We start from the raw sequence: 57,409 nt of genomic DNA on the forward strand, positions 1-57,409 counted from the left end.
TCACCGCGTTGAATTGAAAGGAGAATCGATGCGAAAAAGAAGAGCAACAGCCAATTGAAAAAGCAAGTCCTAAATTTGAATTGCAAAGACAAATTAGAAAAGCAGTAAAAATAATTTTTTCACTGCCCACATCCCTCAAAAAAACAGGCCTCCTCGCCAGCAAAAAGGTGGGTCAGTTTGCTCCGGCCTGAATGGGTCACCTTGACCGGCTTATGCATTAATTATTGAATCTTGATTGAATGGGTGCAATCCTGTTGCTTTTAATGGCATCCAAAACGTCGCTAAGAAAATACACCACCTTTCCGCCAATATGCGAATAAGCAATGTGGCCTTGCGCCCTATAATTGGCTGTTGTGCGCTTGGAAACTTTCAACATCTTTTGGAGATCAGGATCATCCAGAATGATTTCACTTGCAGGCCGCTGCGCCTGCTGGACTTCGTAACGTAGAACGCTAATAAACTCTAATAACTCGGGCCGACGACGAAAGAGGTCACTGTTTTCATTGAAATACGGATTGCTTTTCATTGGGTTAACTATTTATTGTGGGCACTAAACTAATTAGCAATGAATATGCAAAGTGCAAAGTGGAAGATAAAATAACTTCCACTGAAATCGATCTCAACCCATCAACAAAACACGTTGACTATCAATCATTTACAATGAAAATAAAAACAAAAAAAGTGGCAAATAATTATTTGCCACTTTGCTTAAAAATACCATCTCAGATCTATTATTATTTTAGTCTATTTGAACAATCCACTAATTTTAGCCATGTCCCCTTTTAACTTATGAGAAACAACCTTTGCATAATGCTGTGTCTGCTTTAGGCTGGCATGCCCCAACATGGAACTTACGGACTCAATAGGCACGCCATTCGACAAGGTAACCGTGGTGGCAAAGGTGTGCCTGGCCAAGTGCATATGGAGCTCCTTTCCAATTCCTGCCATGCTGCCTATGGTCTTCAGTCGCTGGTTCATTTTCTGATTGGTGGAAACATACCAGACAAAGTCACGGAAGTCCTCAGTTGGACTATATTTCTTTAAAATCCTAATTGCCGGCGGGAGCAGGGGCACTATGCTTTCTTGCCCCGTTTTTTGCCTGGGCTTACGGATATAGAAAGTATCATCATTGTCCTTTTGTATAAAGTACCGACTCAATTGCTTTAGATCACTATAGGCAAGGCCGGTATAGCAACTGAACAAGAAAATGTCCCGAATCCGGTCCAGGTCAGGGCTCTTTAATTCAACGGAGGTTAACAACTCCATTTCTTCTTTCGTGAGAAAACCTTTGAATACCGGCTTTTGCTTTAGCTTAACCTCACGAAAGGGGTCTTGCCGGAAAACACCAGCCCGTATGGCTGGCATCAGGATCGTTTTAAAAAACACCACATACTTTACAGATGAATTGTGTGAGATGCCTCTGGTTCCCCGCAAGTATTGAAAGTACTTCTCCAGGAATGAAGCATTGATCCGCTGTAGCGCATAGTTCTTCACCTTAAACTCTGTTTGCAGAAAATGCTGCACATGCGAGGCACTGCGGCGGTATTTGTCTACGGTGGCAGGAGAAATGTCGATGTGTAGGCGAGATTGAATACGCTTTTTTTCGTCTTCCAGGTAGTCCATTAAAAGCGTTGGCGCTTCTTCCTTTCCCTTGATCTTTTCCACCAGCTCATCAATAGTAAAGTCGAGTCCATTATAATGAAACCCTTCAAAAGCATCGTATGCTTTCCTATGAATGATGTCCAGGTTTCTGTTAAGTGCACCTGCAAGGTTGTTTACCTTTTTTACCCGGCCCAGGTCTTTGTCCCATTCCACTTTTTTGCAGTAAAGCCCGGTAAAAGTGTCCCGCCGCTGTCCGCGGTAGATCAGGCGTAAAATGATGGGATGGTCACCTTTGGCGTTCTCATGTGTAGAACGCAGCATGAACGTGATGCGAATGTTTAAAAGTTCCAGCATATAGAATTACAATTTTCTTGCGATTGCAAATTCCTCAACTGGTGTACTTATTCAAAGTGCAGATGTAAGCAGATCGATGCAAATCATGACATATTGTCTTTTGCGTCTCCGAAACTACACCAAAAAGGTGCATTTATCTGCATCATATTGCAAAAAACAAAAAGTGCAAACACCTGATTTTCAGCCATTTGCATCTTTTTTCTGTCATTTTGGCGGAGAGAGCGGGATTCGAACCCGCGATAGAGTTACCCCTATACACACTTTCCAGGCGTGCTCCTTCAACCACTCGGACACCTCTCCTTTTCCGCTGGCGGGCAGCAAAGGTATAGATTGTCAGCTTAAATTGAACAACCGTTGTGCATTTTCTGATGTAATGCGGCAAATATCATCAGCAGGTTTTCCGGTGATCTCTACCAGCTTCGCCACAACATGCTCCAGGTAGGCCGGCTCGTTGCGCTTGCCCCTGAACGGAACCGGTGCCAGGTACGGCGCATCGGTTTCCAGCACCACGCCATCCAGCCCCACTGCAGCAACTACTTTATCCAACCCGCTGTTTTTAAAACTCACCACGCCGCCAATACCCAGGTACATGCCCATTGCCAGTATCCGTTCGGCCTGCGCCACGTTTCCCGAAAAACAATGAAAAACGCCTCTGGTGCCTGGGTGCTGTTGCACCACTTCAATGCACTCGTCGGTAGCATTGCGCGAATGAATAACAATGGGCAGACCGGCGGCCTGCGCCATTGTTATTTGCTGGTGAAAAGCTTCGTACTGCTGCTCCACGTAGGTTTTATCCCAATAAAAATCCAGCCCGATCTCCCCTACCGCTACAAATGACTGCTGCTGCAGGTACGTGGCAATGGCATCCAGTTCTTTGCCAAAATCCTGGTTTACCGAGCAGGGATGCAGTCCCATCATCGGGAGGCACTTCGGGTAACGGGCCGATACTGCCAACATTGCCTCATGCGTGCTGCTGTCGATGGCAGGTAGCAGCATTTGCCCCACACCTGCGGCGGCGGCGCGGGCCAGCATGCCCTCCATATCGGCACTAAACTCGGGCAGGTAAATATGCGTATGCGTATCAATTATGTTCATCATCGCTTTTTCATTAATCAAAAATACCCGGCTGCACTCATTCACCCCTTGCAACAAACGAAGTTAGCCGCTTAAAAAATGAAGCTGTTTTAGGCCCTGATTGCACACCCATTTTTACCTAAAAATGCTTGCTAAAAAATCAAGGAAAAAGGCCTGAATTTGTGGGCAAATATGGGCAGATTTTGCTTTAACAATCCTGAAACCTGCTGTGGTACAAGCTTTTAAGCCATTTAGAAAAACCCTATCAAATTACTTGGCATTAATTCAAAAAAAACTTTATACCTTTACCCCAGTTTTCATAGGGTACGGATTAAAAACGGGCCAGGGTTTCTACCCAGGCCCTAACTTTTTTATAGACCTGCTGTAATGGCATCAAAACGAAACCCTTTCCCCGCCAACACTTCCAACGCCTTCGGCAAAATCTCTTTTAAATTCGGAAACGCTTTTTCGCTGTCGTGAAATACAATAATGCTGCCCGCCCGTGTATGTTTCAATACACGGTTCAGGCATTGCTCCGGTGTTAGGCCGCGGTCGAAATCGGCACTCAGCACATCCCACATAATGATGTGCGAACGAGGCCCCAGCATGCGTTTTATTTGCGTAGCCTGTATGCCCCGGATGCGGCCATACGGCGGCCGGAACAGATTGCTTTGAATGACTCCGGTTGCCTGCTGCACATTTGCCAAATACTCGCTGTTACGCACCTTCAGGCCGTTGAGGTGGTCAAATGTATGGTTGCCCACTGCATGGCCTTCGGCCAAAATGCGCTGGTACACATCGGGGTGTTGCTGCACATTTTTACCAATGCAAAAAAACGTGGCTTTAGCGCTATATGTTTTCAATAGGTCCAGCACAAACGGCGTGATCTGCGGATGCGGGCCATCATCGAATGTGAGGTACACAACCCGCTCGGTGGTGGGCAGCCGCCAGGTGTAGCGCGGAAAAATGAGGGGAATCCAAAACGGGATTTTAGGCACAAGCCGGTGCATGTGGGCGAAGGTAGGATTGAAGACCGGAAAGACGGAAAAGACCGAGAAGTCCGGAAAGAATTTATCTCATTTCAAAAAGCTGCTCGTCAGATGGATGGGTACATGTATTATCACGAAACATCCTGTGAACATTTGCAAACATCTTTTCTGTCCTTCCCGTCTTTTCGGACTTTACCGTCATTACCGTCTGCTCACTTTACCTTTGCCCTGCTATGAACCGAAAAGTAAGAGTAAGATTTGCGCCCAGCCCCACCGGTGGGCTCCACCTGGGCGGCGTTCGCACCGTGTTGTACAACTATCTTTTTGCAAAACACCACGGCGGCGAATTTGTGTTGCGCATCGAAGACACCGACCAAACCCGCTTTGTGCCCGGCGCTGAAGATTATATTTTTGAAACCCTTGCGTGGTGTGGCCTGGAGCCCGATGAAAGTCCACGCCACGGCGGACCATTTGCGCCATACCGCCAAAGCGAACGCAAACCACAGTACCGCCAGTATGCCGAGCAACTGGTAGCGGCTGGCCAGGCTTATTATGCTTTTGATACGCCGGAAGAGTTGGAAGCCATGCGCAACCGCCTGCGTTCTGAAGAAAGCCCCAACCCGCAATACGACCACAAAGTACGTGGTGAAATGCGCAATTCGCTTAACCTTCCCGAAACGGAAGTACAATCCCTGCTCGATAGCGGCACGCCGCATGTGGTGCGCATTAAAATGCCGGAGGGCGAAAAGCTCTCTTTCACTGATTTGATACGCGGCGAAGTAAGTTTTGATACCGCGTTGGTGGATGATAAGGTATTGTTGAAAGCCGATGGCATGCCTACGTACCACCTGGCCGTAGTAGTGGACGATTACCTGATGGAAATTTCCCACGCCTTCCGTGGCGAGGAGTGGCTGCCCAGTGCACCGGTGCATGTGCTGCTGTGGCGCACCCTTTTTGGCGAAGACCAGATGCCGCAATGGGCGCACCTGCCGCTGATTTTGGGCCCTTCGGGCAAACTGAGCAAACGCGATGGCGCCAAGTATGGCTTCCCTGTTTTTGCAGCCAATTGGGCCGATCTAAAATCGGGCGAATTGACCGAAGGCTTCCGCGAACGGGGCTTTTTACCGCAGGCATTTGTAAACCTGCTGGCCATGCTGGGCTGGAACGACGGCACCGAGCAGGAACTGTTTTCACTGGACGAACTGGTGCAACGTTTTGATATTGCCAAAGTGCATAAAGGCGGTGCCAAATTCGATTTTGAAAAGGCAAAATGGTTCAACCATGAGTGGATTAAAAAGCTGCCTGTGGCGGAATACAGCGCACAAGTTCAAACCATTTTTGAACAACGCGGTATAACGGTTACGGACAAGGGCTTTTTTGAAAAAGTATTAGAATTGGTAAAAGACCGCTGCACGCTGCTCACCGATTTCTGGGAGCAAAGCGCATTCTTTTTTACGGCCCCAAAAGAGCTGGATACAACGGCCATCAAACCCAAATGGACCGAAGCGAAAACGCAATTTTTCCAAAACTTTACCGGTGCATTGGCGCAGCTGCAAACATGGGATGCAGCATCGCTGGAAACCCTGTTTAAAGAGCAGGCAGCAGCGGCTGGCATCAAGCCCGGCGAGCTGCAACTGCCGCTGCGCATCATGCTGGTGGGCGGCAAATTTGGTCCGCCGGTATTTGATATTGCAGCACTCATTGGCAAAGAAGCAACAACATCCCGCATTGAATATGCGCTGACGCAGCTTTGATTTTTTGTAGCTTGGCAGCAACGACACTGCTATGCGCAAAAAAGACTGGCTAATCATATTGTTACTGGCAGCACTGAAAATGGTGCTGCCATTTTTGTTGAGCCACCCCGCATTTGGCCTCCACCGCGATGAATATCTTTATTACGAACAAGGCCACCACCTTGCATTGGGCTACCTCGAAAACCCGGCGCTGATTGGCTGGCTGGCCAGCATTTCATCGCTGCTTGGCGGTTCGTCTTTCTGGATCAAATTCTGGCCCGCTGTTGTTGGTGCTGCCACGCTAATTATTACCGCAGGCATTACCAAAGAACTGGGCGGTCGCAGTTTTGCTTTGCTCATTGCGGGCCTCGGCATTATTTGTAGCGGTTACCTGCGGGTGCATTTTCTATTCCAGCCCAATTTTTTAGAAATCTTTTTCTGGACGCTGGGTGCCTACTTTTTACTGCGGTACATCAATACACAACAGCATCGCTATCTATACCTTTTGTTTGCTGCTTTAGCGTTGGGTTTGTGGAGCAAATATTCTGTTGTGTTCTTTGCAGCATCCATGATGTTTTCCATATTGCTTTCACCGCATCGTAGAATGCTGACGCAAAAACATTTCTGGCTGGCGGTGTTGTTAGGTGTGGCACTTGCAGCGCCCAATATTTACTGGCAGGCAACACACAACTGGCCGCTCCTGCACCATATGAAAGAGTTACGCGAAACGCAGTTGCAGCATGTAGACCGCACCACATTTTTTAAAGAACAATTACTGATGTTGTTGCCGGTTGCCTTTGTGTGGATTGGCGGTTTGATCTGGTTGTTGCTGCACAAAAAATACCGCTTCATAGGGCTCACCTATTTGTTTTGCGTGGGCCTGATTGCAGCGGGCAGCGGCAAAGGATATTACACATTGGGTGCTTACCCCATGCTATTGGCGGCAGGTGGTGTGTGGCTGGAGCAAAAACTGGCCCGTACCGCGTTTTGGCGAGCCGCATTCGTTGTACTTATCATTGCACTAACACTACCCATCATTCCACTGCTGCTGCCCCTGCGTGCACCGCAGGATATGGCGCGGAGAAACGAAGAATTGGGGCTAAAAAACATTGGCATCCTGCGCTGGGAAGATTTGCAGGATCACCCGCTGCAGCAGGACTTTGCCGATATGATCGGCTGGGATGAACTGGCGCACAAAGCGGAAAAAGCTTTCCTTGCAATGCCCGATTCTGCACAGCAAAACACAGTGGTGTATTGTCGCAGCTACGGGCAGGCCGGTGCATTAAAATACCACGCAAAAGACCCGCTGTTTCGCAGCAAAATCATTTGCGACAACGGCACTTTTTTGTTGTGGATACCTGATTCGCTTTCGCTGCAGCACCTGCTATTTGTAGGGCGTGACATGCCGAAAAAAGACGATGCAGTTTTCCAACAGTTTGCCTCGGTGCACCTAATCGACTCGGTGACTAATCCACTTTCCCGCCAATATGGCGACAAGATCATTTTATTTAAAAATGCCAACGAACGGGCAGCCCCAATGGCCACGCAGGGGCTGGATGCAATGAAGGCCCAGTTTGGTGAGTAAGCGCAAAAAGGGAATCGCTATTTTTGAGGCTGAGAAAACGATTGCATGAATATACTCAACCGACCGATCCGTGTGCTGGTAGCAAAAGTAGGCCTCGATGGCCACGACCGTGGCGCTAAAGTAATTGCCACTGCCTTGCGCGATGCAGGCATGGAAGTAATCTATACCGGCCTGCGCCAAACCCCTGAAATGGTGGTGGCAACCGCCTTGCAGGAAGACGTGGATGCCATTGGCATCTCTATTTTGTCGGGTGCCCACATGACTGTTTTTCCAAAGATCATTGCGCTGATGAAAGAAAGGGAAATGAACGATGTGCTGCTGACCGGCGGCGGAATCATTCCCGATGAAGATATGAAACAGCTCAATGACCTGGGTGTGGGCAAACTGTTTGCACCGGGCACATCCACTGGCGATATTGCCACATACATTCGTGATTGGGTCCAGCAAAACCGCAGCTTTTGATGCGCAGGCCATTATTAATATTGCTGCGGATTATCGCCATTGCGGGCCTGCTGGTTTACCTCTATTTTCTATTTACACAGCAACCAGTACCCAAATGGACACTCTTTGTTTTTGCGGGCAGCATGCTGTTGGTATTGTTGCTTAATTTTTATCAAAATTTAAAAAGCCGAAAATGAATCATACGACCCTTTTACCGACCCTCGAAAACGGCATACTCACGGTTACCATTAACCGACCTGATAAATTGAATGCACTCAATAAAGACGTATTTACCGACATCGATGCGGTGCTGCAGGAAATTGAAAGCAATAAGGAAATAAAAGCCGCCATCATTACCGGCAGCGGCGCAAAAGCATTTGTTGCAGGCGCCGACATTTCGGAATTTACCGGCCTGAATGGTGATGAGGGTATGGCCTTGGCCAGACGCGGACAAAATATATTTTTCAAAATCGAACAGGCCACCAAACCAATTGTGGCTGCAGTAAACGGGTTTGCCTTGGGCGGCGGTTGCGAGCTGGCCATGGCCTGTCATTTCCGCATTGCCAGCGAAAACGCAAAGTTTGGCCAGCCAGAAGTAAACCTGGGACTGGTACCCGGCTACGGCGGCACGCAACGATTGGTGCAATTAATTGGCAAAGGCCGTGCATTGGAACTGCTGCTTACCGCCAACATGATTGATGCGCAAACAGCGTTGCAATATGGGCTGGTAAACCATGTGGTGCCACAAGATCAATTGCTGGAGAAAACAACGGCGCTGCTGCAAACCATTTTGCAGAAAGCACCGCTTGCCGTTGCCCATTGCATTCGTGCAGCCAACGCAGCTTTTGAGCCCAATCACCAAGGATATGAAGTGGAACTGGAAGCATTTGGTGCCTGCTTTAACACAGCAGACATGAAAGAAGGTGCAACCGCATTTTTGGAAAAACGCAAAGCCAACTTTACGGGCAGTTGATTGCCGCATACATGAAATTGCGGCCACTGTCCACTGCATGTAACCAGTAAAATGACAGCAATAGTTTTTATACAAATGCCGGGGTAATTTTCACAAACGAAAATGCCCCGGCATTTTTTATAATCATAAACAAACATGACAGTAACCAACAAATCGATGATGATTTTAGTAGCCGGCCCTTACCGCTCCGGCACCAATGACGATCCTAAACTTATTGAAGCCAATGTACAGGCCATGACGCAGACTGCACTGCAATTGTACCGCATGGGCCACATGCCCGTGCTGGGCGAATGGTTTGCATTGCCGCTGATCGATGCAGCAGGTTCCAAACAAATGGGCGATGCAATTTTTAATGAAATGTTTCACCCGGTTGCGGTTAAACTCATAGAGCATTGCGCTGCTGTGTTGCGGATTGGTGGCCCATCTTCTGGCGCTGATGAAATGATCAACACAGGGAAAGCAAAAGGCAAGATCATTTTCCAAAGCATTTCGGAGATACCGCAGATTGCATAAAATTCAAATAGCGAATACAGACTTTATTTCCACTTCAGCTTGCCGCTTTCATCGCCGCTTACAATTGCTTCTGCCTGCAAAAAGTGCAGCACTTCTTTGGCTTTGTCTTTTGGTGTGCCATGCATTGCATCGAGCAATTCCGATAGCATTTTTGGTTGCTGCAATTGCCGCTGAATATGCTTGCTGATGGCATCAAATTCAGCGGGTGTCAGTGGCGTTTTTTTACGTTGTAAACAAACATCACATGTCCCGCAATTTTGCGCAGAGGCATCGCCAAAATACTGGTTGATAAACCTGCTGCGGCAGTCCTTTGTGTGTACGTACTCCAGCATTTTTTTTACCCGAGCAGCAAACGATTCCCTGCGTTGCCGGTACGCCGCATGGTCCATTGTTAACTCCGCTGCAGGCACCCGGTGTTTGCGCCAGAATATATTTGGCTGGTCGTTGGCTACCGTGTATTGAATAATGTGCAGCGACGCTATTTCCCGCAGTTGTTGCTTTATCTCTTCTTCCTTCAGGCGCATTAGTTTTGCAAGCAACGCCTCTGAAATATTTGCCGGAAAATCAAAGATGCCGCCATAGGTACGCAGCAGCATAGTAGTGAGCGGTTCGTATTTTGGATACGATTCATAAAACTCGTGCAGCAGTTGCCGCGATGCAGTAAACACCACCGTTGCCGGTGCAAAGCTGCGTTCATTGAAATCAAACCACCCATCGCTTTCCAAAGCTTTCAATGCATACAATGCAGTAAGGCTATCCAGCTTAAAGTTCTTTACAAAGGCATCGAAGCGAAAATCAAAAGCCTGGTCTTCGCCGGTATAGGTAGGCATTTGTAAAAAATTGACCAACGCACCAAACACCGCTTTTATTTCAGTGAAAGATGGATAACGCTTTTCGGGCAAAGCTTCCAGTTCCTGTAGTTCACGTTCGCTATAGAGCAGTACTGCATAACTTTTGTTGCCATCGCGGCCGGCACGACCTGCTTCCTGGTAGTAGTTTTCCAAACAATCAGGCACATCGTAATGCACCACGGCCCGTACATCGGGTTTATCGATGCCCATACCAAATGCATTGGTACAAACCATCACTCGTGTTTTATTTTGAATCCATGCTTCCTGTCGTGCAGCACGTTCTTCATTGCTTAACCCCGCATGATAAGGCTGCGCCGAAATACCCCGCAGTTGCAATAAGTCCGATATTTCCACCGTACGCTTCCGGCTTTTGCAATACACAATAGCAGTGCCTGGCACTTTGGTTAGGATCTGCGTCAGCTTATTGATTTTTGCATCTACCGCAAAGGCGCTGTAGGATATATTTTTCCGCTCAAAACTTTGCCGCAATATATGCGATTCTTTAAACCCGAGTTGATTACAAATGTCCCCTTGCACGCCTTCGGTAGCCGATGCAGTCAGTGCCAGGAGCGGCACATCACGCAGTTGTTTGCGCAGTTGTGCAATGCGTAAATAGGCTGGCCTGAAATCATAACCCCATTGCGAAATGCAATGCGCTTCATCAACAGCAAGCAGGTTTACATTCAATGCAGGTAAAAACTCCTGGAAGAGATCGGTTTCCAGCCGTTCCGGCGAAACGTACAACAATTTATACGGGCCGTATGCCACGTTTTTGAGCGTTTGTACAATTTGCCTGCGCGATTGTCCGGAGTAAATGGCAGCGGCTAAAATGCCTCTTTGCTTGAGCCCTTCCACCTGGTCTTTCATCAGCGCAATGAGCGGCGACACCACAATGCAAATACCTTCCTGCGACATTGCCGGCACCTGGTAGCAGAGCGACTTGCCGCCACCCGTGGGCAGCAGGGCCAGCGTGTCCTTTCCAGCCATCACCGATTCGATGATCTGTTGCTGCAAGGGCCGGAACTCGCTGTAACCCCAGTATTCGTGGAGTATGTCGTGGATGGAATGCATGAAAGTCAAAAGTAAAAAGTAAAAAGTGGAAAGGGTGTCTTTTAAATAGAGACATCCTTTCCACTTTTCTAAATACTCAGAAGGACGACTAATTGTATATCCAACTCGCTAGCAGTGATGTTCTTTTTTGCTCCTGCAAAAAAGAACCAAAAAAGCAGGCCCGAGATCAATGACAGCCTGATCTCGGGTTCGTTCCCTGATTAAGCTTTTGTGCTACTGTGGTAAACGACTATCGGCCCTTGATTGGGGGAGCTAATGATGTAGGATGGTCGCAGATAATTGACGGTCCTTCAATCGTAAATCCGAAATCGTAAATCATAAATCGCAAATCCCATCACACAACTTTCTTCACAAACAACCTTCCCGAATTTATTGCCAACACCACATCGCTCAGGCCCATGACCAGTGCGGCAAATGCCGGACTTAAAAAGCCCAACGCTGCAATGGGGATGGCAACAATGTTGTACGAAAACGCCCAGAACAAATTTTGTTTGATGGTGAGATAAGTATTGCGACCGAGGCCCAGTGCTTCGGGCAGCTTTTTAAGGCCGCTGTTCATCAGCACCACGTGTGCACTTTGCATGGCCAGTTGCGAAGCATCGCTCATAGAAATACCGATGGTGGCTTTTGTCAATGCCGGTGCATCGTTGATGCCATCGCCAACCATGATGGTGGGCTGCTGCTCCGACAGTAACGCGATCTTGGTCAGCTTTTGTTCTGGTGTTTGCTCGGCAATCACTTCATCGATGCCCAGTGTATCGGCCAGTTGCTTGCATTTTTCATAGCGGTCGCCCGAAAGCAAAATGGTTTTAATACCACGGACACGCAGGTAGTTTACCACATCGGCCGCTTCGGCCCTGATCTCGTCCTGCAGGTCAATCCAGCCAAGCAGTTCGCCATTGCGCAGCACATAAATGTTGTGGCTTTGATCGTTGGTTAAATGTGCCGCTACTTGGTACGAACCGGCTTTGTACTCATTGCCATCAAAATCGGTGGCTACCATGCCGAGGCCTTTTACTTCCTCGACCTTTTTCCAGCGGATGGGCGCTGCACCTTTCCATGCTTCCACAATGCTTTTTGCCAGCGGGTGGTTCGAAAATTTTTCCAGCGACCAAACAATGTTTTTAAAATCAGTTTCGGCAATGTTGGTAAACGAGTAGTTGGCGATCACAAATTTGCCGGTAGTAAGCGTGCCGGTTTTGTCAAAAACCACCTGCTTAATGTTGCGGAACAACTCCAGGCTTTTTGCCTGCCGAAAAAGAATGCCGTTGCGAGCACCACGGCCCAAACCTACGGCAATGGCGGCAGGTGTGGCTAAACCCATAGCGCAGGGACAGGCAATAACCAGTACCGCAATGCTACGCATCATAGCGGGGGTAAATGCACCTAAAATAATCCAGTTGGCAATCAGCGTTACCGCTGCAATGCCCAGCACCACGGGCACAAAAATGGCAGAGATGCGGTCGGCCAGTTGCTGCACCGGAGGCTTTTCGCCCTGCGCTTTTTTTACCATGTTCAAGATGCCCGAAAGCACGGTATCGTTACCGGCAGCAGTAACAATTGCTTTTACCGAACCGCTTTCCAGCACCGAGCCGCCAATGAGCATGTCTTTTTTGCCTTTGGCAACGGGCAGGCTTTCGCCGGTAAGCAAGGCTTCGGAAACCTCGGCTTCGCCCCATAATATTTTACAGTCGGCAGGCACCTGCTCGCCGGTGCGGATCAGCAACAGATCACCATTTTTTAGTGCCGTACTTTCCACCGGAAAAACATGCTCCTGGTGCTGGTCGTCGTAGGCAATCATGTTGGCCATTACCTTTTGCGATTTCACCAAAGCCTTCAGCGAACGCTGCGTGCTTTTCATGGTGCTTTCTTCCAAAAACTCACCAAAGAACACCAGCGTAATGATGGTTGCTGCGGTTTCAAAAAAAAGGTAATCATCGCCAAGGCCCATCAGCGCACCAATAAGGCTGTACACAAAAGCCGCGGTGGCGCCGATGGAAATCAGCACGTTCATATTGGGAATACCATCGCGCAGGCTTTTAATGGCCGAACGGCCAAAATGCCGCATGCCCACAAAGTACACGGGCAGCGTAAGCGCCAGTTGCACCCAGGGGTTCATGAGCCAGTGAATGTGCAGGCCCGGAATCATGTGCAGCATCAGCACCAACGTAAAAGGCAAACAAAACCAGAAACGCTGGATGTTGTTGTGTAAAAATGGCTTTTTGCCTTCGGTAGCCACGCCACCTTCCGAAGCTACTTTGTAGCCCAGTCCTTCCATGCCTTTGGCCAGTTGCTGTTTGGTGGCAGCGCCGTTGATGTCGAAAGAGACATCGCCATCGATGGGGTTTACCGAAACGTTTTGTGCCCCGCTTTGCTGCAGGTATTTATTGATGGTAAGCGCACAGTTGGCGCAGTGTATGCCGTCTACTTTCCATTGTATCTTTTCCATGCTCGCTGTGTCTTTGCTGCAAAGGTACCAAGGGGTGAAAAGGTGGTGAAAGATCGCATGGGCTATCTTTTCAACGAGGTTGCAAAAGGGGGAATTTTAAGTAAATATTTTTGCAGTGGGGATGCAGATTTCACGCAGCGGACACGGCGGGATGGCGGCGCAGCGGGTTGTTTGGCACCAATGCGGTAGTTCGTCATTGCGAGGCGCAGTGGTGTATTATTGTAAAATGTATTTCCTGCGCCGAAGCAATCTCTTGCTCCTTAAGCGGCTCTGCTAAAAACGAACTAGCGACCAAGCTGATTGGGGGAGATTGCTTCGGCGCACACCGCTCATTTTACAACAACGCTTTCGCTGCGCCTCGCAATGACGGTTTACCGGCTGGCTGGCTGCGGCGTTTGCCACGCCAAACTATCTTTGCCGCATGAAACAGGAATTAAGCCTGCACGAACTGGAATCGTTTGCCGCCGAATTTTGGCAACAGGTGGCTAATGCCAAAGTGATCCTTTTTTACGGGCAAATGGGTGCCGGGAAAACAACGCTTATCTCGGCCCTGTGCCGGGCACTGGGCGTACAGGATACGTTGAGCAGCCCCACATTTTCCATCATCAACGAGTACGCCGACGGGCAGGGCCGCCCCGTTTACCATATGGACCTATACCGCCTCAACTCCTATGAAGAAGCCGTGCAGGCCGGCGTGGAAGACTGCATTACTAGTGGCTACACCTGCCTGGTAGAGTGGCCCGAAAAAGCCCCGCAGCTTTTTGATGCACAAACAGTGCAGGTGCACCTGTCGGTAATGGATGGGGGCAAGCGGCTGGTGGAAGTAAAAGGCCTGTAAATCATTCACATGGGTCTGGCATAACATTCGTATTTTGGGCACTCAAAATAGAGTCCCGGCTCCCATGTCGCAGCAGAAACCATTAATCAGCACTTCATTTTCTTATGAAACGCTTGAAGAAACCCTGGATATAAAACCCAAGGGTGCTCAGCTACACATCGGCATTCCCAAAGAAATTGCTTTCCAGGAAAACCGCATTGCGCTTACCCCCGATGCGGTAAGCGTGCTGGTGAGCAACGGCCACCAGGTAACCATCGAGCACAATGCCGGCGAGGCCTGTCATTTTTCGGACCGCGACTACAGCGAGGCCGGCGCCAGAATCGTGTACGAACGGGAAGAGGTGTTTAAAGCGCCCATCCTGGTAAAAAGCGCCCCGGTTATTGAAGAAGACCTGCCGCTGCTGCAGTTGAACCAGATGATCGTTTCGCCCATTCACCTGAGTGTGCTGAAATCGGAGTTGCTCCAGAAAATGATGGAGAAACGCATCACGGCCATTTCGTTTGAAAACCTCAAAGACGACAGCGGCAATTTTCCCATTGTACGTGGCATGAGCGAAATTGCAGGCTCCGCGGTGATGCTGATCGCAGCGCAATATCTTTCTTCTGCCAATCATGGAAAAGGCGTTTTATTGGGCGGCATTTCGGGCATTGCGCCAACCAAAGTCATCATTCTCGGTGCGGGCATTGTGGGCGAATATGCGGCCCGTGCGGCACTGGCACTGGGTGCTTCGGTAAAGGTGTTTGATAACAGCGTGTATAAATTAAAACGCCTGCAAAATAATATTGGCCAACGCCTGTGGACCTCTGTAATCGAGCCCCGCATGCTGGCCAAACAACTCAAAACCTGCGAGGTGGCTGTAGGTGCACTTTCATCCGAAACTGGCCGCACACCAATTGTTGTAACCGAGGAAATGGTGAGCAGCATGCGCAAAGGCAGCATCATCATTGATGTAAGCATCGACCGCGGCGGCTGTTTTGAAACTTCAGAAATTACCACGCATGAATCGCCCATTTTTTTGAAATATGGCGTCATTCATTACTGCGTGCCCAATATTCCGTCAGGCTTTGCCCGCACGGCATCGCAGGCCATTTCCAACGTGCTGATGCCGCTGCTGCTGGAAGCCGGCGACGAAGGCGGTTTTGAAAAACTGATCTGGCACAATGTGCACCTGCGCTCCGGCATTTATATGTTCAAAGGCGCCCTCACCAATTTTTATTTAAGCGAACGCTTCGGCATCAAATACACCGACCTGAACCTGCTGATTGCCAGCAGGCGATAACCCTTGCCACTACATACCTGTTTTTCCTGGTGCTCAACCATGCATCCCCGGGTTGGGCGGTATGGGTATCAGTATGGTATCGGGCAATGGTTTGATCGGCTGGGTAAAGTTTACGTCTACGCTATCCTCCCTCAGGTCCTTTGAGCACGCCGCCAGGCTCATCATCAGCAATATCAAAGCGTATTTCATAACCAAAAGTTTAGTGGTTAATACTCACACTTGGTTATACAAGTAAGGTACCAAATGATGCTCTGCAGTTACGGCTGTTTTTGGTATAGGATGGAAAGGCTTTGATAAATGGATCAGCACCGGCAAATGCTGTTCTTATTGATCCTTGAATAGCTGCATCGTAAAATCGAGCAGTTCGCTATTGCCATAATTGCCATGACCGGGTACTACAATCCGCACATCGGGATATGCAGCTTTTACCTTCTGTACTGTGTTCGACCAACGCTCCACTTTTGCATCTCCTAAGTATCCCTTTCCTGCATTCAATTCTTTTATAAGGCATCCGCCAAACAGCACCCGGTCGGCCGGGAAATAACCAACAATATTGTCGGCAGTGTGGCCTTCGCCAAAAAATTTCGCCACGATGTTGGCGCTGCCCACTTTAAGCAAAAGCGAATCATCAAAGCCATGTTGCGGCACAGCAAAATTGTTTGCCCTGGCAAGTGCAATGGTTTTATTATTGGCATAAGATGGAATGCCTGCTACCGTAAATGCCTGTAACCCGCCTAAGCAATCATCATGAAAATGCGTTGGAATAACAGCATTGATCTTACACTTCAAGCTGTCATTGATCCATTGGATCAACGAGGTTGCAACGGTATCGTTTGTGGGTGTATCAAACACGATGGCTTCGCCATCATGGCGCACAACAAGCCCGTTACATGGCACATTTCCAAAGTCATTCGTTTGTTTAAACGATGTATGCTGGAAGGAATTTTCAGCGATTTGGGTAACGATCAAATCACCGCTTTGGTACACTTCTTTTGCTTGGAACTCAACCGGCTTTTGATTGGAACAGCCCGCAATTATTACCGCAAAAATTATAAAGCCGATGTATTTAAACCGAAACATACTGAACTGGATTGGGACTATTGTTGTTATCTGGATTACTTGCTTCTACAAAGGCTTTTGCATCATGCAACAGGCAGCCAAAAGTGTTAACCTACCGGTGTACAAATTTCAATAAGAAAACCATCAGGGTCCCTTACGTAAGCCACTGTTTGTCCCCATGGTTTTGTTTTGGGTGGCTCCAACAATGCTGCTCCGGCGGCCACCGCTTGTGCGATAGTTGCGGCTACATCCAGTGTTGCAAAACCGATCTCAATGCCAAATGGCTGCTCTGATAAACTGCTTTGCCTGAAACCACCTTTTAAGTTGGATTGTGCCAGCGAAACCGATGCAAAAGAAAGTGTTGTTTCGCCCACCTGCAACTCGCCATAGTCGCCATCGGGTGATATGAATTTCCTGGCAAAGCCAAAAGCTGTTTCGTAAAATGCAATGGACTTATCTACATCTGCAACGTACAGTATGGTGTATGCAAATTTGATCATGGTGATGTTGTATTTATTATTTTTTTCCGAGATAAACCTGTGTGTCCGCTAAATTAAAATCGGCATCATCGCGAAATATACTTTTCAGCGAACCAATGTGAGCTGCACCGATGATCAACAATGCCCTTTTAGCCTTTGTGCGCATCTGCATAGTAACAATGTTTGAGTAAATTTTATAGTCCCTGTTTTTGAAAACGGAAATCAGTTCCGCCCCGATATATTTTGGGTTGATGAAAGCTGTATCCACCATCGCATCAGGATTTTTAAAAGTACCATTCGTTACCCTTGCAGGCGTCATGTATCGCAAACGATAAACTTTATTGTAAGTACCAGGTTGATTGATAAACCGTAAATAATCTTGCAACGACAACTTATTTTCCTGCAAAGCCTGCTTTTTCTCCATCACCATTGCTCTTAAGGCCAACCCTTCTTCTTTATACAGATGAATGTTTTCTCCATTGTCTAAAATTCCCTGCGATGTTCCGCCGGGTGCATTTACACAATGGATTTTTGACAGGCCCAATTGCTTACCCATTCGAAAGGCCAATTGGTACACTTCGCTCCTACCGTCCTGCAGGTCTTCCAGTTTTATTTTATTGGCAACATACAACGCGTACAAGCTATCGATCTTCCCTTGTTCTTCAGGCAGCACTTCCACCATGATCAGGTCGGGTTTATACTGCATAACCGATGCAACGAATGCCCCGATTTCTTTTTGCCTTTGCGGTATTAAAACATCAGTACCGGGTTGGTTGCTGTTGTATAGCTGTACTAAATGATCCGAGCCTAAGATCATGATATCAGTCTTCTGACCCTTTGCATCAAGCGTACACAACAATACAATCAGCAGCAGGAAGCGGGAATTTTTAACTGGCATTCTTTGTTGAATGGAAGATTATTTTGAAGGCGAAAAGCTGCATGATACAGGCGCAGCATTTCGCATCCCAATATACACCGCTTGCTAACCCAAAGATGATGTGTCGTCAAAAACATTGATTGTAATAATGCAAGCACCAATCTTTTGCCCACTGCATTTTCAATACGATAAACACTCAGTTTTTTACACAAAAAAGCCCCGCATCACTGCGGGGCTTTTTCAAAAAACAAGTCCAATACTTATTTAGGTTCCAGTGCCAGGCTAATGCGCTGGGCCAGGTCCTGGTAATGGTATTTCGTCATGCGGTCGCCGGTTCTTCTGGCGGCTGCATCAATTTCGGCTTTCAGTTCCGTCAGGTGTCCACGTGCAATGGAAGGCAGGTCGGTATTCTTGGTGTTTACCAAGCCGCCGCCACCACCAATGCTGATGGTGATGCCCATTGATGGCTGTGCCGCTGTTGGCATCAGTGCAATCATGCGATCAACATATGCCTTCTGCAAATTGCGGCGGTACATGTCGGCTGCACGGCCGCTGCGCAGTTCCTGCCACACGCCGTTCTTTACATCGGCCAGCAGCTCCAGCACGCTGTAGGTGCGGTTGCCGTAGCGGTTCGATGATTCGAGCATGCGGGTAAGGCGCGACGAAGCCAGCAGGTTGTTCAGCGCACCGCTTTGCAACGTGCTGACGCGGTTTTCCGTCGGGTCGGCTATTTTATCCAGAATGTTGCGATCGAGCATCCAGGTTGGTGTTGCAAAAACCTGGCGGTTCAGCCAGCTAACGGCTTCTTTCTGCACCGCCTTTGGTGTAGGCTCGTACACATTGCCCGATTCTTCAACGCTTTTGAATGTTTCCTGAACGCCACCAATGTTGCGCATTACGTGGTTGGCATAGCGGTTAAACTGACCAATCACCTGGCCGAAAATTTCATCCAGGTTCTGGTAGCGGTCGCCTTCTTCTTTGGTCCACTCAGGCAGGTTCTTTGTGATGTATTTCAGGTTCTTTACACCATACTCGCTGGCCTTCATGGCGTTGTCGCCCAGGTCTTCGGTTTGTGCACGGGGGTCGTTGCCAAAGCCTTCGCCGCCAAACCACAGGCGTGGGTTTTTCGACAGGCGGTCCACAATCATGCGGTTGCCTTCTTTGCGGTCTTCTTCTTCGCTTTTATCGGTCCAGCGATAGCCCCATTCAATTGCCCACAGGTCGTATTCGCCAATGCGGGGGTACAAGCCATTGCGGCCAATGCCATCTTCCGGTTGTGCCACATAGTTAAAGCGGGCATAGTCCATGATCGAAGCGGTGTGGCCATGTTTTTCCACCCACTCTTTATCGCGCAGTTTTTCTACAGGCGTTTTGCTGCTGCTTCCCATGTTGTGGCGCAGGCCCAGCGTGTGGCCTACTTCATGCGACGATACAAAGCGGATCAGGTCGCCCATCAGCGCATCATCAAAGCGCATTTTGCGGGCACCGGGGTCAACGGCTGCCGTTTGTACAAAATACCAGTTTTGCAACAGCTTCATTACGTTGTGGTACCAGCCAATATGGCTTTCCAAAATCTCGCCGGTGCGGGGATCGTGTACGTTGGGGCCATAAGCATTCGGGATGTCCGAAGCCAGGTAACGCACTGAAGAATAGGAAGCCGACTCAAGCACCATGCTGCTGTCGCCAGGCCATTCTTTACCAATCACGGCATTTTTAAAACCTGCTTTTTCGAAAGCCACCTGCCAGTCGTTGATGCCTTGGATGATGTATGGCTTCCACTTTTCAGGCGTTGCGGGATCGATGTAATAAACGATCGGCTTCCTGGGTTCAACCAGTTCGCCACGCTTGTATTTTTCTACATCTTCAGGCTTAGGCTCCAGGCGCCACCGTACAATGTATGTTTCGCGATTAGCACGCTGCGATGTGTCGGTAAATTCAGAGATCTGGTCGGCAAAATAGCCTACACGCGGATCAAAGAAGCGGCGTTTGTGGCGCAGTTCCGGCAGGCGGATGATGGAGGTATTGATTTCAATAGTTACCACACCTGCAGTGTTTGCAGCGGGCAGCGAGGTGCTGGGGCCGGGGCCGCCTGCACCCATGGGCGATGCCGGGGTAGCATTGAATGTTTTTACCGTACGTACCTCGGTATTGTTTTGAAAGCTGCGGATGGTTTCCACATAAGAGCGGTCCATAGCAATGCTGGAAAGACCCAGTTGGCGCTTGGAACGTGGGTTGAGGGAAACGATCTGGTTGTCGCCTTTAAAAAAGTCGGTCACGTCAATCACCACACCGGTTGTATCGCCATTGAATGCTTTGATGTCGAACGCAGCAGCAATGGGATCGAGGCTGGAGTTGCGCACCGCCTGGTAAATAGGCTTGGTGCTGTCCGGCGAAGAAACCACGTTGAGCACCGAACGAATGAACACTTTGTTTTCCGGTCCACGCTCAAAACGCAGCACGTTCTGGTTGGTCATTTCGCCGCCATACACCGGTGCGCCTGCCGTCATCCGCACAAAGCGGGTTACAGTGAGCAGGTCTTTGTTCATCAGGCTGTCGGGGATCTCAAAATAATATTTGTCGTCCTGCCAATGCGTGGTGATGAGGCCTTTTTGGGTACGCAGTTTTGCCGCGTCAAAAAAGGAACGGAAACTTTTGGGGCCGCTGGAAGGCCGCGATGGCGTGCTGCCACTGCTGCTGCCGGTGGCACTGGCCGATGGCGTGCCGGCGGGTGGAAGGGTTGCTTTGGTTGTAGTGGGTGCCTGCTTGCTTTTTTTGACTGTGGCACAGCCGGATACAGCAAGCACTAAACCCGCACATACAATGGGCTTTAAATAATTCATCTACTCGGGGAAATTTGGTTTAGATATAATGCGTGAAAAAAATTGCAACAAATAAAGGAAAGGGAAAGTTGTATCCCTGAAGGGCCGGAAGAAAGCGGTCTCGTTTGCATGTCCCGGTAAATTTACCCCCTCGGCGGCAAATGGCAGAGAAAAAGCTGTGCACCGGGTGCAAAAAACTTTTGTGGTTTCCAAAGCACCCTTCCGGGCAAACTTTGCCGCGGTGTTCGTAAGCTTGATTGTTGGCGCAATGTTCTACGCTGCAGTAAAATGTCGAACCGAAAACAACATTATTGAACCGGAATAACCAGCGATTTTTTTACCCCTGCATTGTCCTCCACATCAAAACGGAAAGCGGTGGTGTTGCTGTCGGGGGCCAGTTCCAAAGTGGTTCCAAATTCTCTTTTGAGCAGGTCGGGCGATTGAAGCTGGATGTTGTTTTTGAAATAAACAAATTCGGGTTCGCTGTTTTTTGAAAGCCTGGTTACCGACAGTAAAAACAAGGAAGAGGTACTGGTTGCGGCAACATGCACAGTTGTTTTTTTATTCACTGGCAAAGAAGTTACTGCCTGTTGCCCATCCGACACCGCCACATCCACCGCGGAGTTGGCCACTTTAATGGCGATCGTTTTGGATGCACTTCGGTTTTGTTTATCCCGAACAGTGATGGCGTATTGCAGGTGCTGGTTAATTGACTCGAAACCGGTACTGTGGCTGAATTCCACGTGATCAAAGGTTGCCGTTTTAAAATCAGTCCCCTTGCTGATTACCGCATTTTGCAGCACGTGCCTGATTTCTATTACCGCCAGTCCTGCTTCTGCTTTTGCATCAAACGTAAAATGGACAGGCGACAAAACCGGAATTGTTTCGGGGCTATGGGTTATGATGATTTCGGGCGGCGCCAACACATGCTCTTTTTTACAACTGCCCAAAATGAGTGATAAAAAGCAAAAGACACCGGCGCCAACGGATATGGCCTTGCGTTGGGCAAAAATTAGCAGCGTATGGTTTTGGTTGGAAAAAGATTGCATGTGCACCCGTTGCTTTGGTTTGGAGCAAAAATAGCAGGCGGCAAAAAGGAACAATTGGAAATTACAGGAGCGGAAAATTTAAACCACCTTCCAATGCGCTACTTCGAGTACAGTTTGGCAAAAGCTGTACTCCACCGGGTCGTTGGAACTAACCACCACCAGGCGGTCGGTGCAAAACTGCGTCACCAGTTGATGGTATAGGTCAATGCCCTGCTTGTCGAGGTTGGAAGTGGGCTCATCGAGCAGCACAATGGCGGCATTGCAAAAAATGGCCTGTGCCAGTTTTACCCGCTGCTTCATGCCCGAGGAGTAATAACGAATCTGCTTGTGCTGTGCGGCTTTTAACCCAATAAGTTCGACGGCCTGCGCCACATCGAGGCCGGGCAAAAATGGCTTGAATGAAAAGTGAAAGCGGAAAAATTCCAGCAGCGTCATTTCTTCAATCACATCAAGGTAAGGGGCGCAAATGGAAACGTGCTGGTGGGTGGCATCGGCGGCAATGGGTTGGTCATTTAATAGGTAATCCACTTTGCCTTCGCTGAGGTGCAGCATGCCGCCAATGCTTTGCAGCAGCGTGCTTTTGCCCGAGCCGTTGGGACCGGTAATGGCATAAGAATGCCCGGAGTGCAACTCCAGGCTTACTTTACGAAAAATCCATTCGCGGTTAAAGCGTTTGCCCGCACCGGACAGTTTAATATGCATCCTCCGCGTTTTTGGAAAAGCGTTTGATGATGCCGATGGAAGATGATTTTACAAAATCAAGAATAACCGATTTCATATCGCCGTCGGGCACCTGCTCTTCGGCCAGCTGCACCGCCACCGATGTGGGGTGGCCCTGCACAAACAGGATGTGGTAGATCTGCGAAATGGCGGCAATCTGCTCCGGCGTGTACCCGCGGCGCTGCAGGCCCACTACGTTTACACCGGCATAGCTCATGGGCTCGCGGCCTGCTTTTACAAACGGCGGCACATCTTTACGCACAACGGTGTGACCCGCAATATAAGTGTGGGCGCCAATGCGGGTAAACTGGTTGGCACCAGCCAGGCCGCTGATGATGGCATAATCGCCCACCTCTACGTGGCCGGCAAGCTGCACCGAGTTGGCCAGGATCACATGATCGCCCAGCACACAATCGTGGGCCACATGCGCATAAGCCATCAGCAGGCAATGGCTGCCCACTACGGTTTTCCATTTATCTTTTGTGCCCCGGTTGATGGTCACACATTCGCGGATGGTGGTGTAGTCGCCAATTTCGGCAGTGGTTTCTTCGCCCACAAACTTCAGGTCCTGCGGAATGGCACCAATTACGGCGCCGGGAAAAATGCGGCACTCTTTGCCAATGCGGCTAAACTGCATGATCACTGCATGCGACATGATATGGGTACCATCGCCAATCACCACGTTGTCGTGGATAACGGCGAAGGGTTCGATGGTTACATTGTTGCCCAGTTTTGCACCCGGATGCACAGAAGCCAGAGGAGAGATCATACTTTAACTTTGGGTTTCTTTACTATTTGAGCAACCATGTCGGCTTCTGCAACTAGCTTTTCGCCGACAAAAATAGTTCCTTTCATTTCACAAATGCCACGACGCACCGGGTTCATCAGCTCCATCTTCAAAATGAGGGTATCGCCGGGCACTACTTTGTTTTTGAACTTGCAGTTGTCGATTTTCAGGAAATAAGTATCGTAATCGTTCTCCGGATCGTCGGGGATGGTGAGCAGGCCGCCGGTTTGCGCCAGCGCTTCTACCAGCAATACGCCGGGCATCACGCAGTTGCCCGGAAAATGGCCCTGGAAAAAAGGCTCGTTGTACGTCACGTTTTTAATAGAAACCACGTGCTTTTCGGTGAGCTCAATGATCTTATCTACCAGCAAAAACGGGTAGCGATGGGGCAGTTTTTTTTCAATGGCATGCACATCCATCACCGGCGGCATGTTGGGGTTGTACACCGGTATGGACTGCTTGTTCTTATTTTTCTTGATGTGCTCTTTTATTTTTTTGGCAAATGCCACGTTCGACGAATGCCCCGGCCGGTTGGCAATGATGTGGGCTTTGAACGGAACACCTACCAGTGCCAGGTCGCCAATTACATCGAGCAGTTTGTGGCGGGCGGGTTCGTTCGGAAAGCGCAGGTCGAGGTTGTTGAGGATGCCGCCTTCGGCCACCCGCACATTTTCTTTTTTAAATACTTTGGAAATGCGCTGCACCTGCTCTTCGGTTACGGGGCGGTCCACCACCACGATGGCGTTGTTGATGTCGCCGCCTTTGATCAGGTTGTGATCGAGCAGGTATTCCAGCTCGTGGAAGAACGAAAAAGTGCGGCAGGGCGCTATGTCCTGTGCAAACTGGTCGAGGTTGGTGATGGCCGCATGCTGGGTGCCCAGCACCGGCGAGTTGAAGTCGATAAGGGTATTGATGCGGTACTCGTGGTATGGCAGGGCCACCATTTCCACTTTCTTGCCTTCATCTACAAATGAAATATTGTGCTGCAGGGTGTACCACACTTTTGGCGCATCCTGCTGGCGGGTGCCCACGGCAAGGATAGCTTCCACAAAAGGCGCCGCCGAGCCATCGAGGATGGGCACTTCGGGGGCATTGATCTCAACTACCGCATTGTCTACGCCACAGCCTACCAGGGCGGCCATCAGGTGCTCGATGGTAGATACCCGGGCGCCATTGGCCTCGATGGTGGTGCTGCGGGTGGTGTCCACTACATTGTCTACATCGGCCTTTACGGAAGGGCTTCCGGGCAGGTCCACACGCTGAAAATAAATACCGGTATTGGGTTCGGCGGGCTTGAGCGTCATTTCTACTGTGTGGCCGCTGTGTATGCCTACGCCGTTGATGGAGATGTTGGCAGCAAGGGTGTGCTGAAACTCACCGTTGGTGTTAATCTGCAATTGCATGGCGCGAAAGTAGGAAACCGGGACCAGAGATTTGAAGGATTAAGAATGATTCGTATGATTAGCATTTGCCGTGGCAGTTTTGTTTGGGGCCTGACGTTGAGGTTTTATTGAAGTTTCGGCTTAATATATAAAACATGTTTCAGGAAATAAACGTGGAAGTACATCAGCCGATTCAGCTTTTGATTGGTGCTGCTTTTTATTATCACGACAATTTAAAATCCAATTTCATATTTACCATTAAACTGAATTTTTCATCAAGTGCATTTGCATTTACCCACCAAGGAAGCAACTACCCACACGCAGCCACCCATCATTTCCATCCTTTCAAATCATACCCTTCACCGGTTATTTTTACTTTTCTATGAATGTTAAAACACCGGTTTATCACCCTCCCTTCCGTATTTTTGCAGGCCATGCAACCTGTTCTCAGCACATTTAAATGGATCACCGAAGGCCCCGAAATGGCCGGACTGCTGGTGCAGGAATCCGGCCGTTTGATCCCTGAATCGGTGCAATATTCCATTCGGCGCTATGTAAAGCCGCAGGGCTGGATGGCCGAAGACACGGGCATGCTGCAATACCAGGTGACGAAAAACGGCGCCGGCGACAACAAGCTGGAGCTGCGTTTTTGTGTGAGTGGCAATATGTATTGCCGCGATGCACAAGCCAAATGTGCCTGCAAGGCGCACCAAAGTACCAATTGCAACGAAAAGTTTGAAACCGTAGACCTGCTCCAGTTTTCATTTACGCCAACGGTGCTTACGCAGTTTGTAAAACCCCGCACCACCGAGCCCGCTACACTGGCCGATGATGTGCTCACTTTTACACATGCCGTTTCATTCTCTCAACTGGTGCCCCTGTGCAACCGCATGCGCTTGGTGCTGGAAGGCCTGCTGAACCACAACTACAGCGATACGCTGGAAAATATTTTTGTAAATGCGCAAACCCAGATGCTGCTGCTGTACAGCATGGATTGCATGCTGGGCGAAAAAGAAATCGACATCATTGCCTGTAAGTTTTTGGCCAATGAAGCCGACCGCGATAAAATACAAAAGGCCCGCGAAGTGCTGCTGGAGCATATTGGTGAGCCCATTACCATTAAAGAACTTAGCCGCAAGGTGGCTATGAACGAATGCTACCTGAAAAAAGGCTTCAAGGAAATGTTTGGCACCACCATTTTTGATTTTTATCAAAACCAGCGGATGGAACATGCCAAATACCTGCTCTACGAAAAAGGATTGAGCGTAACCGAAGTGTCGATGATGCTGGGCTACTCTTCCATCTCGCATTTTTCCACCGCTTTTAAAAAACACACGGGTTTGAAGCCTTGTGAGTTGCTGCTTCGATAATTGGCTATAAAGCCAATGAACATTGGACTGATGAATTATTGATTATGAATTATTAATTATTAGATTGTTTCTTCCAAATTCATAATTCATCATTCATCATTCGCTACTTCCTTCGTCGGTTCGATATTCCTTGTTCATCTGTTCGATATTCTTTCTCTTTGCCACCTAATTAATTGTTCTCCCCGCTAATGTTTACTGTTGTTGCCGGTACTGTTTTGTTAGCTTTTGTCCATGCACTGATTCCCAACCACTGGCTGCCGCTGGTGGCTGTGGCCCGTGCCGAACGGTGGAGCCGCCGCGAAACCAACACCGTTACTTTGCTGGCTGCGCTAGCGCATGTGCTCGGTACGGTGGCGCTTGGACTGGTGCTGGGTTTTATTGGTAAAGAATTGCAGGAAGAATATGGCGAAGTGATCAATGTGGCAGCAGCAGTATTGCTGATCGTATTCGGGCTGATATATTTTACGGTAAACCTGCCGCACCACCACCACAGCAGCCAGGAAGATGTGTCGGCATTTAAACGCAGCAAACGCAGGTGGATCCTTATTTTCATCGTGATGATGTTTCTTTCGCCCTGCCTGGAAGTAGAAAGTCTTTTTCTTTCGGCAGGCGCTTACGGCATGGGGCTGGTGGTGGCACTGAGTGTGATCTATGCCATTGTCAGCATCACCGGCATTTTATTGCTGGTAAACCTGGGCGTGAAAGGCACCAACCTGCTCAATGCGCATTTTATTGAACACAATGAAAAACGAATCAGCGGTGCAGTGTTGATACTGGTGGGTATTATTACGTTTTTTATACATTGAGTTTTACTTCTCTCCTTTTTATGTGAAAGCAAAACTCAAGTAGCGTAGTTATTTGCTTTTAATCCTATTTCCATAAAAGTCGGCTCTCTGCTTGTCATGCTGAGCGCAGCGAAGCATCTGAGTGTTGTATAAGCTCGCTATGTTGTAGAAATAGCCGGCTACCTTTCAATTCTATGTTTGCGCTGGTGTAAACTCAGATCCTTCGCTGCGCTCAGGATGACAAGGGCGAAAAGTATGATTGGCGGGTAAAGTGTATTTCTCACCGACGATGTAGGTCTCTTCTTGTCGTTAGTGTCTGTCATGCCGAAACAAGTTCGGCATGACAGCTAATAAAAGGAAACAGTTTACTACAGGTGCATGTGAAAGCCCAATAGCGATACAGAACGTACAAGTGTGCGACGCAACAGGAGCCTAATAACATTACAAAAGCTGGCTACATAAAAAAGCTTCATCTCTTCAAGAGATGGAAGCTTTCCCAAACATTCGACGGTATTCCTACCATCAATAGTACAGCAATCACTCCTGGAAATACACCCGCTTTACCCGCTGCGAAATGGAGGTCATTACTTCGTAGGGAATGGTGCTGGCCCAGGCGGCCACCTGCTGCACGGGCAGGGCGGGGCCAAATACAATTACTTCGTCGCCTTCCTGCACGCCGCCGATGCCGGTTACGTCGATCATCGTCATGTCCATACAAACGGTGCCTACTACAGGCGCCAGCCGGCCCTGCACCCACATTTTGCCCACGCCGTTGCCCAGGTGGCGGGCATAACCATCGGCATAGCCAATACGCACCGTGGCAATGGTGGTGGGATGGTCGATCACGCCGCGGCGGTTGTAACTCACCGTTTCACCGGGCTGCAGGGTTTTGAGTTGCGCAATGGTGGAGCGGAGCGTAGCCACGGGCTGAAGTTCCAGCGCAGTGGCAGCGGTTTCCACGCCATACAATCCAATGCCCAGGCGCACCATATCGAGCTGCAATTGCGGGTGGCGCAAAATGGCGGCGGAGTTGGCAATATGCCGGATGAAAGGATAAGCAATATGTTGCTGCAAAATGTCAACGGCCTCCTGCAGCAAGTGGGCTTGCTGCAGCGTGTACGCATCCTGCGCAGGATCTTCGCTGGCGGCCAGGTGGCTGAATACCGATTCTATTTTCAGCAATCCTTCGGCAGCAATCTTTTCGGCCACGGCAGTCATTTGGCCTACGGCAAAACCCAGGCGGTTCATGCCGGTTTCCACTTCCAGGTGCACGGGCCACATGCTGAGGCCCTGCGCCGCAATGTACTGGCCAAAACGCTGCAGCAGGTCTTCGGAATAAATAACGGGTTGCAGGTTGTAATCCACCAGCGCATCAAACGACGAAGCATCGGCGTTGATGACCATGATGGGCAATGAAATGCCTTCGCGGCGTAGTTCCACGCCTTCATCGGTATAGGCCACGCCCAGGTAATCAACGCTGTTGGCCTGCAGTACAGAGGCAATTTCAGCGCCGCCGCTGCCGTACGAAAAGGCCTTGACCATAGCCATCAGCCTAGTGCCACGTTGCAGCAGGCGCTGGTGCTGCTTTAGGTTGTGCACCATGGCGTTGAGGTTGATTTGCAGCACCGTTTGATGCACTTTTTGTTCAAAGAGGCGGGCAATGCGTTCAAAGCCAAAACGACGGGCACCTTTGATGAGCACCAGCTCGTTGCTGAACTGCGAAGTGCGAAAATGGCGCAGTGCTTCTTCGGTGGTGGGGTAAAAGCTTGGGGTAATTTGTTCGTCGAGCAGTTGGGGCAATTGCTCGCTGATGTGTTCGCCAATGCCCACCAGCTTGTGCACACCGCTGCGGCGGAGGGCTTTGGCAATGTCCTGGTACAGCCGCTCGTCAGCTTTTTTGCTTTCCACAAAATCCGACAGGATAACGGTGCGTGGCTGGCCGGTTTGTTGTTGTTTTAAAAAATTAAGCGCAATGGAAAGGGAAGTAAGATCGGCGCTGTAGCTGTCGTTGATGATGTTACAGCCGTTGATGCCTTCAAAAAGATGCAGGCGCATATCCACTGCCTGCAGGGTTGCAAAACGGTCTTTATACAGCTCCAGGTTTTTTTGCAAATACATCAACACAGCGCAGCAGGTAATTGCATTTTCAACAGAAGCTTCGTCGGTAAATGGAATGGTTATTTCCAGCGTTTGCCCTGCGGCCTGCAGGTGCAGCACGGATGTAGTGCTTTCTTTTTTAATGCCCGAAACCTGCAACTGGCTATCGGCGCTGCTGCCCCACACCAGCAGGTTTTTGCCCGCAAAAAGCGGTGCATACTTTTCCTGGCAAATAACCACGTCCGCCTCCCGGAACAGCAGCGATTTTTCAGCGGCCTTGTCGGCATTGCTGCTAAATCCGGCGCTGTGCGCTTCGCCCAGGTTGGTAAATACCCCAATGGTGGGTTGAATGATAGCCGCCAACCGCTGCATTTCGCCCCGCTGCGAAATGCCTGCTTCAAAAAGGCCCAGCGTATGTTGTTCGCTCATTTGCCACACACTAAGCGGCACGCCCACCTGCGAGTTGTAGCTGCGCGGGCTGCGTACAATGGCAAAATTTTCCTGCAGCAATTGGTACAGCCATTCTTTTACTATGGTTTTACCATTGCTGCCCGTAATGCCAATAACCGGGAAGGAAAATTGCTGGCGGTGATGTGCAGCCAGTTGTTGTAAAGCGGCCAACGCATCAGGCACTATTAGTACGTTGGCATCTTGCAGTGATGCAGCAATGGCCGCATCCTGCACCACAAAATTGCGGACACCGAGTTCGTACAAATCAGCGATAAAAGAGTCGCCGCTGCGGCGCGGACCGGGCAGCGCAAAAAACAGGGTTTCATCGGCCTGCACCAGGTGGCGGCTGTCGGTGAGCAATTGCCGCACTACCAGTGCAGGTTGGGGCAGCTCCGCGTAGGGCGCAATCAACTGGGCGATCTGGGCGGCGGTGTAGGGCATGAAGAATTTGAAAATTTTACAATTTGAAAATTTGAAAATGGGTTACAGTGCAGTGGAAAAAGTGGCGGGTTAGGAAATGATGAATTATGATTGCCTAAAGGCAGTTTGTAAATCACCCTTTACAACCCTTCCCTTCATTACCACATTTTCAAATCTTCAAATTATTTACAGGGTGCCATCTTCCACATCGGCAGGCACGCCTTTGCGTTTGTGGTAAATAGAGTAAAAAATTGAACCGGCAAGACAAACCACGATGAATATCAGCGACACGTAAATAGGAATATGGATGTCGAAGAAGGCCACCAGCATTTTCAGGCCAATGAAGATGAGTACAATGGCAATGCCCTGCTGCAGGTAATCGAACTTGTTGACCACGCCGCGCAGCAAAAAGAACAAGGCCCGCAACCCCAGCACCGCAAAAATATTGCTGGTGTAAATGATCAATTCTTTGTTGTGCGATTCGGTTACGATGGCAAACACGGCGGGTATGCTGTCCACCGCAAACACGAGGTCGGTAGTGGCCAGCATTACAATCACCAGGAACATGTTGGTGTAATATCTTTTGCCGTTGCGCTTTACCGTCAGCTTGCCGCCTACATCTTCATGAATGATGGGAAAAAAACGATTCAGGAATTTATACACGGGGCTGGCTGCCGGATCAAATTCTGCTTCCTGGTTGGCAGTAAAAATCTTGAAACCAGTGTACACCAGGAACGCACCAAAAATGTACAGAATCCACTCAAACCGCTCTACCAGCACCACGCCCACATAAATAAAGATGATGCGGAACACAATGGCCATGAGCACGCCAATGAGCAGCGCCCGGGATATATGATCGGTGCGGATTTTAAAGAAGGAAAAAATAAGGATAAAGACAAAGATGTTGTCGATGCTCAGGCTTTTTTCCATGAGGTAAGCACTGAGGTATTCCAGTGCCGCCTTGGAGCCTTCAATCCACCACATGAACGCAAAAAAAGCCAGCGCCAAACCTACCCAGAACAGGGATTGGTACAAGGCGGTGCGCAGCGTTACTTCTGTATCTTTTTTAGAGAAAAGACCCAGATCAAATATGAGGGCAATCACTACAACTATTCCAAAAACCAAATACGTTATCTGATCCGGTGTCATATGTCGGTGTTTCTTAAACGAGCAAAGGTAAGGGATGAGTGAGGAGTTGGCAGTTGACAGTTGGTAGTTGACAGAAGAAGGTTGTATTTACTATCAACTACCAACTGTCAACTATCAACTTACTTCGCGTATTTCCTTCGGCGCCACTGCTGGTACACGGCGCCAAACAGCACAATGAGCACCACGGGCAGGGCCACATTGATGGCCTGCCATTTAACCCGCTGCTCTTTTACGGCCCGCGGATCGAGCAGCCGAAGGGTGTACTCTTTGGCGCGGGATTGCAAAATATCGGAAGGGTTTACCAAGTACTCCAGGCTGTTGAGGAAAAAGTCCTTGTTGGCAAAAGTATATTGGGTAAACAGGTTGCGGCCCATGGGCAGCGGCCCCGAAAACTCGCTGTACTGGTTCAGGGCAACGTCGCCATCAGCCACCACAATCATTTTGTTTTGCCCGCCCACTTTATATTTAACCGGCTGGCCTGCTGCCGCAAACGAGTCGGCCACGGCTTTGGGCACCCGCCCGGTGTACAGGGATCGGAAATCGCCTTCGAGCAGGGCTGCTACCGGCACATTCTTTTGGGTAAACAACTTTTCGTCGGGGGCAATTTGCAAAAACTCAAAGTCGATGCGGGCCGGTGCCTGCAGCACCCGTGCATTGGCAGAGGAACTGAGTAAAAATGTTTTTTGAATGCCAGAGGCCGCTACCGTATCCAGCGTGGTGGGAAACATGCTGCGAACACCATCGAGGTTTTTGGAAATGGGATGCTCCGAGCCATTGAGAATGGGAAAAAACGGCCAGGTAACCAGGCGGCGCTGTTGGCCCTCGCCTTCGCCGCTCACTTGCGGCAGTTGGTCGGCCTGCATGTCCTGTAATAAAGATTGGTTGATGCGGACGCCGTAATTAAACAGCAGGTCTTCCAAATTTAGCCCACGATCAAACGCCACAAAGCCGCCGGTTTTATACAAGGAGTCAAACTCGGCGTACATGTTGTCGATCATCCAAAACACCTTTCCGCCGTTCATTACATATTGGTCGATCTTGAGCTTTTCCCCATCGGAAAAAGGCTGGGTGGGTTTCAGTACCACAAGCGCATCCAGTTGCTTGGGTATATACGGCACCTGTTTCAGGTTCACGGTATCAAAATCGTAGTTGTCCAACAGGGTACGCACCGCATCATCTACATTATAGCCCCAGCCTTCGCCGTGGCCCATGGCATAGCCAACAAAAGGCCTTTTTGCGGCCGATACTTTTTCTATGGCCGAAGCAAAATTGTACTCCAGCGAAGCTTCCACATTATTATACAGTGCTGCCAGTTGTTCTGCCTCGGTGCCAAACGAGCGGGCACCTTTTAAAAAGTCCACACCAATGGCACGGTCGCCCTGGCGCACCACAGCGCCGTGAATCAGTTTTTTTACTTCCAGTTCATCGCCTACTTTTTCCGGTGCATTAAACAGCACGGCATTGAGGCCGTAATACAACTGCAGCGAATCTTCGAGCCGGCGGGTAGCTGCCGTGTCGGCTGCATCGGCATAAGGGTTTATAAAACGCACCTGCAAATTGCTGCCGCCGTATTGCCTTGCTTCAAAAAGAAATTCGCCAATGGCATTGCGAAAGCGGCGCACCACGGCGGGCAGGTCGCCACCTTCCAGCAGCACATCGATCTGCACGGTGCTGTCGAGGCCGCCCAATAATTTTTTGGTGGGCTCGCTCAGCGAGTAGCGTTTTTCAGCGGTAAGGTCGGCGCGGTAATGCACCAGCGAAGCCAATCCATTTACCAAAAACAACCCTACAATGAGCAAGAGCCACGCGGCCCGTTTTTTTGCAAAAATTCCTAACATGGCTATCGTTGCTGCAGGTTTTGACGGGTGATGAGTAAAAAGAACAGCACCAGGCTGATGAAGTAAACAAGGTCGCGGGTATCAATAACGCCGCGGCTGATGCTTTGGTAATGAAACCGGATGCCCAGCATTTCGATATAATAATCGGCGCCGTTCTCGAAAATGGATAGCTGGCTCAGCGCTTCGAATCCAAAATAAAACAGCACCATCACCACCAGGCTGATGATGAATGCAATAACCGCGTTGGGCGTAAACGAAGAAACGGCAATGCCAATGGCAGTAAATACAGCAGTGAGAAATAGCAGTCCTAAATAAGAGCCCGCTGCAGCGCCGGCGTCGATGCCCGTGGTGGCTGCCAAGTTGTTGATGGAAACAAAGTATACCAGCGTAGGCAGCAGCGCAATAACGGCTACGGCAAAGGATCCGAAGAATTTGCCCAACACCAGTTGCCATGCTGTAAGTGGGCGAGTACGCAGCACTTCAAACGTGCCGCCGCGAAATTCATCGGCAAACGACCGCATGGTAATGGCCGCCGTGAGGAACAGCATGACCCAGGGAGCGAAGGAAAAAAACTCGTCCAGCGTGGCAAAGCCGCTGTCCAATATATTGTTGCGAAAAACAAACAGCACCAGCCCGTTGATGAGCAGGAACACCACAATGGCGATGTAACCCGTGAGGGAGCTGAAAAACTGGCTGAATTCTTTTTTACAAATAGACCACATGTGTGCAAATCCGGGTTATTAGTGGGATATAAGATGTGGTTGCAAAATAGGCCATAGTTGGGAGTCAGAACGCTAAAGTTGGAAGCTTGACTGCTTTTTTGAGCCACGAAGACACAAAGACAGGAAGGAGCACAAAGATAAAAGGTAGGAAAGAAGTGACGGTGGGGGTTATGCGCAGCTGTTTGTTGCGTTGTTGTTTAAGTGCAAATGTGTTTTTTAGAATGTTGTAAAATGTAGCAGCAGCAATGCTTTTCACCAATTTTTCTATAAAAACAAAACCCCGCAGTAAAGCGGGGTTTTGTTTTTATCTCAGCGTCCTATTTTACAAGTACGCCCATCACAAAAATCATTTCAAATCTTACACATCACCGGTTAAACGGCGAAGCTATCACCGCAACCGCAGGTGCGGCTGGCGTTGGGGTTTTCAAAATAAAAGCCTTTGCCATTGAGACCGTCCGAAAACTTCAGTTCCGTATTCACGAGGTACAAAAAGCTTTTCAGGTCGGTGACCACTTTTACGCCGTTGTCTTCAAACACCTGATCCATCGGTTTCGATTCGTTGTCGAAATCGAGCTTGTAGCTCAGGCCCGAGCAACCGCCGCCTACTACGCTTACCCGCAGAAAATAAGAGGTGTCGCCTGCAATGCCGGCGTCGTTCATCAACTGCTGTACTTTTTCCTTTGCCTTATCGCTTACGAAAATGGCATTATCTGTTGCTACCATATTATTAGCTTTTAGCTGTTGGCTTTTAGCTATTAGCCATCAACTTAAAAAAGCTAACGGCTAACAGCTAATGGCTATTTTAGTGTACTACACTTTCTTCAAACTGCAGCTCTTCCAGTCCGTTCTTTTTGCGGTAGTCGTTGATGGCTGCTTTGATGGCGTCTTCGGCCAGTACCGAACAGTGAATTTTCACAGGCGGCAGGTTCAGTTCTTCCACCAGCACCATGTTGTCGATCTTCACGGCTTCGTCGATGGATTTGCCTTTCAGCCACTCTGTTGCCAGCGAGGAAGAAGCAATAGCCGAACCGCAGCCAAATGTTTTGAACTTAGCGTCTTTGATCACGCCGGTAACGTCGTCCACTTCAATTTGCAGGCGCATTACGTCGCCGCACTCAGGTGCACCCACCAGGCCGGTGCCTACGTTGTTTTTGCTTTTATCAAGCGTACCCACATTCTTGGGGTTATTGTAATGGTCTAAAACCTTGTCGGAGTAAGCCATAGTATGCTAATTTGAAAATTTGAAGATTGGTTAATTTGAAAATGGTGCTGTCTTTATTGGGATGGGTTCAATCTGAAAAACCATTTTCAAATTTTCAAATTGAACACTTTTCAAATTCCTTAATGGTGCGCCCACTCGATCGAATTCATATCGATGCCCTCTTTGTACATTTCCCAAAGCGGGCTCATTTCACGCAGCTTCAACACGGTTTTCGAAACGGCGTCGATGGTGTAATCGATTTGCTCTTCGGTGGTGTAGCGGCCCAGTCCAAAACGGAGCGAACTGTGTGCCAGATCGTCGCCCAGACCCAGTGCTTTCAGCACATAAGAAGGCTCCAGCGAAGCCGAGGTACAAGCCGAACCGGATGAAAGTGCGATGTCTTTATTAAAGCCCATCATCAGGCCTTCACCTTCCACGTATTTAAACGAAACATTGGAAACATGGGGCAAACGGTGTGCTGGGTCGCCGTTTACATAAGCTTCTTCCAGTTGCAGCAGGGCGTTTTCCAATTTATCGCGCAGCTTGCTCAGGCGCTCTGCATCTTGCTGCATTTCGTTCATGGCCAGTTCGCAGGCTTTACCAAAACCTACAATACCCGGCACGTTGAGGGTACCGCTGCGCATGCCACGTTCGTGACCGCCACCGTCCATCTGGGCGGTAACTTTTACGCGGGGGCCTTTGCGGCGCACATACAGTGCACCAACGCCTTTAGGACCGTACATTTTGTGTGCGGTAAATGCCATCAGGTCAATGCCGTCGGCTTTAACGTCCACAGGGATTTTGCCTACTGCCTGCACTGCATCGGAAAACAGCAGCACGCCGTGTTTTTTGGCAATGGCGCCAATCTCGCGGATGGGCAGCACGGTGCCAATTTCGTTGTTGGCATACATCAGCGCAATGAGGATGGTGTTGGGCCTAATAGCCGCTTCCACCTGCTCAGGAGTGATGAGGCCTTTATCATTTACTTCGAGGTAAGTTACCTCAGCGCCTTCTTTTTCGAGGTGCTTGCAGGTATCCAGCACGGCTTTGTGCTCAAAGTTGCAGGTAATGATGTGGTTGCCTTTGGAAGCATACATTTCAAAAACGCCTTTCAGGGCCAGGTTATCGCCTTCGGTAGCGCCGGACGTAAAGATGATCTCTTTAGGATCGGCGTTGATCAGTTTGGCTACCTGCTCACGGGCATAATCCACAGCTTCTTCAGCCTTCCAGCCAAAGGGGTGGTTGCGGCTGGCCGCATTACCGAAAGCTTCGGTAAAATATGGGATCATTGCTTCCACTACCCGCGGGTCGCAGGGCGTGGTGGCATTATGGTCGAGGTAAATAGGACGTTGCAGCATAAAAATTAAAGATTATAGGTATTCGTTTCAGAGTGCAAAATTACCCATTATACGGCAATCTATGCTTATAGAAACTATCTATGACTGTAAATTTACCATTCTCCTAAACAAATGCACATGTTAAAAGTTGAGCATATTGGTATCGCCGTAAAGTCGCTGCAACAATCCGTCCCCCTTTTCGAAAAACTGTTGAACACACCTTGTTATAAAACTGAAGAAGTAACCACAGAAAATGTGGCGACTGCTTTTTTTCAAAAAGGCGAATCGAAGATCGAACTGCTGGAATCAACGCGGCCCGACGGCGTGATCAGCCGGTTCATTGAAAAACGCGGCGAAGGCATGCACCATATTGCATTTGCGGTAGCCGACATTGAAGCCGAAATGGCTCGGCTGAAAGCAGAAGGTTTTACACTGCTTAATGAAGTGCCCAAGCCCGGCGCCGACGGCAAGCTGGTTTGTTTTGTGCACCCCAAAGATACCAACGGCGTACTCATTGAACTCTGCCAAGACCGGCACTAAAGCCCTTCTATAAATGAAGAGCCCCGGCACTGGGCCGGGGCATCTTTTGTTAAACGCGCCTATCGAAAAAGTTCAATCCTCAATTTTTTACAGCATTACCTGCTTTGATACGTTCAGGTTGCTGCCGCCGGTAAGGCTTACAATGTAAGCGCCGGAAGCTGCAGCACCTTTTGGCAGGATGATTTGGCTGCCGGTTTGTTTAAACTCCTGCTGCGACACCACCTGTCCGTTCATCGTGATGATGCGCACTTGCACCGGGGTGCTGATTTGTTGTGCCAGTTGGATGAGTACAAAGTTGCCGGTGGTGCTGCTGATAGAAACCTGTGCAGCAGCCGTGTTGGCGGTGGTGATGGTTTTTACTGCAGTATAAGTAAAGCGGCCATCGATATCAACCTGGCGGATGCGAAAATAAGCGATGCGGTTTACCGAGCTGCGGTCGGTGTAGCTGTAGCTGTTTACATTGGTGGAGTTGCCGATGGCAAATACCGCTGCAATCTTTTTCCAGTTGGTGCCGTCTTCGCTGCGCTCCACATCGTAGTGGCTGGCGTTGATCTCTTCGGAAGTGGCCCACTTTACCATGGAGCCGGTAGTGGCGCGGGCTACCGAAAAGCCAATGAATTTTACGGGCAAGGTGGTGGGGGTAAACTCGGTGAAGGTGCTTACGTTTTTGTTGATGTAAGCCGGGCCAACCTCCAGGCCTTGGCTGCCTTTATATTTTTCGGCGCCGCCTACAAAAATGATGCTGTTGCCTTTGCCGCTGGTAGCATTGATTGAGGCTGTTTTGCTGGTGAGCACCAGCTCGGAGTTGTTGCTCAATTTGATGGTGGCTTTATCCAGGGTAACCTTGCCTTCCACCTTTACATAAATATCTTGTTTGGAAAAATCTACGTCTTCCTTAATGGTATAGACAGCGGTTGAGGGAATCACAACGGTATCGCCGGTGAGGGGCATGCGCTTTTGGCTCCAGCTTTTTGCATCAGCAATGTTATTGCTGGCAAGCAGTTGGTTTACCTGCTGGGCATTAGCACCAAAAAAGAGGGCAATAGCAATGAGGGTAGTGTAAAAATTCTTCATGAGTACGGATTGATCTTAAAGTTTTCTTTAGGGGCGCTAAGTAAAGTGCTGATTGTTTTCTAGGGGTATTTAAGTAGCTCCTTTACTTTGCTGATGCAAATATAGCTAGGGTTTTTACTTAGGCAAGTGATTTTACTTAGTTGCATAGTAAAAACACATATTTATTTAAACGTAAATTTTAAAAAGTGTTCCCGCAGCTCATTATATAAATGAATAAAAATGCATGTTTATTGATGAGCTTAAAAAATTTCAGGCTGGCGTTGTTTTTACCTAAATACATACATCGTTGCCCACTAAGTGAATTGGGCAAACCCTTAGAAAAACACTTAGCCACCTAAGTAAAATCAGGTGATAAGTTTTGGTGAAATGGGAAGGTCGTGCTGCAAGCATATTATGTACAATCTCGAAGTATGATGCATAAAAAAACGGATGCAGCAGGTGCATCCGTTTTGCCCAAAGGCAATAAGTTGGTTACAATGAATTGGTAGGCGAGTCCGCGTTAACAATGCCCAGTTTTTCCACGGCCAGTTGCGCTGCTATTTGCGAAGCGTCTTTCTTGTTGTAGGCTTTTCCTTCGGCCACCACTTTGCCGTTGATCACCGCGCCTACAGTAAACAGCCTGCGGCCGCTTTGCATTTGTTCGTTCAGGGTTTCAAACTCCAGGTTTTTGCCGTTTTTGTTGGCCCACCCATACAGTTTGTTTTTGTGGTTGATTTCTTTTACCTCCAGATCGTCTACAAACATGTGCGGCATAATGATGCGTTCGCCCACCCACTTGGCTGTTTTTTTATAACCCAAGTCCAGGTAAATGGCGCCCACCAGAGCTTCCAGCGTGTTGCCAAAAATCTGGCTGGCTTTCAGCGAGGCATCCGACTTATTGAAAACGGTAACTTTTTTGAGCCCCATTTTTACCGCAATGTCGTTGAGCTGCGACCGATTCACCATCTTGCTGCGCATTTCGGTTAAAAAACCTTCCTCTTTATATGGATAGCGCTTGAACAGGTAATCGGCAATAACGGCACTAAGGATGGCATCGCCCAAGTACTCCAGGCGTTCATTGTTTTCGGCCGATGTTTCTTTAATGGAGCGGTGGGTAAGGGCCATGCGGTACAGCGACACGTTGCCGGGTGTGTACCCCAATATTGCTTTCAGGCTTTTCTTGAACGAAGAGCCTGCGTGCTTTTTATACAAACTGGTCCAGAAACCCACAAAGGACATGCGCTTTTTAATACTTCCTGCCTATCCAACCGTTGGAGCAGAATATTTTTTAAAAATCATGCAAGCATTGTGCCCGCCAAAACCAAATGTATTACTCAGGGCGGCATTTACCACACGTTCTTGCGCTGTGTGAAAAGTAAAGTTCAGCCGTGGGTCCAGTTCCGGATCGTCCGTAAAATGGTTGATGGTAGGCGGCACCACATTGTGCTGCACACTTTGAATACAGGCGATGGCTTCAATAACACCGGCGGCACCAAGGCAGTGGCCGGTCATTGATTTGGTAGAAGAAATATTGAGCTCGTATGCATGCTCGCCAAACACCGCCTGGATGGCTTTTACTTCGGCTACATCGCCCAACGGGGTTGAGGTGCCGTGGGTGTTTATGTAATCAATATCGGTTGGTAGCATACCGGCATCTTCCAGTGCCTGCAGCATTACGTTTTTGGCGCCCAGCCCCTCGGGGTGCGGAGCCGTCAGGTGGTGCGCATCGGCTGTAGCGCCGGCGCCGCCAATTTCGCAGTAAATTTTAGCACCACGGGCCAGAGCATGTTCCAATTCTTCAAACACCAGCACGCCGGCGCCTTCACCCATCACAAAACCATCGCGGTCCTTATCGTAAGGACGGCTGGCTGTTTTGGGGTCGTCGTTGCGTTCGCTGAGGGCCTTCATGGCGTTGAAGCCGCCAATGCCTGCTTCGGAAATAACCGTTTCGGCACCGCCGGTAATAATAATATCGGCCTTGCCCAACCGAATGAGGTTGAAGGCTTCCATCATGGCATTGGTAGCCGAGGCGCAGGCACTTACCACCGAAAAGTTGGGTCCACGGAAACCATGCCGCATCGAAATGTGGCCGGCAGCAATGTCCAGGATCATTTTCGGGATAAAGAATGGGTTGAATCGGGGGGTGCCGTCGCCTTTGGCAAAATTAGTTACCTCTTCCTGAAACGTAATCAGGCCGCCGATGCCCGAGGCAAATACAACGCCTACGCGGTCGGGGTTTACGTTTTCGGCGCTGATGCCGGCGTCCTGCACCGCCTGGTCGGAAGCCACGATGGCTACCTGTGTAAAGCGGTCCATTTTGCGGGCTTCCTTGCGGTCGAGGAAGTTGGTGGGTTCAAAGTCTTTTATTTCGCAGGCAAACCTTGTTTTAAATTTCGACGCATCAAACTGTGTGATGAAATCAGCACCGCTTACGCCATTGCGTAGGTTGTCCCAAAATTCGGAAACCGTGTTGCCCAATGGTGTAAGAGCACCCATTCCTGTTACTACAATCCGCTTTAATTGCATATTTGCCTGCACCCTGTTTTTTTAAGGAAAAAGAAATAAAGTCCGAAATCCAAAGCCAACAATGTTACTGGCTGTGCTTTGGATTCCGGGTAATTTATTTCGGATTTACTAAGTGAAAACCGCCTTTGCTTTTCAGTCAAAGGCGGGTAATTAAGTTTATTCCGTTTGGGTAACGGAGCTGATAATGATGTTTTTCTTATTTAGCGTGCTCTTCAAGGTAAGAAACAGCCTGGCCCACAGTGGTAATGGTTTCAGCCTGCTCGTCGGGAATAGAGATGTTGAATTCTTTTTCGAATTCCATGATCAGTTCAACCGTGTCGAGCGAATCGGCACCCAGGTCATTTGTGAAAGAAGCCTCATTTGTCACTTCCGCTTCGTCAACGCCCAGCTTGTCTACAATGATCTTTTTTACTCTTGCTGCAATGTCTGACATGATGTAAAAGTTTGGTTATAGTGGTGCAAAAATAGAAGTTTTTAAAATAATTAGCCCCTTGTGCAAAAATACCCGCCAAATCCTTTGCTATGGCGGATTACAGCCTATAACAAGGTCATTTTCAATTGGCCCGTTTCCGAGATATTTGTAACTTGACGGCACACAAACATACAGCATGGCATTGAAAATAATTGATTACGGCACTAGCGATTACCGGGAAATGGTGCGGCTGCGCGATGAAATATTACGCCGCCCGCTGGGGCTTACGTTTACGCCGGAAGAACTGGAACGCGAACAGGGCAACCTGATGATGGCCGCACTGGACGATGGCAAGATGCTGGGCTGCTGCATGCTGGTGGAAGAAGGCCCCAAAACCGTGCGGCTGCGCCAGATGGCGGTACGCAACGACCTGCAGGGCAAAGGTGTGGGCAAGGCCTTGATCCAGTTTGCCGAAAACCTGGCCCGCGACCAGGGCTACGAAAAAATAACCATGCATGCCCGTAAGAACGCCATCGGGTTTTACGAAAAAATGGGCTACCGGGTAAGCGGAGCCGAATTTCAGGAAATCACCATCCCGCACTATGTGATGGAGAAAGAGCTCTGAGGAATGTCGAAGGGGATGATGAATTATTGATTATGGATTATTGGGCTACTGACAAATTCATAATCCATAATTCAACATTTATAATTCACTTGTTCCTGTATTCGATATTCTATTTGATATCCAACACTTGGGCGTAGCCCAAACCTGTTTGTAGAAAATGGCTTTACCGGTTGCGATTATTTCGGTTGATCGTAGATCAACCCGGTGAACCACCGAAATATTGCAGCAAGGAGCCCGTTCGATGGGTTTGGGCTACGCCCAAATATTTCCCGGTTCAAATGTTGCATGACCAAAAGGTGTGGGCTATGCCTACTTTTTTATTATTGGTTGCTTTGTATCAACATTCTGTATTTTTCCCTCAAAAAACCGGCTCACTAATTCATAACCCATCATTTCTAATTCGTCATTCCCTTCTGCGGTTCGACATTCCTTGTTCCTTGTTCGATATTCTCAACTGACTTCATCTGTTCGAAATTCCTTGGCCTTCTGTTCGACATCCCTACGCTGCCACCTTGTTTTTCAACAATTGCCGCATTTCTGAAACTTCATCGCGGCTGGCAAAGGAATCTTTGGGCACCAGGAAAAAAGAACGGCTGTCGAAATAGAGGTGGAAGAAGTTGGGGGTTTCCATAAATGTTTTCAGCGCATTCCACGGCCAGGCACGGGAGCCCCGCTCATTGCCCAACGAAAACTGCTCTTCGGTAAACCGCATGGTAAAATGATCGCGGAAAGTGGAAGCCCTGCGGTATACGGCACCGGGCAGTAAAAACCAAAAAGTAATCATCAACACGATCCACAGCAGCGAGCTGACCAGGAACGCCAGCGGCGTTACTTGTTTTAAATAAAATAAAGTAGCAGCCACAAACGCAAATACATTTACCAGGATGATCATCAGCCTTATTTCGCGGCGCGAAAGAAAATGATAGCGCAGGGCCTGCAGCACCTGCTTTTTATTGTAGCTAAAATTGATGGTCATAAGCCGGGCGGTAAAGGTGGTTATTAAGCGGGCCTGTAAGTTATTTAAATGCATCATTGAACCGCCAAACACCCGTCATAACTTTTTGCCCGTTGCAGCACGGCGCAAAAAAAGCCCTGCAGGTGCAGGGCTTCCGTATTTTTTAAAGTGGTCCTTATTTATTCATCATTTGCTTGGCCTCAATGCTCAGCGTGGCGTGGGGCACGGCACGCAGGCGGGCTTTTTCAATGAGTTTGCCGGTTACGCGGCACACGCCATAGGTTTTGTTTTCGATTCGCATGATGGCCTTTTCCAAGTGGTCGATGAACTGGATCTGGCGGCTGGCCATCTGGCTCAACTGTTCGCGTTCCATGCTCATGGTACCGTCTTCCATAGTCATATATCTGCCCTCGTCGAGGTCGCCGCTACCGTCTTTGCGGGTAATCAGTCCTTGCAGATAAGCCAGTTCTTTTTTGGCAGCGTCCAGTTTTCGGTTGATAAGGTCGCGGAATTCTTGCAGCTCGGCGTCTGAATATCTCATGGTGGGTCCTCCTGATGGCTCCTGATTTTGTGTGTCTAAAACGGATTTGGTAAATTCTGGCTCGTACTTCACAGCCTTGTTGGTGCTGGTTTTAGGAATCACAACAGGTTTGGGCTCTTTCGCAGCCTTTTTAGCCGGTGCGGCCGCCGCTTTTTTGGCGGGGGTGGTTTCCAACGGCTTTATTGCAGGTTTCACTTCTTCTGTTGTTGGCGCAGCTACTACTGGTTTTTGCACAGGCGCACTGGTTTTAGGGGCTGCCTTGGCAGGGGCAGCTTTGGCCGGTGCTGTTTTAGCCGCAGCTTTTTTGGGGACAGCAACCGCTTTGGCCGGAGCCTTTACCGTTTTGGCGGGTGCTGCACTTTTCGGAGCGGCGGGTTTTTCGGCCTTTTCCGGCGCAGCTTTTTTAGCAGCCGCTTTTGGAGCGGGCACTGCTTTAGGGGCAGGCTTGGCTGTTGTGGCTTTACCGGTTTTTGATGCACCAGATTTTGCCGGGGCTGCTTTGGCAACGGCTTTTTTTACCGGTGCTGCAGCTTTGGCTGTTTTCTTTGAGGCTGCTTTTTTTGTGGCCATACGGTTGCTAAATTTTAGAAACGATGACTTTCAGCGTTTTATCATTCACTTCTATTTCTGTGCCATCGGTTAGATGGGGAATAAACTCCAGCTTGTCTGCCAAAATTTCCGTACAAATATAGTTTTCAAATCTAATAAGTGATGACTCAAGCCCGTCGGCGTCTCCAATTTTAACCAAAATGCGATCAGTGAGTTCAAACCCACTGTCTTTGCGCACTTTTTGGATGCGGTTCACAAATTCCCGGGCATTGCCTTCCTGTTCCAGCTCAGGCGTAATGTTGATGTCCAGCGCCACGGTAAGGGCCCCTTTGCTGGCTACGGTCCAGCCCGGGATGTCCTCCGAAGTGATCTCCACTTCGCTTAAAACAAGCTCAACAAAATCGCCGTCAACGGGGAGTGAATATCGGCCTTCTTTTTCAAATAAAGCAATCTCGTGCTGACCAAATTGGGCCAAAGCACCGGAAACCGCCTTCATTTTCGGGCCTAGTTTTTTGCCCAGCGCACCAAAGTTGGGCCGGATCTTCTTTTTAATAAATCCTTCGGTATCAGTGAGGTATTCAATTTCTTTTACGTTTACCTCAGCTAAAATTAAGTTCTCCACCTGCCGCAGCTGGTCTTCCATGGAGCCGTTGAGCACGGGCACCAGGATCTTTTGCAGCGGCTGCCGCACCTTGATGTTTACTTTTTTGCGCAGCGACAGGACCAGCGAGGAAGCATCCTGCGCTAGGGCCATCCGTTCTTCCAGCAGCGTATCGATCAGCGACTCGTCGGCAACCGGGAATAGCACATGGTGTACCGAAGCCTCGGTAAAGCGGCCGCTTACCGCATTGAGGTTGAGGAACAACTCATCGGCAAAGAAGGGCGAAATGGGCGCCATCAGCCGCACCACTGTTTCGAGGCACTCGTACAAGGTTTGGTACGCAGCAATTTTATCACCTTCGTACTCGCCTTTCCAAAACCGGCGGCGGCAGAGGCGCACATACCAGTTGCTGAGCTGCTCGTCCACAAAATCCTCAATCAATCGTCCAGCCTGGGTAGGTTCGTACTCATCAAATGCGGTGGTTACCTTCTGGACCAATGTTTGCAAGCTCGACAATATCCACTGGTCGATTTCTGGCCGCTGGGCTACGGGGATGGGCGCTTCTTTAAAGGCAAAACCGTCCACATTGGCATAAAGTGCAAAAAACTGGTAGGTATTATATAAGGTGCCAAAAAACTTGCGCTGCACTTCTTTGATGCCTTCGAGGTCAAACTTTAGGTTATCCCAGGGCGAAGCATTGGTGATGAGGTACCAGCGGGTGGCATCGGCGCCAAAATCGGCGATGGTTTTGAACGGATCCACCACGTTACCGAGGCGTTTGCTCATTTTGTTGCCGTTCTTATCCAGCACCAGGCCGTTGGAAACCACCGTTTTATACGCCAGGCCGGGATATTCTTTATCTACATCACCCAGGTAGGCGTCTTCTTTCAGCACTTCGTGCACCGACTCTTTAAGCATAGCAGCTAGCGCATGCAGGGTATAAAACCAGCCGCGGGTTTGGTCCACACCTTCGCAGATAAAATCGGCGGGGTAGTTTTTGGCAAAAAACTCGCGGTTTTCGAACGGAAAATGTGCCTGCGCATATGGCATGGCACCCGAGTCGAACCATACGTCAATGAGATCGGGCTCGCGGCGCATGGGCTGGCCGGTGGATGAAACCAGCACCACCTCATCTACATAAGGTTTATGCAGGTCCAGAATGCCGTCGTGCAGGTAAGCTTTGTTTACATCGCCGCCCAGCACCTGGTTGGCTTTTACAATTTCTTCGTTCAGCTCGGCAATAGAGCCAATGCATTTTTCCTCGCTGCCATCTTCGGTGCGCCAAACGGGCAGCGGTGTGCCCCAGTAGCGGCTGCGGCTAAGGTTCCAATCCACCATGTTTTCGAGCCACTGGCCAAAACGGCCGGTGCCTGTGGCGGCTGGTTTCCAGTTGATGGTTTTATTCAGATCCACCATCCGGTCTTTCAGTGCCGTAGTTTTAATAAACCAAGCATCCAGCGGGTAGTATACCACCGGCTTATCGGTGCGCCAGCAGTGGGGGTAGCTGTGCTCGTATTTTTCTACTTTAAAGGCGCGGCCTTCCCGTTTTAATTTTACGGAGATGTCCACGTTCACATCCTGGTAATCAGCCTGATTTTTATAATCCTTGATAAAACGGCCGCTGAACTCACCGAGGCCGTCCACAAATTTGCCTTCGCGGTCCACCAGCGTTAGGATGCCGATGCCGTACTTTTTGCCGACTTTATAGTCATCCGCACCAAAGGCAGGGGCTGTGTGCACCATGCCGGTACCATCTTCAGTAGTCACAAAATCGCCCATCAGCACCCGGAACGGCTGCGCATCGGGGGTAATGGCACGGATGGCTTCCAGCGAGTTGGCCTCGTAAGGCAGCAGTTGCTCGTATTCGACGCCTTCAAGCTGGCGGCCTTTAAACTGAGATACAATATTATATGGTATCACCTTGTCGCCTTCGGCATAAGAGGAGAAGTCGGCGTTTTCGCCTTCGGCTTTAAAATATTTGTGCAGCAGCGCCTTTGCCAGGATCACATGCTGCGGCTGGTAGGTATAGGGGTTAAATGTTTTTACCAACACATAATCAATATCCGGCCCGGCTGTGAGGCCGAGGTTGGAAGGCAGCGTCCAAGGGGTCGTGGTCCAGGCGAGAAAGTAGAGTTCTAAGTCGCCAGTCTGAAGTTCGGAGTTAGCAGCGTTAAAAAGAAACTGGCTCTTTTCGTTTTGCACCACTTTAAAACCCACTGTGGCGCTGGTGTCTTTCACCATTTTATAGGTGCCGGGCTGGTTCAGCTCATGTGAGCTGAGGCCGGTGCCAGCAGCAGGCGAATAAGGCTGGATGGAAACGCTTTTGTACAGCAGGCCTTTTTTATACAACTCCTTCAGGCACCACCACAGGCTTTCGATGTACTCATTGGTAAAGGTGATGTATGGATTTTTTAGGTCCACCCAATAGCCCATCTGCGTGGTCAGGTCGTCCCATTTGTCTTTGTAGCGCAGTACGGCTTCACGGCATTTTTGGTTGTATTCGGCCACCGAAATGGTTTTGCCGATGTCTTCCTTGGTAATGCCCAGCTCTTTTTCCACGCCCAACTCTACGGGCAGGCCGTGTGTATCCCAGCCGCCTTTGCGCTCCACCTGGAAACCTTTGGCCGTTTTGTAGCGGCACACCAGGTCTTTCAGCGTGCGGGAAATAACGTGGTGAATACCGGGCATGCCATTGGCGGAAGGCGGGCCTTCGTAAAAAACAAAAGAAGGTGCGCCTTCGCGCAGCGAAACACTTTTTTGAAAAGCCTCCTCCCGTTCCCAGCGGTCGAGTACTTCTTTTTCGATGGCGGGCAGGTTCAGGTGCTTGAATTCTTTATAACGATTGGCCATATGGACAATAATACGATTTTGAAAATGGGGCTAAAGGTAAGGAAAGCAAAGGGGAAGAATTGCGGCGGGCCACCTGTTTGGCCGCTTTCGCTGTTGTAATTTTTGCAATATTTGGCGCATGTGAGCCCGGCGGCAGTGCCGGAAAAGTAATAGAAGGAAAATGGTGCGATGTTTTTGTGCCGCTCAGGCCCCTTTGGCCCTGATGTTCTTGTAGATTTTAATGGCACTCATCAGCACCACAATAAACGCTATCAATCCCAGCAAACCCCAAAGCCAGGAAACACTGGTTTTAACTGTAGCCAAGATCACCACTGTAACTAAAAAGATGGTGGCCACTTCGTTCCAGACCCGCAGCTTTTGCGAGCTGTATTTAAAAACGCCGCGCATTTCCTGCTTATAAATAACGTGGAGCGAATAATGGTAAGCGTACAACCCGGCCACAAACAGGATCTTCACGGCCAGCCAGCGGCCGCCTTCAGTAAAAACCGTGTTGAACCAGCCACCCTGCCACATTACCCAAGGCCCAAAAATCAGTGTAAGTATCGCCGACGGCCAGGTAATGCCCCTCCACAGCCGTTGGGTCATTAGGGTCAGTTGCTTGCCTAAAATGCTGCGCTCCGGGTCGGGCCGCTCCTGTGCTTCGGTGTTGTAAATAAACAGGCGGACAATGTAAAACATCCCGGCAAACCAGGTTACCACGAAAATAATGTGCAGGGCTTTGAGGTAGAGGTACACGGGAGGGGCGTTTTGGGTTTGTAGTTTGGGTGTTTAAAGTCTAAAGTTTAAGGTTTAAGGTTGTTCAAATGGTTCAACGTGTTTAATATGTTCAAAAGGTACATGCGTCAACAACTCATTGAACGTCATTGAACCTTATTGAACAAACCGAACAACTTTAAACCTTAAACTGCTTCACGCCAGCTCGTGCACCATTTTGCCCAGCTTCATGGAGTTGTCGCCGGAAGCCAACTCGGCCACCCATTTTTTGAGGGCGCCCACCCAAAGCGGGTGCACGTTGAGGCAGGGAATCATGGTAAACGATTCGCCGCCTGCATGTATAAAGCTTTCCTTTCCCTCTTCGGCAATTTCCTCCAGGGTTTCCAGGCAGTCGCTTACAAATGCGGGGCAAACCACCAGCAATTTTTTTGCTCCTTCACCCGGCAACTCCTCCAGCCGCTTGGCGGTGTAGGGCTGCAGCCACGGATCGCGGCCCAGGCGGCTCTGGAACGAAAAGCCCCATTTGCCTTCCGGGATGCCCAATCGTTTTACCACTTCTTTGGTAGTAGCCCAGCACTGGTGGCGGTAGCAATACTGGTGCGCCTCCGATGCTACATCGCAGCAATTGGCTACTTGCAGGCAATGCTTCCCGGTAATGTCGCCTTTTTTAATATGGCGTTCGGGCACCCCGTGGTACGAAAACAATATTTTGTCGTACTCCTGCTCCAGGTAAGGCTTCATGCTTGCGCATAAGGCGTTAAGGTATGTTTCGTCGTCGTAATAAGGCTTTAGCGTGGTCAGTTTAAACTTGTAGCCGCCTTTGCGGTGCTGCTCCTTGGCGTATTCCACGGCCGTTTCGTACGAGCTCATGGCATAATGCGGGTACAGCGGCACCAGGATCACTTCTTCCAGGTCGCCGTTTTGCTGCAGCAACTCATCGTACGCCATTTTGGGTGATGGGTTGCCGTAGCGCATGGCAATGGTTACCGGCTCGTCAATTTCTTTATCCAAAGCTTGTTGCAGTTGCCGGCTAATGACCAGCAGCGGCGAGCCCTCATCCGTCCAGATGGACTTATAAGCCTCCGCCGACTTGGGCGCCCGGAACGGAACAATGATGCCCTGCACCAACAGTGCCCGCAGCAGCCAAGGTTTGTCAATCACCCGCTCATCCATCAAAAACTCGTTCAGGTAACGTTTTACATCCTTCACCTCGGTAGAGTCGGGCGATCCCAGGTTCATCAGTACAACAGCTCTTTTCATGGTAACATTTAGGTGGAACAAAAGTAAAGGCGATTTTGGATTGCCGATTTCGGAATTCAGAACCGCTGAAAAATTCAGTGCGTTTTTATTTATGAGCAATAACTGCAATCCGAAATCGGTAATCCGAAATCCCTTTGACATTTGGTGCCTAAAATTGTTCAATTGATCCTTGCTAATGCGCAACCTGATGAAAATCAACTGGCGAAATGACACATCAATGACATTCGGATTAGCCTTAAAGGGCGCACCAAACTACCTTTGCCCTGCGACTTTACCAACGACGAAGAATGGATACAAACCACTACAAGCACCTCAATCAGTTTTTTATTGTAGGCATCAACTATAAAAAAACCGACGCTTCCATCCGCGGCCAGTTTGCCATCAATAACGACCAATACGAAGCTTTGCTGACCACAGCCAAAAGCAACGGTCTGGGCGAATTGTTTGTTTTGTCCACCTGCAACCGCACCGAGGTGTATGGTTTTGCCCACCACGCGGGCCAGCTGATCCAGCTGCTTTGCTCGCAAACCATTGGTTCCGCCGAAACATTTTCCCAATTAGCATATGTAAAAAATGGCTGCGCCGCTATCGAGCACCTGTATAGCGTGGCCGCCGGCCTTGACTCGCAGATTTTGGGTGATTATGAAATTGTGGGTCAAATTAAAATCGCATCCAAGTTTGCCAAAGACCGCGGCTTTGTAGGTGCATTTACCGAACGCCTCCTCAATTCGGTGCTGCAATCTTCCAAACTGGTTAAAAATAATACCGAGCTGAGCGGTGGTACCGTTTCCGTTTCGTTTGCCGCGGTGCAGTACATCCGCAACCTGGTGGCCAACCCCTCAGAGAAAAATATTTTGCTGTTAGGTGTAGGTAAAATTGGCCGCAACACTTGCAAAAACCTGGTCGATTATATCGGCACCACTAATATTACCCTCATCAACCGCTCGCCGGAAAAAGCGGCCGAGCTGGCTGCTGAACTGGGCTTGAAGTCGGCACCGATTGCTGATCTTAAAGCCGAGATCGAACAGTCTGATATCATCCTGGTGGCTACCAATGCCGCCGAGCCTACCATTTTGAAAGAACACCTGGAAGGTGGTTCCAATAAACTGATTATTGATCTTTCCATTCCTTATAATGTAGCCGACGATGCGCAGGCCCTGCCCAACGTGCACCTCGTAAACGTAGATGAGCTTTCGAAGCTGAAAGATGAAACGCTGAAAAAACGCGAAGCCGAAGTGCCCAAGGCAAAAGCCATTATTGCTGAATGCATGACCGAGTTTGAAGACTGGCAGCAAATGCGCCGCCATGCGCCGCTGCTGAAAGCCGCCAAGCTGAAAATGAAGGAACTGCACAACAACCCCGAATACCTGAGTTGTGTGCACGGTTGCAGCAAAGAGGCCGAAGCCCGTATCCAGCGTGTGATCAACGATATGGCCAGCAAAATCCGCGTAAAAAACGGCGGAGCCTGCCACTACTTCGAAGCCATCAATAAATTTATGACCTCCGGCGCAGCCCAATCATGATGGAACAACCTTTACGCATTGGCACCCGCGACAGCCAGCTGGCTGTGTGGCAGGCCACCCTGGTGCAGGATTTACTCAAGCAAGCAGGAATTGCCTCCGAGCTGGTGTACATGAAAAGCGAAGGCGACATTAACCTCACCACGCCGCTCTACGAGATTGGCGTTACCGGTGTGTTTACCAAAGTGCTGGATATTGCGCTGCTGGAAAAGCGCATTGATATTGCCGTGCACTCTATGAAAGATGTGCCAACCCAACTAGCCAATGGCCTGCAGCAGGCCGCCGTGCTGGAACGAGCTTCTTATAAAGACATTTTTGTTTATAAAAATGAGGCCGACCTCGAAGCGCTGGGATTTGTAAATGGTGAATGGCAAATCGTCAATCGTCAATCGTCAATCGTCAATCGTGATATGTCAATCTGCAAACGTGAAGATGTTTCCGCCGTAGCTAATCCTTTGACGTCTGACGTTTCACGTTTCACGACTCCCTTCACCATCGCCACCTCCTCCATCCGCCGCATTGCGCAATGGAAACATCGCTATCCGCACCACAATATTGAAAACCTGCGGGGCAATGTAAATACCCGCTTGCGCAAGGTGGCCGAAAACAACTGGAACGGCGCCATCTTCGCTGCTGCAGGATTGGAGCGCATTAATCTGCGCCCCGAAAAGGCTATTAACCTCGACTGGATGCTGCCGGCACCCGCACAGGGCGCCATCATGGTAGTGTGCCGTAAAGGGGATGACCGTGCATTTGAGGCCTGCCAAGGTTTTCACCATGGGGAAACGGCACTGTGTGTACAGGCGGAACGCGACTTTTTGCGCACCCTCATGGGCGGCTGCTCTACACCCATCAGTGCGCTGGCGCAAATGCGCAATGGCAAGGTGCATTTGCGGGGCAATATTTGCGCCCCGGATGGCGGCCAGATGATAGAAGCTGAAAAAGAAGCCACACCTGAGGATGCAGCCACATTGGGTGTGCTTCTTGCAAATGAGCTCCTGAACCAACCCTTAGTCAATGGAATTGTTCAGCAGGTACGGAATGGAAAAAACTGATTGGACCATATTAAGCACCCGGCCGCTTTCGGAAGATTTACTGAACGAAGCGGCAGCAAAAGGCTTTCACATCGAATGCCTTTCGTTTATTGATACCGAGCCCATCAACAGTGAGGAGGTGGCGCAAAAAATAAAGAAAGCTGCTGCACGAAGCGGCACCATTGCATTTACCAGCATGAACGCGGTGGATGTAGTGCGGCAGCATATTGATCAAAAGCCTGCATGGCGTATTTATGCCATTGGCAATACCACCAAACAACTGGTGGAGCAGCACCTTGGGCCCGTATCGGGCACGGCCGAATATGGCGGCGACCTTGCTGATGCCATTATTAAAAACGGCGAGACGGCGGTTACTTTTTTCTGCGGCGATATCCGTCGCGATGAACTGCCGGGCAAGTTGCGGGATGCGGGTATTGAGCTGAACGAAGTAGTTGTGTACCGCACCATTTCATTGCCGCAAAAGCTGACAAAAGAGTACCAAGGCATCCTGTTTTACAGCCCCAGTGCGGTACATGCGTTTTTCGAAGAAAACACTTTGCCCGAAGGCACCATTTTGTTTGCAATTGGGCATACTACTGCCGCTGCATTGAACACGTACACACAAAATCGCATATACGTTGCCAATAGTCCGTCGAAAGAAGGCCTCGTAAGAGACATGATGGATTATTTCAGCAATCAAAACCAAATAGAGCATGACTCCACTGAAAAATGACCTGCTGCTCCGTGCCCTGCGTGGCGAACAAGTTGAACGTCCGCCCGTATGGATGATGCGCCAGGCCGGCCGCTACCTGCCCGATTACCTAAAGCTGAAAGCCAAGTACGACTTTTTTACCAGGGTGCAAACGCCGGAACTGGCTACCGAAATTACGCTGCAGCCCATCGAACAGGTAGGTGTGGATGCCGCCATTATTTTCTCCGATATCCTGGTGATTCCGCAGGCCATGGGCGTGGAAGTATTGATGGAAGAAGGTAAAGGCCCATCGCTACCCAAAGTAATGCAAACAGCTGCCGACATTGATGCGCTGATTACTACTGGTGCGGAAGAAAGCCTCAAATATGTGCTGGATGCATTGACATTGACAAAAAAAGAGTTGAACGGCCGCACACCGCTCATTGGTTTTGCAGGTGCACCTTGGACCATCCTCTGCTACATGGTAGAAGGTAAGGGTTCTAAAACATGGGATAAGGCAAAACAATTTGCGTACACACAGCCCGAGTTAGCGCATCGCTTGTTGCAAAAAATTACCGATATCACCATCGATTACCTGATTGCGCAAACCAAAGCAGGCGCCGATACCGTGCAGGTTTTTGATAGCTGGGCAGGCTCCCTGAGTCCTGCCGATTTTAAAACATTTGCGCAGCCTTACCTGTTGCAGATTTCCGATGCGGTTAGCAAGCATGCACCGGTTATCCTGTTTCCGAAAGGTACTTGGTATGCGTTAAAAGATTTGGCGCAAAGCAGCGCTTCGGGTATTGGATTGGATTGGACCGTTGATCCTAAATTGGCCCGTGAATGGACCGGCGGCAACATCACGCTGCAAGGCAATTTCGATCCGGCAAAACTGCTGGCGCCAATACCCGAGATCAAGAAAACGGTTAAGGAAATGATTGATGGTTTTGGCACCCAACGCTACATCGCCAACCTCGGGCATGGCATCACGCCCAATGTGCCGGTGGACCATGCCAAGGCGTTTGTGGAAGCGGTGAAGGAATACGGATCGTGAGGCGTGAAACGTCAAACGTGAAAGGTGAAGGTTGCACCACATTTTCGCTATTACTATTTTGGATAAAAAATGTTTTTGCAACTAAATCATCAGCAGCTTGACGTATACTCCGCAGCGAAGCAATTTGCTCATGAGTGCTACAGGTTTACCAGGCACTTGCCTCCGGAGGAGCGATTTAATATGGTGCAGCAAATCAGGAGGGCTGCACTGTCGGTAGTGTTGAATATAGCAGAAGGAGCCTCTCGTAAATCAGAAGTAGAGCGGAAAAGATTTTTTGAAATATCGCGTGGATCGTTGATCGAGATAGATGCGGCTTTTGATGTGGCAGAAAGCCTTGGCTATTTCTCCGGCTTTGACCAAAAGTCTTTGTCGGAACTTGTCAATAGAACTTTTAGCATGCTCACCAAATTGCTGCATCATTGACGATTGACGTTTCACGTTTGACGAATAAAAACATCCATGAGCACTATAAAAGAACAATGGCTCTCCTACATCCACGATTTGCAAAACCGCATTTGCGCGGCGTTGGAAGCTGCGGATGGAAGCGCCAAATTTATAGAGGATAAGTGGGAGCGTCCCGAAGGTGGAGGCGGCAAAACCCGTGTGATTGCCAATGGTGCTGTGTTCGAAAAAGGAGGTGTGAATACTTCGGTTGTGTTTGGTGAAGTAACCGATGCCATGCGTACGCAGCTAAAGATAAATGGGCACGCCTGGTTTGCATGCGGCCTTTCACTGGTGCTGCATCCGGGCAACCCTTTTGTGCCCACGGTGCATTGCAACTACCGCATGTTCGAGTTGTACAACGAAAGGGGCGAAACCATCGATCGTTGGTTTGGTGGCGGCACCGATCTTACACCGTATTACCTGTTTGAAGAAGATGCAAGACATTTTCACCAGACATACAAAGAAGTGTGTGATCGCTTTGATCCTGAATTCTATCCAAAGTTCAAAAAAGTATGTGATGATTATTTTGTGAATCATCACCGCAATGGAGAACGCCGCGGTATTGGTGGTATTTTTTACGACTACCAAAAGCCAAATGAAGAACGGGACGTCGATTTCTGGATGGGCTTTGGACAGGCTTGCGGCGATGCATTTATTCCCGCTTATGTGCCCATTGTGGAAAAACGAAAACACCTGCCTTTTACAGCCGAACATAAACACTGGCAGGAAATACGCCGTGGACGTTACACCGAATTTAATTTAGTACATGACCGCGGTACACTGTTTGGACTCAAAACAAATGGCCGCATTGAAAGTATTTTAATGAGCCTGCCGCCAACAGTACGGTTTGAATACAACTACCAGCCCCAGCCCGGCTCACCGGAAGCCGACTTGCAAGATGCGTGTATGCATCCCCGTGAGTGGGTTGCAACCGGGCCTACTGAAGAAGAACGACTGGAGTGGGCCAAACGATCAAATACCTGCTGATTGAGGCCAATGAACTGACTGCAACTTTTGCTGCAACCGATAAAACAGCAAAAACGAGCATCGCAAATCAGAAATCTTAAAATCAGACATCAGAGATCTTATGTATTTACAAAGACGAAACAGGATATTAAGACAGTCTCCTGCCATACGTAGTTTGGTTGCAGAAACTGTACTTACACCCAACGATTTTATTGCCCCCATATTTATTGATGAAGGCGAAAACGTAAAAACGGAGATCGCCTCCATGCCTAATTACTTCCGTTGCTCGCTGGATCTCACTGTAAAAGAGGTGAAAGAGCTTTGGAGCATGGGCATCAAAAGCGTACTGCTGTTTGTAAAAGCCGACGACGAAACAAAAGACAATAAGGGCACCGAAGCCATCAACCCCAATGGCTTGATGCAACGCAGCATCCGCGCCATTAAAGATGCCGTACCCGAAATGGTGGTGATGACCGATGTGGCCCTGGACCCATACTCTTCGTTTGGCCACGATGGCATTGTAGAAGGGGGTGAAATTGTAAACGATGCAACTGTGGAAGTGCTGGCCCAAATGAGTGTGAGCCACGCCGAAGCCGGCGCCGATATCGTTGCCCCGTCCGATATGATGGACGGCCGTATTGCCGCCATTCGCCAGGCGCTGGAGCAAAGCAATTTTACCAAAACCGGCATCATGGCCTACAGCGCCAAATATGCGTCCTGCTTTTATGGCCCTTTCCGCGATGCGCTGGACAGTGCGCCAGGATTTGGCGATAAAAAAACCTACCAGATGGATTATGCCAACCGGCAGGAAGCCATCAAGGAAACCATTATGGATGTAGAAGAAGGCGCGGATATTGTAATGGTAAAACCGGCGCTGTCTTACCTCGATATCATCCGCGAAGTAAAAAATGCGGTGGATGTACCGGTAAGCTGTTACAACATCAGCGGCGAATACGCCATGATCAAAGCCGCCGCAAAAATGGGCTGGATCGATGAAGAAAAAGCCATCATCGAAACTTTGACTTCGATGAAACGTGCCGGCGCCGATTTGATCGCAACGTATTTTGCAAAAGATGCAGTTAGACTTTTGAACCACTAAGACACAAAGACACGGAGGTACACAAAGGGCTTCGTGCAACTTTGTCCCTTCGTGTCTTTGTGGTTTAAATAAAACCATACAGATGAAATTTTCCAAAAGCCAAGCACTATTCGAAAAAGCCCAGGCCTCCATTCCCGGTGGCGTTAATTCGCCGGTACGAGCATTCAAAAGCGTCGGCGGCTCGCCAGTTTTTATCCAGCGGGCAAAAGGCGCTTATCTATACGATGAAGATGGCAACCGCCTGATCGATTACATCGCCTCCTGGGGTCCCATGATACTTGGCCATGCGCATGATTTGGTGGTAAAAGCCATCCAGCAAAAAGCCACCGAGTCTACTTCATTTGGCACACCCACCGAACTGGAGATCGACATGGCCGAACTGATCAAAAGCATGGCGCCCAACGTAGATCTTATTCGCATGACCTCCTCCGGCACCGAAGCTTGCATGAGTGCGGTGCGGCTGGCTCGTGGCTATACGGGTAAAAATAAAATCATCAAGTTTGAAGGTTGCTACCACGGCCATGCCGATTCGTTCCTGGTAAAAGCCGGCAGTGGGGTGGCTACATTTGGTATTCAGCAAGTGCCCGGCGTAACGGCCGGCGTTGCCAACGATACATTGGTAGCGCCCTATAATAACCTGGAAGTGGTGCAGCAACTCGTCGAGCAAAATAAAGACGAAATCGCAGCCATCATCATCGAGCCGGTGGCTGGCAACATGGGTTGCATTTTACCTGAACCTGGCTTCATCGAAGGACTGCGCCTGCTGTGTACACAGGAAGGTATCGTATTGATTTTCGATGAAGTAATGACCGGCTTTCGCCTGGCTCCGGGCGGCGCACAACAACGTCTGCAGGTTGATGCCGACCTCGTAACGTACGGAAAAGTAATTGGTGCCGGTATGCCTGTTGGTGCGTTTGGGGGTAAACGTGAGATCATGGAATACATCGCGCCGCTGGGCAATGTGTACCAGGCCGGAACCCTCAGCGGCAACCCGCTGGCGATGGTTGCAGGTTATACCCTATTAAGTGAGTTGAACAACAATCCGCAATACTACCAAGAGCTCGACGACAAAACTTTATACCTGCGTGGTGGCCTCGATAGCGTGTTTTCCAAAAGTGGCATTCCATATGTCATCAACCAGTTGGGCTCCATGATATCGGTGCATTTCAGCGATAAACCTGTTACGGATTTTGCTACTGCTGCATCGGCCAACAACACCCTGTTCGCACAGTTTTTCCACGCCATGCTGCGCCGCGGTATTTACCTGCCGCCATCGGCGTTTGAAAGCTGGTTCCTCAACAACGCACTTACTTACGAAGACCTCGATGCAACCATCCTGGCTGCAGGTGAAAGTTTGTTGGAGATACAGGAACAGGCATAAAACGATTGTCCAATTAACTCAAAATAGAAATTGATCGATTTGATTAAAGCTTCCATCTCTTCAAGAGATGGAAGCTTTTTTATGTAGCCACCTGTGGTAATGCTATTATGCTTTTGTTGCGTCGCACACTTGTACGTTCTGTATCACTATTGTGCTTCACAAATGTACCTGTAGTAAACTGTTTCCTTTTATTAGCTGTCCTTTAGACTTGCATTTTTGATTATTGCGGTGGTTTTCTTTTTGTTGTGGTTTACTTCTATACTGTTTGCTTTCTTTGGTTGGCTATTGGTTTAGTTTTTTT

The 57,409-nt window shown here is 49.3% G+C and carries 51 protein-coding genes, 1 tRNA gene and 1 pseudogene; 20 read left to right on the plus strand and 33 right to left on the minus strand.

The features are described from left to right. Window positions 1-217: 217 nt before the first annotated feature. From DRJ53_RS19555 to DRJ53_RS19575, 5 genes are all read right to left on the minus strand, one after another. Window positions 218-526 carry a helix-turn-helix domain-containing protein gene (locus DRJ53_RS19555; RefSeq protein WP_114237365.1) on the minus strand — a complete coding sequence of 103 codons (309 nt, stop codon included), beginning with the start codon at window positions 524-526 and terminating at the stop codon, window positions 218-220. 218 nt (window positions 527-744) lie between these two features. Then, a complete protein-coding gene (locus tag DRJ53_RS19560; protein WP_162303937.1) occupies window positions 745-1,923 on the minus strand; it encodes a site-specific integrase in 1,179 nt (392 codons plus the stop codon). Window positions 1,924-2,166: 243 nt separating this feature from the next. Next, window positions 2,167-2,256, minus strand: a tRNA-Ser gene (locus DRJ53_RS19565). A gap of 33 nt (window positions 2,257-2,289) precedes the next feature. Next, entirely contained in the window at window positions 2,290-3,054 is a 765-nt protein-coding gene (locus DRJ53_RS19570) for a TatD family hydrolase (RefSeq protein ID WP_241558636.1), read from the minus strand. 347 nt (window positions 3,055-3,401) lie between these two features. Continuing rightward, window positions 3,402-4,040, minus strand: a complete 639-nt coding sequence (locus DRJ53_RS19575; RefSeq protein WP_114237367.1) for a polysaccharide deacetylase family protein — start codon at window positions 4,038-4,040, stop codon at window positions 3,402-3,404. Window positions 4,041-4,252: 212 nt separating this feature from the next. Between DRJ53_RS19575 and gltX the strand changes: the two genes are divergently transcribed. The 5 genes from gltX to DRJ53_RS19600 all read left to right on the plus strand — a co-directional run bounded on the left by gltX (window position 4,253) and on the right by DRJ53_RS19600 (window position 9,264). Further along, window positions 4,253-5,773 (plus strand): glutamate--tRNA ligase, encoded by a 1,521-nt coding sequence (gltX, locus tag DRJ53_RS19580; RefSeq protein WP_114237368.1) that lies wholly within the window; start codon window positions 4,253-4,255, stop codon window positions 5,771-5,773. 31 nt (window positions 5,774-5,804) lie between these two features. Further along, window positions 5,805-7,337 (plus strand): ArnT family glycosyltransferase, encoded by a 1,533-nt coding sequence (locus DRJ53_RS19585; RefSeq protein WP_114237369.1) that lies wholly within the window; start codon window positions 5,805-5,807, stop codon window positions 7,335-7,337. 45 nt (window positions 7,338-7,382) lie between these two features. Beyond that, complete coding sequence (locus DRJ53_RS19590) at window positions 7,383-7,799, plus strand: cobalamin B12-binding domain-containing protein (protein WP_114237370.1); 417 nt, start codon at window positions 7,383-7,385, stop codon at window positions 7,797-7,799. 172 nt (window positions 7,800-7,971) lie between these two features. Further along, window positions 7,972-8,751, plus strand: a complete 780-nt coding sequence (locus tag DRJ53_RS19595; protein WP_114237371.1) for an enoyl-CoA hydratase/isomerase family protein — start codon at window positions 7,972-7,974, stop codon at window positions 8,749-8,751. A gap of 135 nt (window positions 8,752-8,886) precedes the next feature. Continuing rightward, the gene (locus tag DRJ53_RS19600) at window positions 8,887-9,264 is read left to right on the plus strand and encodes a DUF4406 domain-containing protein (protein ID WP_206609844.1); all 378 of its coding nucleotides are present in this window, start codon (window positions 8,887-8,889) and stop codon (window positions 9,262-9,264) included. A 23-nt stretch (window positions 9,265-9,287) separates the two neighbouring features. Here DRJ53_RS19600 and DRJ53_RS21910 read toward each other — a convergent pair whose 3' ends face one another. From DRJ53_RS21910 to DRJ53_RS19610, 3 genes and pseudogenes are all read right to left on the minus strand, one after another. Then, a complete protein-coding gene (locus DRJ53_RS21910; RefSeq protein WP_421911905.1) occupies window positions 9,288-9,596 on the minus strand; it encodes a RecQ family zinc-binding domain-containing protein in 309 nt (102 codons plus the stop codon). Window positions 9,597-10,178: 582 nt separating this feature from the next. Then, a pseudogene (locus DRJ53_RS21915) lies at window positions 10,179-11,186 on the minus strand (RecQ family ATP-dependent DNA helicase); the annotation flags it as partial. A 334-nt stretch (window positions 11,187-11,520) separates the two neighbouring features. Then, window positions 11,521-13,635, minus strand: coding sequence for a heavy metal translocating P-type ATPase (locus DRJ53_RS19610; RefSeq protein ID WP_114237373.1), 2,115 nt, complete (start codon window positions 13,633-13,635; stop codon window positions 11,521-11,523). 421 nt (window positions 13,636-14,056) lie between these two features. On the opposite strand from DRJ53_RS19610, the gene tsaE reads away from it, so the two are divergent. Continuing rightward, window positions 14,057-14,473 carry a tRNA (adenosine(37)-N6)-threonylcarbamoyltransferase complex ATPase subunit type 1 TsaE gene (tsaE, locus tag DRJ53_RS19615; RefSeq protein WP_114237374.1) on the plus strand — a complete coding sequence of 139 codons (417 nt, stop codon included), beginning with the start codon at window positions 14,057-14,059 and terminating at the stop codon, window positions 14,471-14,473. A gap of 64 nt (window positions 14,474-14,537) precedes the next feature. Beyond that, window positions 14,538-15,752: an alanine dehydrogenase gene (locus DRJ53_RS19620; RefSeq protein WP_114237375.1), complete on the plus strand. Its 1,215-nt coding sequence runs from the start codon at window positions 14,538-14,540 to the stop codon at window positions 15,750-15,752. Between the two features lie 33 nt (window positions 15,753-15,785). Here DRJ53_RS19620 and DRJ53_RS21375 read toward each other — a convergent pair whose 3' ends face one another. The 9 genes from DRJ53_RS21375 to DRJ53_RS19660 all read right to left on the minus strand — a co-directional run bounded on the left by DRJ53_RS21375 (window position 15,786) and on the right by DRJ53_RS19660 (window position 24,945). After that, on the minus strand, window positions 15,786-15,941 hold the full coding sequence (locus tag DRJ53_RS21375; protein ID WP_155523232.1) for a putative periplasmic lipoprotein: 156 nt from the start codon (window positions 15,939-15,941) through the stop codon (window positions 15,786-15,788). 135 nt (window positions 15,942-16,076) lie between these two features. Further along, complete coding sequence (gene bla / locus DRJ53_RS19625) at window positions 16,077-16,832, minus strand: subclass B1 metallo-beta-lactamase (RefSeq protein WP_114237376.1); 756 nt, start codon at window positions 16,830-16,832, stop codon at window positions 16,077-16,079. Between the two features lie 86 nt (window positions 16,833-16,918). Next, window positions 16,919-17,311 (minus strand): VOC family protein, encoded by a 393-nt coding sequence (locus DRJ53_RS19630; protein ID WP_114237377.1) that lies wholly within the window; start codon window positions 17,309-17,311, stop codon window positions 16,919-16,921. A 16-nt stretch (window positions 17,312-17,327) separates the two neighbouring features. After that, window positions 17,328-18,188 (minus strand): DUF5694 domain-containing protein, encoded by an 861-nt coding sequence (locus DRJ53_RS19635; RefSeq protein WP_114237378.1) that lies wholly within the window; start codon window positions 18,186-18,188, stop codon window positions 17,328-17,330. A 239-nt stretch (window positions 18,189-18,427) separates the two neighbouring features. Further along, on the minus strand, window positions 18,428-21,007 hold the full coding sequence (locus DRJ53_RS19640) for a zinc-dependent metalloprotease (RefSeq protein WP_114237379.1): 2,580 nt from the start codon (window positions 21,005-21,007) through the stop codon (window positions 18,428-18,430). Window positions 21,008-21,294: 287 nt separating this feature from the next. Then, the gene (locus DRJ53_RS19645; RefSeq protein WP_123893716.1) at window positions 21,295-22,035 is read right to left on the minus strand and encodes a hypothetical protein; all 741 of its coding nucleotides are present in this window, start codon (window positions 22,033-22,035) and stop codon (window positions 21,295-21,297) included. Window positions 22,036-22,113: 78 nt separating this feature from the next. Beyond that, window positions 22,114-22,737 (minus strand): ABC transporter ATP-binding protein, encoded by a 624-nt coding sequence (locus DRJ53_RS19650; RefSeq protein ID WP_114237381.1) that lies wholly within the window; start codon window positions 22,735-22,737, stop codon window positions 22,114-22,116. Beyond that, on the minus strand, window positions 22,727-23,524 hold the full coding sequence (gene lpxA / locus DRJ53_RS19655; protein WP_114237382.1) for an acyl-ACP--UDP-N-acetylglucosamine O-acyltransferase: 798 nt from the start codon (window positions 23,522-23,524) through the stop codon (window positions 22,727-22,729). Before lpxA ends, DRJ53_RS19650 begins: the two co-directional genes overlap by 11 nt. Beyond that, on the minus strand, window positions 23,521-24,945 hold the full coding sequence (locus DRJ53_RS19660; protein ID WP_114237383.1) for a bifunctional UDP-3-O-[3-hydroxymyristoyl] N-acetylglucosamine deacetylase/3-hydroxyacyl-ACP dehydratase: 1,425 nt from the start codon (window positions 24,943-24,945) through the stop codon (window positions 23,521-23,523). The genes lpxA and DRJ53_RS19660 overlap by 4 nt, the downstream gene beginning before the upstream one ends. A gap of 413 nt (window positions 24,946-25,358) precedes the next feature. On the opposite strand from DRJ53_RS19660, the gene DRJ53_RS19670 reads away from it, so the two are divergent. Next, on the plus strand, window positions 25,359-26,294 hold the full coding sequence (locus DRJ53_RS19670) for a helix-turn-helix domain-containing protein (protein ID WP_114237409.1): 936 nt from the start codon (window positions 25,359-25,361) through the stop codon (window positions 26,292-26,294). 188 nt (window positions 26,295-26,482) lie between these two features. Next, window positions 26,483-27,100, plus strand: coding sequence for a hypothetical protein (locus tag DRJ53_RS19675; protein WP_114237385.1), 618 nt, complete (start codon window positions 26,483-26,485; stop codon window positions 27,098-27,100). A 516-nt stretch (window positions 27,101-27,616) separates the two neighbouring features. On the opposite strand, the gene DRJ53_RS19680 is transcribed toward DRJ53_RS19675, so the two are convergent. The 7 genes from DRJ53_RS19680 to DRJ53_RS19715 form a co-directional block, all read right to left on the minus strand. After that, window positions 27,617-30,067 (minus strand): bifunctional UDP-N-acetylmuramoyl-tripeptide:D-alanyl-D-alanine ligase/alanine racemase, encoded by a 2,451-nt coding sequence (locus tag DRJ53_RS19680; RefSeq protein ID WP_114237386.1) that lies wholly within the window; start codon window positions 30,065-30,067, stop codon window positions 27,617-27,619. Window positions 30,068-30,232: 165 nt separating this feature from the next. After that, complete coding sequence (locus DRJ53_RS19685; RefSeq protein WP_114237387.1) at window positions 30,233-31,195, minus strand: TerC/Alx family metal homeostasis membrane protein; 963 nt, start codon at window positions 31,193-31,195, stop codon at window positions 30,233-30,235. 119 nt (window positions 31,196-31,314) lie between these two features. Further along, complete coding sequence (gldG, locus tag DRJ53_RS19690) at window positions 31,315-33,033, minus strand: gliding motility-associated ABC transporter substrate-binding protein GldG (protein WP_114237388.1); 1,719 nt, start codon at window positions 33,031-33,033, stop codon at window positions 31,315-31,317. Window positions 33,034-33,035: 2 nt separating this feature from the next. Next, on the minus strand, window positions 33,036-33,755 hold the full coding sequence (locus DRJ53_RS19695) for an ABC transporter permease subunit (protein WP_114237389.1): 720 nt from the start codon (window positions 33,753-33,755) through the stop codon (window positions 33,036-33,038). A gap of 372 nt (window positions 33,756-34,127) precedes the next feature. Then, window positions 34,128-34,478 carry a HesB/IscA family protein gene (locus DRJ53_RS19705; protein WP_114237391.1) on the minus strand — a complete coding sequence of 117 codons (351 nt, stop codon included), beginning with the start codon at window positions 34,476-34,478 and terminating at the stop codon, window positions 34,128-34,130. Between the two features lie 79 nt (window positions 34,479-34,557). Continuing rightward, window positions 34,558-34,977, minus strand: a complete 420-nt coding sequence (gene iscU / locus DRJ53_RS19710) for a Fe-S cluster assembly scaffold IscU (RefSeq protein WP_114237392.1) — start codon at window positions 34,975-34,977, stop codon at window positions 34,558-34,560. A 119-nt stretch (window positions 34,978-35,096) separates the two neighbouring features. Next, window positions 35,097-36,314, minus strand: coding sequence for an IscS subfamily cysteine desulfurase (locus DRJ53_RS19715; RefSeq protein WP_277749284.1), 1,218 nt, complete (start codon window positions 36,312-36,314; stop codon window positions 35,097-35,099). Between the two features lie 117 nt (window positions 36,315-36,431). Here DRJ53_RS19715 and mce point away from each other — a divergent pair, with 117 nt between their 5' ends. Then, on the plus strand, window positions 36,432-36,833 hold the full coding sequence (gene mce / locus DRJ53_RS19720) for a methylmalonyl-CoA epimerase (protein ID WP_114237411.1): 402 nt from the start codon (window positions 36,432-36,434) through the stop codon (window positions 36,831-36,833). An 87-nt stretch (window positions 36,834-36,920) separates the two neighbouring features. On the opposite strand, the gene DRJ53_RS19725 is transcribed toward mce, so the two are convergent. The 4 genes from DRJ53_RS19725 to DRJ53_RS19740 form a co-directional block, all read right to left on the minus strand. Continuing rightward, window positions 36,921-37,907 carry a T9SS type A sorting domain-containing protein gene (locus DRJ53_RS19725; protein WP_114237393.1) on the minus strand — a complete coding sequence of 329 codons (987 nt, stop codon included), beginning with the start codon at window positions 37,905-37,907 and terminating at the stop codon, window positions 36,921-36,923. Between the two features lie 471 nt (window positions 37,908-38,378). Then, window positions 38,379-39,125 carry a ribonuclease III gene (gene rnc / locus DRJ53_RS19730; protein WP_114237394.1) on the minus strand — a complete coding sequence of 249 codons (747 nt, stop codon included), beginning with the start codon at window positions 39,123-39,125 and terminating at the stop codon, window positions 38,379-38,381. 21 nt (window positions 39,126-39,146) lie between these two features. Beyond that, window positions 39,147-40,412 (minus strand): beta-ketoacyl-ACP synthase II, encoded by a 1,266-nt coding sequence (gene fabF, locus DRJ53_RS19735; protein WP_114237395.1) that lies wholly within the window; start codon window positions 40,410-40,412, stop codon window positions 39,147-39,149. 196 nt (window positions 40,413-40,608) lie between these two features. Then, window positions 40,609-40,845: an acyl carrier protein gene (locus tag DRJ53_RS19740; RefSeq protein ID WP_072835589.1), complete on the minus strand. Its 237-nt coding sequence runs from the start codon at window positions 40,843-40,845 to the stop codon at window positions 40,609-40,611. 175 nt (window positions 40,846-41,020) lie between these two features. On the opposite strand from DRJ53_RS19740, the gene DRJ53_RS19745 reads away from it, so the two are divergent. Next, window positions 41,021-41,449, plus strand: coding sequence for a GNAT family N-acetyltransferase (locus tag DRJ53_RS19745; RefSeq protein ID WP_114237396.1), 429 nt, complete (start codon window positions 41,021-41,023; stop codon window positions 41,447-41,449). A 499-nt stretch (window positions 41,450-41,948) separates the two neighbouring features. On the opposite strand, the gene DRJ53_RS19750 is transcribed toward DRJ53_RS19745, so the two are convergent. Together DRJ53_RS19750 and DRJ53_RS21750 are read right to left on the minus strand one after the other, a co-directional pair. Next, window positions 41,949-42,425 (minus strand): YcxB family protein, encoded by a 477-nt coding sequence (locus DRJ53_RS19750; RefSeq protein WP_114237412.1) that lies wholly within the window; start codon window positions 42,423-42,425, stop codon window positions 41,949-41,951. A gap of 154 nt (window positions 42,426-42,579) precedes the next feature. Beyond that, window positions 42,580-42,945, minus strand: a complete 366-nt coding sequence (locus tag DRJ53_RS21750; RefSeq protein ID WP_240040693.1) for a TraR/DksA family transcriptional regulator — start codon at window positions 42,943-42,945, stop codon at window positions 42,580-42,582. A 76-nt stretch (window positions 42,946-43,021) separates the two neighbouring features. Here DRJ53_RS21750 and DRJ53_RS21755 point away from each other — a divergent pair, with 76 nt between their 5' ends. Then, window positions 43,022-43,588 carry a hypothetical protein gene (locus DRJ53_RS21755; protein WP_241558637.1) on the plus strand — a complete coding sequence of 189 codons (567 nt, stop codon included), beginning with the start codon at window positions 43,022-43,024 and terminating at the stop codon, window positions 43,586-43,588. Here DRJ53_RS21755 and ileS read toward each other — a convergent pair. The 3 genes from ileS to hemH form a co-directional block, all read right to left on the minus strand. Then, complete coding sequence (gene ileS, locus DRJ53_RS19760) at window positions 43,523-46,945, minus strand: isoleucine--tRNA ligase (RefSeq protein ID WP_114237398.1); 3,423 nt, start codon at window positions 46,943-46,945, stop codon at window positions 43,523-43,525. The two genes, DRJ53_RS21755 and ileS, sit on opposite strands and share 66 nt — an antisense overlap. A gap of 183 nt (window positions 46,946-47,128) precedes the next feature. Beyond that, complete coding sequence (locus DRJ53_RS19765) at window positions 47,129-47,680, minus strand: CopD family protein (protein ID WP_114237399.1); 552 nt, start codon at window positions 47,678-47,680, stop codon at window positions 47,129-47,131. Window positions 47,681-47,854: 174 nt separating this feature from the next. Further along, window positions 47,855-48,919: a ferrochelatase gene (gene hemH, locus DRJ53_RS19770; RefSeq protein WP_114237413.1), complete on the minus strand. Its 1,065-nt coding sequence runs from the start codon at window positions 48,917-48,919 to the stop codon at window positions 47,855-47,857. A 287-nt stretch (window positions 48,920-49,206) separates the two neighbouring features. On the opposite strand from hemH, the gene hemA reads away from it, so the two are divergent. The 8 genes from hemA (at window position 49,207) to hemL (ending at window position 57,108) form a co-directional block, all read left to right on the plus strand. Beyond that, window positions 49,207-50,442, plus strand: coding sequence for a glutamyl-tRNA reductase (hemA, locus tag DRJ53_RS19775; RefSeq protein ID WP_114237400.1), 1,236 nt, complete (start codon window positions 49,207-49,209; stop codon window positions 50,440-50,442). Continuing rightward, entirely contained in the window at window positions 50,439-51,494 is a 1,056-nt protein-coding gene (locus DRJ53_RS19780) for a hydroxymethylbilane synthase (protein WP_241558641.1), read from the plus strand. The genes hemA and DRJ53_RS19780 overlap by 4 nt, the downstream gene beginning before the upstream one ends. Beyond that, window positions 51,481-52,206 (plus strand): uroporphyrinogen-III synthase, encoded by a 726-nt coding sequence (locus DRJ53_RS19785; protein WP_162303938.1) that lies wholly within the window; start codon window positions 51,481-51,483, stop codon window positions 52,204-52,206. Before DRJ53_RS19780 ends, DRJ53_RS19785 begins: the two co-directional genes overlap by 14 nt. Next, window positions 52,187-53,218: a uroporphyrinogen decarboxylase gene (hemE, locus tag DRJ53_RS19790; RefSeq protein ID WP_114237402.1), complete on the plus strand. Its 1,032-nt coding sequence runs from the start codon at window positions 52,187-52,189 to the stop codon at window positions 53,216-53,218. Before DRJ53_RS19785 ends, hemE begins: the two co-directional genes overlap by 20 nt. Before the next feature lie 69 nt (window positions 53,219-53,287). Beyond that, a complete protein-coding gene (locus DRJ53_RS19795) occupies window positions 53,288-53,641 on the plus strand; it encodes a four helix bundle protein (protein ID WP_114237403.1) in 354 nt (117 codons plus the stop codon). Between the two features lie 36 nt (window positions 53,642-53,677). Beyond that, window positions 53,678-54,649: an oxygen-dependent coproporphyrinogen oxidase gene (gene hemF, locus DRJ53_RS19800; protein ID WP_114237404.1), complete on the plus strand. Its 972-nt coding sequence runs from the start codon at window positions 53,678-53,680 to the stop codon at window positions 54,647-54,649. A 100-nt stretch (window positions 54,650-54,749) separates the two neighbouring features. After that, window positions 54,750-55,727 (plus strand): porphobilinogen synthase, encoded by a 978-nt coding sequence (gene hemB / locus DRJ53_RS19805; RefSeq protein ID WP_114237405.1) that lies wholly within the window; start codon window positions 54,750-54,752, stop codon window positions 55,725-55,727. Window positions 55,728-55,809: 82 nt separating this feature from the next. Beyond that, complete coding sequence (hemL, locus tag DRJ53_RS19810; RefSeq protein WP_114237406.1) at window positions 55,810-57,108, plus strand: glutamate-1-semialdehyde 2,1-aminomutase; 1,299 nt, start codon at window positions 55,810-55,812, stop codon at window positions 57,106-57,108. The last annotated feature ends 301 nt before the right edge of the window (window positions 57,109-57,409 follow it).

The organism is Paracnuella aquatica, assembly GCF_003332885.2.
Lineage (GTDB): Bacteria > Bacteroidota > Bacteroidia > Chitinophagales > Chitinophagaceae > Flavisolibacter > Flavisolibacter aquaticus.

Coding starts and splice junctions, on each gene's coding strand:
- DRJ53_RS19555 (WP_114237365.1), bottom strand. CDS start 526: ATGAAAAGCAATCCGTATTTCAATGAAAACAGTGACCTCTTTCGTCGT.
- DRJ53_RS19560 (WP_162303937.1), bottom strand. CDS start 1,923: ATGCTGCGTTCTACACATGAGAACGCCAAAGGTGACCATCCCATCATT.
- DRJ53_RS19570 (WP_241558636.1), bottom strand. CDS start 3,054: ATGATGAACATAATTGATACGCATACGCATATTTACCTGCCCGAGTTT.
- DRJ53_RS19575 (WP_114237367.1), bottom strand. CDS start 4,040: ATGCACCGGCTTGTGCCTAAAATCCCGTTTTGGATTCCCCTCATTTTT.
- gltX (WP_114237368.1), top strand. CDS start 4,253: ATGAACCGAAAAGTAAGAGTAAGATTTGCGCCCAGCCCCACCGGTGGG.
- DRJ53_RS19585 (WP_114237369.1), top strand. CDS start 5,805: ATGCGCAAAAAAGACTGGCTAATCATATTGTTACTGGCAGCACTGAAA.
- DRJ53_RS19590 (WP_114237370.1), top strand. CDS start 7,383: ATGAATATACTCAACCGACCGATCCGTGTGCTGGTAGCAAAAGTAGGC.
- DRJ53_RS19595 (WP_114237371.1), top strand. CDS start 7,972: ATGAATCATACGACCCTTTTACCGACCCTCGAAAACGGCATACTCACG.
- DRJ53_RS19600 (WP_206609844.1), top strand. CDS start 8,887: ATGACAGTAACCAACAAATCGATGATGATTTTAGTAGCCGGCCCTTAC.
- DRJ53_RS21910 (WP_421911905.1), bottom strand. CDS start 9,596: ATGCTGGAGTACGTACACACAAAGGACTGCCGCAGCAGGTTTATCAAC.
- DRJ53_RS19610 (WP_114237373.1), bottom strand. CDS start 13,635: ATGGAAAAGATACAATGGAAAGTAGACGGCATACACTGCGCCAACTGT.
- tsaE (WP_114237374.1), top strand. CDS start 14,057: ATGAAACAGGAATTAAGCCTGCACGAACTGGAATCGTTTGCCGCCGAA.
- DRJ53_RS19620 (WP_114237375.1), top strand. CDS start 14,538: ATGTCGCAGCAGAAACCATTAATCAGCACTTCATTTTCTTATGAAACG.
- DRJ53_RS21375 (WP_155523232.1), bottom strand. CDS start 15,941: ATGAAATACGCTTTGATATTGCTGATGATGAGCCTGGCGGCGTGCTCA.
- bla (WP_114237376.1), bottom strand. CDS start 16,832: ATGTTTCGGTTTAAATACATCGGCTTTATAATTTTTGCGGTAATAATT.
- DRJ53_RS19630 (WP_114237377.1), bottom strand. CDS start 17,311: ATGATCAAATTTGCATACACCATACTGTACGTTGCAGATGTAGATAAG.
- DRJ53_RS19635 (WP_114237378.1), bottom strand. CDS start 18,188: ATGCCAGTTAAAAATTCCCGCTTCCTGCTGCTGATTGTATTGTTGTGT.
- DRJ53_RS19640 (WP_114237379.1), bottom strand. CDS start 21,007: ATGAATTATTTAAAGCCCATTGTATGTGCGGGTTTAGTGCTTGCTGTA.
- DRJ53_RS19645 (WP_123893716.1), bottom strand. CDS start 22,035: ATGCAATCTTTTTCCAACCAAAACCATACGCTGCTAATTTTTGCCCAA.
- DRJ53_RS19650 (WP_114237381.1), bottom strand. CDS start 22,737: ATGCATATTAAACTGTCCGGTGCGGGCAAACGCTTTAACCGCGAATGG.
- lpxA (WP_114237382.1), bottom strand. CDS start 23,524: ATGATCTCTCCTCTGGCTTCTGTGCATCCGGGTGCAAAACTGGGCAAC.
- DRJ53_RS19660 (WP_114237383.1), bottom strand. CDS start 24,945: ATGCAATTGCAGATTAACACCAACGGTGAGTTTCAGCACACCCTTGCT.
- DRJ53_RS19670 (WP_114237409.1), top strand. CDS start 25,359: ATGCAACCTGTTCTCAGCACATTTAAATGGATCACCGAAGGCCCCGAA.
- DRJ53_RS19675 (WP_114237385.1), top strand. CDS start 26,483: ATGTTTACTGTTGTTGCCGGTACTGTTTTGTTAGCTTTTGTCCATGCA.
- DRJ53_RS19680 (WP_114237386.1), bottom strand. CDS start 30,067: ATGCCCTACACCGCCGCCCAGATCGCCCAGTTGATTGCGCCCTACGCG.
- DRJ53_RS19685 (WP_114237387.1), bottom strand. CDS start 31,195: ATGACACCGGATCAGATAACGTATTTGGTTTTTGGAATAGTTGTAGTG.
- gldG (WP_114237388.1), bottom strand. CDS start 33,033: ATGTTAGGAATTTTTGCAAAAAAACGGGCCGCGTGGCTCTTGCTCATT.
- DRJ53_RS19695 (WP_114237389.1), bottom strand. CDS start 33,755: ATGTGGTCTATTTGTAAAAAAGAATTCAGCCAGTTTTTCAGCTCCCTC.
- DRJ53_RS19705 (WP_114237391.1), bottom strand. CDS start 34,478: ATGGTAGCAACAGATAATGCCATTTTCGTAAGCGATAAGGCAAAGGAA.
- iscU (WP_114237392.1), bottom strand. CDS start 34,977: ATGGCTTACTCCGACAAGGTTTTAGACCATTACAATAACCCCAAGAAT.
- DRJ53_RS19715 (WP_277749284.1), bottom strand. CDS start 36,314: ATGCTGCAACGTCCTATTTACCTCGACCATAATGCCACCACGCCCTGC.
- mce (WP_114237411.1), top strand. CDS start 36,432: ATGTTAAAAGTTGAGCATATTGGTATCGCCGTAAAGTCGCTGCAACAA.
- DRJ53_RS19725 (WP_114237393.1), bottom strand. CDS start 37,907: ATGAAGAATTTTTACACTACCCTCATTGCTATTGCCCTCTTTTTTGGT.
- rnc (WP_114237394.1), bottom strand. CDS start 39,125: ATGTCCTTTGTGGGTTTCTGGACCAGTTTGTATAAAAAGCACGCAGGC.
- fabF (WP_114237395.1), bottom strand. CDS start 40,412: ATGCAATTAAAGCGGATTGTAGTAACAGGAATGGGTGCTCTTACACCA.
- DRJ53_RS19740 (WP_072835589.1), bottom strand. CDS start 40,845: ATGTCAGACATTGCAGCAAGAGTAAAAAAGATCATTGTAGACAAGCTG.
- DRJ53_RS19745 (WP_114237396.1), top strand. CDS start 41,021: ATGGCATTGAAAATAATTGATTACGGCACTAGCGATTACCGGGAAATG.
- DRJ53_RS19750 (WP_114237412.1), bottom strand. CDS start 42,425: ATGACCATCAATTTTAGCTACAATAAAAAGCAGGTGCTGCAGGCCCTG.
- DRJ53_RS21750 (WP_240040693.1), bottom strand. CDS start 42,945: ATGAGATATTCAGACGCCGAGCTGCAAGAATTCCGCGACCTTATCAAC.
- ileS (WP_114237398.1), bottom strand. CDS start 46,945: ATGGCCAATCGTTATAAAGAATTCAAGCACCTGAACCTGCCCGCCATC.
- hemH (WP_114237413.1), bottom strand. CDS start 48,919: ATGAAAAGAGCTGTTGTACTGATGAACCTGGGATCGCCCGACTCTACC.
- hemA (WP_114237400.1), top strand. CDS start 49,207: ATGGATACAAACCACTACAAGCACCTCAATCAGTTTTTTATTGTAGGC.
- DRJ53_RS19780 (WP_241558641.1), top strand. CDS start 50,439: ATGATGGAACAACCTTTACGCATTGGCACCCGCGACAGCCAGCTGGCT.
- DRJ53_RS19785 (WP_162303938.1), top strand. CDS start 51,481: ATGGAAAAAACTGATTGGACCATATTAAGCACCCGGCCGCTTTCGGAA.
- hemE (WP_114237402.1), top strand. CDS start 52,187: ATGACTCCACTGAAAAATGACCTGCTGCTCCGTGCCCTGCGTGGCGAA.
- DRJ53_RS19795 (WP_114237403.1), top strand. CDS start 53,288: ATGTTTTTGCAACTAAATCATCAGCAGCTTGACGTATACTCCGCAGCG.
- hemF (WP_114237404.1), top strand. CDS start 53,678: ATGAGCACTATAAAAGAACAATGGCTCTCCTACATCCACGATTTGCAA.
- hemB (WP_114237405.1), top strand. CDS start 54,750: ATGTATTTACAAAGACGAAACAGGATATTAAGACAGTCTCCTGCCATA.
- hemL (WP_114237406.1), top strand. CDS start 55,810: ATGAAATTTTCCAAAAGCCAAGCACTATTCGAAAAAGCCCAGGCCTCC.